Source organism: Burkholderia sp. AU33803 (genome assembly GCF_002223095.1).
Taxonomy (GTDB): Bacteria; Pseudomonadota; Gammaproteobacteria; order Burkholderiales; family Burkholderiaceae; genus Burkholderia.
This window is the reverse complement of the sequence record NZ_NKFJ01000005.1, coordinates 451,008-505,965: the sequence shown is the minus strand read 5'-3', so window position 1 is coordinate 505,965 and position 54,958 is coordinate 451,008. Positions and strand designations below refer to the sequence as shown.

Genomic DNA, 54,958 nt, shown 5'->3' with positions numbered 1-54,958 from the left:
CGGTTGTTCTCGGTACGGCCCGCGAGTTCGTTCGGGTCCTTGCGCGACGGGCCCTCGACGAGGATCCGCTCGACCTTCCCGACCATCGACTCGCTGATGCGCGCGACGTTCTCCTCGATGGTCGCCTGCAGATGTTGCAGGCGTTTGAGCTTCACTTCGCGCGGCGTGTCGTCATGCAGGTTCGCGGCCGGCGTGCCGGGGCGCGGGCTGTAGATGAACGAGAAGCTGGTGTCGTAGCGCATCTCGTGCACGAGCGCCATCATCTTGTCGAAATCGTCCTCGGTCTCGCCGGGGAAGCCGACGATCATGTCGGTCGACAGCGACAGGTCCGGGCGGATCGCGCGCAGCTTGCGGATCACCGACTTGTATTCGAGCACCGTGTAGCCGCGCTTCATCGCCATCAGGATGCGGTCGGAGCCGTGCTGGACGGGCAGGTGCAGGTGGCTCACGAGCTTCGGCACCTTCGCGTAGGTGTCGATCAGGCGCTGCGTGAATTCCTTCGGATGCGACGTCGTGTAGCGGATCCGCTCGATGCCGGGAATGTCGGCGACGTATTCGATCAGCGTCGCGAAATCGGCGATTTCCGACGAGCCGGCGGCCAGCGCGCCGCGATACGCGTTCACGTTCTGGCCGAGCAGCGTGACTTCGCGCACGCCCTGGTCGGCGAGGCCGGCCACTTCGGTCAGCACGTCGTCGAGCGGGCGCGACACTTCATCGCCGCGCGTGTACGGCACCACGCAGTAGCTGCAGTACTTCGAGCAGCCTTCCATGATCGACACGAACGCGCTCGGCCCCTCGACGCGCGCGGGCGGCAGGTGGTCGAACTTCTCGATTTCGGGGAACGAGATGTCGACCTGCGCACGGCCGCTCTCGCGGCGTGCGTCGATCATCTGCGGCAGGCGGTGCAGGGTTTGCGGGCCGAACACGAGGTCGACGTACGGCGCGCGCGACACGATCGATGCGCCTTCCTGGCTCGCGACGCAGCCGCCGACGCCGATCAGCAGGCCGGGCTTCGCTTCCTTCAGCTCGCGCACGCGGCCGAGATCGGAGAACACCTTCTCCTGTGCCTTTTCACGCACCGAGCAGGTGTTGAACAGGATGATGTCCGCGTCTTCCGGCGTATCGGTCTTTTCGAGGCCTTCGGCCGCATTCAGCACGTCCACCATCTTGTCCGAGTCGTACTCGTTCATCTGGCAGCCGAAGGTCTTTACGTAAACTTTCTTGGTCATGGGGGTTCGCCGTTCGCAGTGGTTGACCTGGGGGCGTCGTCTATAAGGTGAATCGGGACGGCCGTGCGCTGCACGCGGATGGCGCGCAGCCAGCATGAAAAGCCGTCGGGAAAGCCTTTCATTATAGCTTTTCAGGCCCCGACGGACGGGCGGCGGGTTGCGGGCACGCGACGCCGGTTTTCACGTTCCGACCCTGCATGATGGCGGGCCGGCCGTCAGCGGCACGCGTTCAGCAGGTCGTCGAGCGCGGCTTCCTCGCGCGCGAAGCGTTCGGCGAGAAAGTCGAGCAGCACGCGCACGCGCGGCGCCATGTAGCGCTTGCTGTGATAGATCGCGTGCAGCGGCGCGTCCTGGTGCCGCCAGTCGGGCAGCAGCACGCGCAGCCGGCCCGCGCGGACGTCGTCGGCAATGTCCCACAGCGACTTCAGCGCAATGCCGTGGCCGCGCAGCGTCCATTCGCGCGTGAGGCCGCCGTCGTTGGTCTCGAACGCGGTCGACACGGGCACCGTGTGGATCTGCACTTCGTCGCCGCGCGTGAAGTGCCAGGTGTTCATCGGGCCGGACGCGATCGTGATCACGTTGCAGGGAAAGCGGGCCAGATCGTGCGGGTCGGCCGGCACGCCATGGCGTTCGACGAACGACGGCGCCGCGCACAGCACGCGCCGGTTGGTCGCGAGCCGGCGGGCGATCAGCGCGCCGTCGGGCGGCGCGGCGAAGCGGATCGCGAGATCGATTTCGTCCTGCCACAGGTTCGACGATGAATCGGACGCCGTCAGCGAGAACGTGACGCCCGGATGCAGCGTCGTGAATTCGTGGAGCCAGTCGAGCAGCTGGTGGCGGCCGAAATCGGATGTCGACGACAGCCGCACCTTGCCGCTCACGACGTTGCGGCCTTCCTGCAGCATCGCGTCCGCGTCGTCGAGCGCCTGCAGCGCCTGACGGCAGCAGTTCAGGTACAGCTTGCCCTCGTCGGTGAGCCGCAATTGCCGCGTCGAGCGTTCGAACAGCCGCGTCGCGGTCTTCGCCTCGAGCTTCGCGAGCCGCGCGCTCGCGGCGGCCGGCGTGAGGTTCAGCTTGCGCCCGGCGGCGGACAGGCTGCCCAGTTCGGCCGCCTCGACGAACAGCCGGATATCGCCCAGTCGGTCCATGCAATTTTCCAAAAATATTTGAAAATGGTTCAAATGCCACGCCAATTATCAAATATAGGCGTCTTCGGGACAATGCGCGCACATCCCGCTTTCTTGTGCGGTGCGGCATCGGACTGGCGCCGCGTCCGCCGCCTTCCGGAGAACGTCATGCCCATTCCGTTACTGGCGCTTGCGATCAGCGCCTTCGCCATCGGTACCACCGAGTTCATCATCATGGGCCTGCTGCCCGAGGTCGCCCGCGACCTGGCCGTGTCGCTGCCGTCGGCCGGCCTGCTGGTCACGGGCTACGCGCTCGGTGTCGCGGCCGGCGCGCCGCTGCTCGCGGTCCTGACGAGCCGCATGCCGCGCAAGGCCGCGCTGCAGTGGCTGATGGCGATCTTCATCGTCGGCAACGTGCTGTGCGCGACCGCGTCCGGCTACGCGATGCTGATGGTCGCGCGGGTCGTCACGTCGTTCGCGCACGGGTCGTTCTTCGGGATCGGCGCGGTGGTCGCCGCGTCGCTCGTGCCGGCCGACAAGCGCGCGAGCGCGATCGCGCTGATGTTCACAGGGCTCACGCTGTCGAACGTGCTCGGCGTGCCGTTCGGTACCTTCGTCGGCCAGTTGCTCGGCTGGCGCGCGTCGTTCTGGATCGTCGCCGCGCTCGGCGTGCTGTCGCTCGGCGGCGTCGCCGCGCTGGTGCCGAACCGCCACGACAGCGGGCCGGTCGGCCTCGGCCAGGAAGTGCGCGTGCTGAAGGAGCCGCAGGTGTGGCTCGCGCTGCTGATGACCGTGCTCGGCTTCGGCGGCGTGTTCGTCGTGTTCACGTACATCGCGCCGATCCTCCAGTCCGTGTCGGGCTATTCGCCGCACGCGGTCGCGCTGATCCTCGTGCTGTTCGGCGCGGGGCTGACGATCGGCAACACGCTTGGCGGCAAGCTCGCCGACCGCGCGCTGATGCCGTCGCTGATCGCGATCCTCGTCGCGCTGATGGCCGTGATGGTCGTGTTCGCCAAGACGAGCCACCACCCGGTCGCGGCGGCCGTCACCGTGTTCGTATGGGGGATCGCCGCATTCGCGACGGTGCCGCCGCTCCAGGCCCACGTGGTCGAGAAGGCCGCGAGCGCGCCGCATCTCGCATCGACGCTGAACATCGGCGCGTTCAACGTCGGCAATGCGCTCGGCGCGTGGCTCGGCGGCCTTGCGCTGGAACACGGCCTGGCGCTCGATGCGCTGCCGTGGGTGGCCGTCGCGGTGACGTTCGCGGCGCTCGTCGTCACGGGGTTCGCGATGCGGCTCGACGCGCGCGGGCCGGCGCGCGGGACGGCGCCGGCGGCGCAATGAGCGGTGCAATGAGCGGTGCAACGCGCGGCGCCCGCACGACGCGATAGCGGCGGGAAAAGGTTCGCGGGGAACGCATTCCTCCGCGATGCTGATAACGGTGTGAAGATAACTTCGTTTGCCGGTGCAAGACCGGGTGATAGCGTCTCGATACGCGCCGTTGCTGGCGCAACCCGATTCCGATCCCGGCTTACCCCATACGCAGGGCTGCACCGCGGCCCGGAGGCAATGCTATGTCTTCATCCCTGGCGCTCGTGCGCGACGTGTCTTCCTTCGAATCCGGCAATGCCGCCGATGCGCGGGCGTCCGCGTCGCTCGACGTGCTCGAACAGGTCGTCGGCGTGAACCTCGCGCGGTTGCGCGCCGAGCGGCAATTGTCGCTCGATGCGCTCGCGCGGCTGTCCGGCGTGTCGCGCGCGATGCTCGCGCAGATCGAGTCGGCGCGCAGCGTGCCGTCGATCAAGGTGCTCTGCAAGATCGCCGCGGCGCTGAAGGTATCGGTCGCCGCCTTCCTGCGCCGCCATGCGGTGAACGGCTTCGAGCACCTGGCAGCCGAGCGCGCGTCGCGGGTCGTCAGCTCGAACGGCCGCTTCTCGGCGCGGGCGCTGTACCCGGAAGGCGAGCCGGCCGCGGCCGAGTTCCACGAGCTGCGGATCGCGCCGCTGCATACGGAGCCCGGCGCCCGCCGCGCGCCCGGCACGACGGTCAACCTCGTCGTCAGCGAGGGCACGCTCGAAGTCAGCGTGCATGACCGCCGCCAGTTGCTCGCGACCGGCGACGCGATCGTGTTCGATGCCGACCAGCCGTACAGCCTGCGCAACCCGGGCGACAGCGAGGCGCGCGCATTCCGCGTGACGGTGAGCCCCGAGGTGCCGCCGCGCTGGCTCGTGCCCGATGCGGCGCACGCGGCACATGCCGCGCACGCGGCCGGCTGACCGCGCAACGCAGGCCGTACGGAAGCGGGCCGCGTGCTCGTCGTTCGGACGAGACCGCGGGTCGTCCGTCGGCCGTTTGGACGATGCCGTTAGACGGGGTCGTCAGTAAGGTTTTAGGCCGTGTCCGCTGCGCCGAGCGCGCAGCTGTTGTATGCTTGGCCCGCCGTCGATGGGGTTGGCCCATCCGGCAAATCAGTGCGTCTTCAGGGCGGGGTGCAATTCCCCACCGGCGGTAGGCTGGCGTAAGCCGGCGAGCCCGCGAGCGCCCGCGCATCCGCGCGGGGTCAGCAGATCTGGTCGAATGCCAGAGCCGACGGTCATAGTCCGGATGAGAGAAGATGTGCAGATAGTCATGTCCGTCAGGGCCGCTTCGCCAGGTGTGCGAAGCGGGTTGTCGTTCTGTCTGTTTGCAATGCCCTGAAACGTTTTTCGCCCAAATCGTATTTGCGAGGAGCGTTTCACATGTCCTTCATGTCCGTTTCGTCGGCCCCCGCCGACGCCTTTGCCGATCTCCCGTTGCTGGATTCCGAACCGGTGCCGCCGCGCATCGCCGCCGCGCTCGAAGCGATGCGCGCAGGCCGTGCCGTGGTGCTGCAGGACGACCACGACCGCGAGAACGAAGCCGACCTGATCGTTGCCGCCGAGCGCATCACGCCCGAGACGATGGCACTGCTGATCCGCGAATGCAGCGGCATCGTGTGCCTGTGCCTGACCGACGAGACCGTGCGTGCGCTCGAGCTGCCGCCGATGGTGCAGACCAACGAGAGCCGCAACGGCACCGCGTTCACCGTGTCGATTGAGGCACGCGAAGGCGTGCATACGGGCGTATCGGCGGCCGATCGCGTGACGACGATCCGCGCGGCGATCGCGGAAGGGGCGAAGCCGCACGACATCGTGCGCCCGGGCCACGTGTTTCCGCTGCGTGCGCAACCGGGCGGCGTGCTGGCGCGCCGCGGTCACACCGAAGGCACGGTCGACCTGTCGATCCTCGCGGGCCTGAAGCCGGCCGGCGTGCTGTGCGAGCTGATGAATCCGGATGGCACGATGACGCGCGGCGACGATGTCGAGCGTTTCGCGCAACAGCACGGGCTGCCGATGCTCACGATCGCGGAACTCGTCGAGTTTCGCGAGGCGCTGGCCGCCGCGCGCGAGCGCTGCTGCGAACCGGCCTGAGGGAAAGGAAGGGCGGGCGCGTTCGAGCGCCCGTTGCACGGCGTGCGTGAACCGGCGCACGCCGGATCGTCCCGATCAGCCTGATCGGGACGGAACGACCATCAGGACTGTACGTCCCCGAATTCGCCGCGCATGCCGGCTTCGACGAACGCCGGCAGTTCGTCCATCCTGCGCATGATCCGCGTGATGCCCATCGCGCGCAGCGCGTCCGCGTAGTTGTCGGGGATGTGGCTCGCGCCGACGAACGCGATCGTCTTCATGCCTGCCGCCCGCGCGGCATTCAGCCCCGACACGCTGTCCTCGACGACGATGCAGCGCTCCGGCGCGACGCCGAGCGTGTGCGCCGCATGCAGGTAGACGTCGGGGTAGGGCTTCGGCCGCGCCACCTGTTCGGAGCTGAACACGCGATCGCCGAAGATCTCGGTGAGTGCCGCGCGCTTCAGCGAGCTGCGCACGCGCGCGAGCCGGCTGTTCGACACGACGGCCGCCGGCAGGCTCACCTTCAGCAGTGCGTCGCGCACGCCGGAGATGGGCGCGAGCGATTGCGCCAGCGCGCGCTCGATGTTGTGCTCGATGGTCTCGATGAAGTTGGCCGGCATCTCGATCCCGAAGCGGGATTCGATTCCCGCCAGGAAGCGCGACGTCTGCTGGCCGAACGCCGACTTGGCGGCGGCTTCGAAATCGAGATTCGGAAACGTGGCGGACAGCGTGTCGAGCAGGACGCGGTCGGCAATGATTTCGCTGTCGACGAGCACGCCGTCGCAGTCGCAGATGAGGTGATCGAGCATGGTGGTGAAAAAGCGGGAGGTCGGCGACACAGATCAATTCGCCATCATACGTGTATTCGCGCACACGCCGCGCGACGCGTCGGCAAATTTTCCCGACGCGGTCGCGCGCTGACTGCGTCTCGTCCGGGTGGGGTGCCGATCGTCCGGCGGCGGCCCGCTTGCGCGGTTCGTCGCCGCATGCGGTTTCGGCCGCGTGTCGGGGTTCGTCAAGGACATGCGGGTGGCGAGAATGCGGGTCGAGCGCGGGATCGACGTGAACCCGTGGGCTGTCGCGGATGCGAGGGTGAAGCTGAAGTCGCTGATATCGGCCGAGTGAGACCGGCAGCGGAAACGAAGCGGCGAAGCGGCGAAGCCCGAGGGAAGGCGAACGAAGGAAGGAAAGCAAAACGCGCGGCGAAAATCGCCGCGCGTTTCGGTCAAGCGACGATCAGATCGTCGTGTGCAGATGCAGGTACAGGCCGGCGGCCGCGGCGCCGCCGAGCAGCGGACCGACGACGGGCACCCATGCATAGCGCCAGTCGCTGTCGCGCTTGCCGGGGATCGGCAGCAGCGCGTGCATGATGCGCGGCGACAGGTCGCGCGCGGGGCTCATTGCATAGCCGGTCGGGCCGCCGAGCGAGATGCCGATGCCGAGCACGAGCAGACCGACGGGCAGTGCGTCGAGCGCGCCGAGGCCGACTTGCGGCGACGCGAGGTACAGCACGCCGAGGATCAGCACGAACGTGCAGATTGCTTCGGTCAGCACGTTGTGCGTGACGCTGCGGATCGCCGGCGCCGTGCAGAACACCGCGAGCTTCAGGTCCGCATCGGCTTCCTTCGCGAAGTGCTGGCGATAGGCGAGCCACACGAGCAGCGCGCCCGCCATCCCGCCGAGCATCTGCGCGAGGACATAGCCGCCGACTTTCGACCACGCGAACTTGCCCGCGAGCGCGAGACTGATGGTGACGATCGGGTTCAGATGCGCGCCGCTGAACGACGCGGTCACGTAGACGGCGACGAACACGGCCATCGCCCAGCCCATCACGATCACGATCAGGTCCGCGCCTTTGCCCTTGGTCTTTGCAAGCAGCACGTTTGCGACCGCGCCGTTGCCGAGCAGCACGAGGATCGCTGTGCCGATGAACTCTGCAATATAAGGTGACATTGTTTGTCTCTCTTGAGTCACGGCGGACTCGCGCATCGCGCGGTCCGCCGGTGTTGTTGTATTTCGTCTGGATTGCTTGGGATTACTGGGCGTCGTCGGCCCATGCCTTCGCGGCACGCACCGCACGCTGCCAGCCCGACATGCAGCGTTCGACGTGCTCCTTCGGCATCGACGGCGAGAAGCGGCGATCGAGCTGCCACTGGTCGCGCACTTCGTCGAGGTTCTTCCAGTAGCCGATCGCGAGGCCCGCGAGATAGGCCGCGCCGAGTGCGGTCGTCTCGGTGATCTGCGGACGCACCGCGTCGACGCCGAGCAGGTCCGCCTGGAACTGCATCAGCAGGTCGTTCGCGCTCGCGCCGCCGTCCACGCGCAGCTCGCCGATGCTGATGCCCGAATCGGCTTCCATCGCGGCCAGCACGTCGAGCGACTGGTACGCGATCGAATCGAGCGCCGCACGTGCGAGGTGCGCGGAGGTCGTGCCGCGCGTGACGCCGAACACCGAGCCGCGCGCCCGCGCGTTCCAGTGCGGTGCGCCGAGGCCGGCGAACGCGGGCACCAGGTAGACGCCGTCGGTGTGCGGCACGCTCGCGGCGAGCGCTTCGATTTCAGCGGCCGACTTGATGATACCGACGCCGTCGCGCAGCCACTGCACCACCGCGCCCGCGATGAAGATGCTGCCTTCCAGCGCGTACTGCACGTTGTCGCCGATCTGCCAGGCGATCGTCGTGACGAGGTTGTTCTTCGATTCGATCGGCTTGTCGCCGGTGTTCATCATCAGGAAGCAGCCGGTGCCGTAGGTGTTCTTCACCATGCCGGACTGCGTGCACATCTGGCCGAACAGCGCGGCTTGCTGGTCGCCCGCGATACCCGCGAGCGGGATCTTCGACGCGAACACGGTGGTCTTCGTGTGGCCGTAGATTTCCGACGATGCCTTCACCTCCGGCAGCATGCTGCGCGGGATGTCGAGCATGTCGAGCAGTTCGTTGTCCCACTCGCGCGTGTGGATGTTGAACAGCATCGTGCGCGACGCGTTCGTCACGTCGGTCACGTGCAGTTCGTGCTTCGTGAAGTTCCACACGAGCCAGCTGTCGACGGTGCCGAACGCGAGCTTGCCCTGCTTCGCCTTCTCGCGTGCGCCCGGCACGTTGTCGAGAATCCAGCGGATCTTGGTTCCCGAGAAGTACGAATCGATCGGCAGGCCGGTCTTCGCGCGCACCTTCGCCTCGAAGCCTTGCGCCTTCAGCGAATCGCAGAAGTCGGCCGTGCGGCGATCCTGCCAGACGATCGCGTTGTAGACGGGCTGGCCCGTCTCGCGATCCCACACGATCGTGGTTTCACGCTGGTTGGTGATGCCGATCGCGGCGATCGACGTGCCGTTCAGGCCCGTGCGCGTGACGGCTTCGGCGGCGACGCCGGCTTGCGTCGACCAGATTTCCTGCGGGTCGTGCTCGACCCAGCCGGGTTGCGGGTAGATCTGCTCGAATTCCTTCTGGGCGATCGAAACGATATTGCCCTGGCGATCGAACAGCATCGCGCGGGAACTCGTGGTGCCCTGGTCAAGCGCGAGGATGTACTGATCCTGCATGTCTCTCATCTCCATCCGTGGATTTGGCTTAGTTGTGATGCGCGCCGCATGTGGGCGGCGCGTCGGTGAGTCAACGTCGGTCAAGCAACTGCAACTGCATTCCGCTCAGGCATGCGGCGCGTGCGCGGCGGCGAACCACGCGTCGACCGCGGCGGTCACCGCGTCGAGCGTGCCGGGCGCGACGTGCAGGCCGAGCTTCGATCGGCGCCACAGCACGTCCTGCGCGCAGGTCGCCCATTCGGCGTCGCGCAGGTAGCGCAGTTCGGCGTCGTAGAGGCCCGGTGCGATTTCGGTGCCGAGATCGGCGAGTGACTTCGCGCCGTCGATCACGCGCTCCGCGCGCGTGCCGTAGGCACGCGCATAGCGGCGGGCGAGCGCGGCGGGCAGCCACGCATGGCGTTTGGCGAACGTATCGGCGAATGCGTCGAACTTCGCGTTCGCGATGTCGCCGCCCGGCAGCGCGACGCCGGCCGTCCAGGTCTTCGCGTCGCGGCCGAGTGCGCGGCACAGCATGTCGCCGGCTTCTTCCGCGAGCTTGCGGAACGTCGTGATCTTGCCGCCGAACACCGACAGCAGCGGGGCGCCCGCGCCGTCGTCCAGCTCGAGCCGGTAGTCGCGCGTGACGGCCGATGCGTTCGCGGCGTTCTCGTCTTCCAGCAGCGGGCGCACGCCCGAGTAGGTCCAGTGCACGTCGGCCGGCGAGATCTTGCGCTTGAAGTAGCGGTTGATCGAATCGCACAGGTACTGCGTCTCGTCGCGATCGATCGCGACCTTCGCGGGATCGTTCGTGTATTCGACGTCGGTCGTGCCGATCAGCGTGAAATCGTGTTCGTACGGAATCGCGAAGATGATCCGCTTGTCCGGGTTCTGGAAGATGTACGCGTGGTCGTGATCGAACAGGCGGCGCGTGATGATGTGGCTGCCTTTCACGAGCCGTACGCTGTGGTGCGCGCCGCGGCCGAGCGCGCCTTTCAGTACGTCGCCGACCCACGGGCCGGCCGCGTTCGCGATCGCACGCGCATGCACGACGCGGATCGAGCCGTCGGCGTGCTGCAGTTGCGCTTCCCATTCGTCGCCTCGGCGTTCGGCGGACACCAGCTTCGTGCGCGTCAGGATCTGGGCGCCGCGCTCCTTCGCATCCATCGCGTTCAGCACGACGAGGCGCGCGTCGTCGACCCAGCCGTCCGAATAGACGAAGCCGCGCTTGATCGAATCGATCAGCGGCGCGCCGGCCGCATGGCGGCGCATGTCGATGCCGCGCGAGCCGGGCAGCAGTTCGCGTTTCGCGAGGTGATCGTAAAGGAACAGGCCGATGCGGATCAGCCAGGCCGGACGCAGGTTCGGCATGTGCGGCATCACGAAGCGCAGCGGCCACATGATGTGCGGCGCCGCACGCAGCAGCGTCTCGCGCTCCTGCAGCGCCTTGCGCACGAGCCCGAACTCGTTGTACTCGAGGTAGCGCAGGCCGCCGTGAATCAGCTTCGTGCTGGACGACGACGTGTGCGACGCGAGATCGTCCTGCTCGCAGAGCATGACCGACAGGCCGCGGCCGGCCGCATCGCGCGCGATGCCCGCGCCGTTGATGCCGCCGCCGACGACGAGCAGATCGTAGCGATTCGGTTGGGTCACCTGCTGTCCTTATCGTCTGAGGGAAAGGGTTGAACAGAAAATGTTCGAATTCGAAATTTAACGAACGAAATCGAAAAAGTAAAGTTCGATAAAGCGGGGCCAGTAGCGCGCGGCGCGATCCCGGACGATACTGGCGAAATCGACCGTTTCACGAGGTGAATCATGCGTATTGGGATGTGGGCCGGCGCGTGCGCCGTCCTTCTGGCGGGGTGCTCTGCCGGGATGCCGCCGCTCGCCGGCAACTGGCGCACGCCGTCGTTCGCCGACCTGCAGACGTCGTGCGGCGGCACGGCGCGGGACTGGGGCCCGGACGCGCAGCCGGTCTACTCGACGCTGTATGACGCGTACGTGGCGAAACGGTATCGCGGCCTGACCGAGGCGAACTATTGTGCGTTCGTAAACGAACTTTCGACGCACTATGCGGCGCCGGACGCGGCGGCGCGTGCCGGCTGGATCGCGTATTTCAACGGTGCGCGGGCGCAGGCCATCAGCTGGCGGGCGGCGGTCGATCCGACGCTGCGCGGCGGCTGAAGCAGGCTGCGGCGGGGCGGTGGGAGAGAAGCGGGAGTGACCGCGCGGCCCGGCATCCGGGCGGCGCGGTCAGGTCAGGAATGGTGTGGTTTTACGAATAGCGGTACTTGATGGATCGCAGCGCGGCGTCGCCGGTTTCGGTCACGCAGTATTTGCGTCCCGAACCGAGGCCTTCCAGACGGACGAGCTGCTGTTCGAGCAGTGCGTCGATTTCGTCCCGATCCATGTGGGTTTGATCGGGAGCGTCCTTCACAAGCAATAGCGTGGCGAATTCATGCGGACTCAGCATCGTTCTCTCCATGGCGACCAGTCAGCCCGCGCAGCCGGCGCACGGGCCGACGCGCGATACCCATCGGGGTATGGCTTGGGGGGAAAGCTGTATTCGCCGGCCATGCCATTCGTCCGCGCCCTGGCACAGGCGGAACGGTCGAAATAGGCCGGGGAACTGGAGTCTAGTCGAGCGCGCAGGCAACGACAAATCGTGCCCCGTTAATTTTCCCTTTGACAGCCGGACCGCGCGCAAGCGGTTTGCTCGCGACGCCAACTTCTTGATTTCACTTGAAGTTCTGGGTGCGGTGCAGCATCGGAACCGTCACTCGGCGACGTACACCTGGGTGCCGGCGGCCGCCACGGTATCGGCCATCTCGGGCGGCAGCGGCTTGTCGGTGAAGAGCGCGTGCACCTGGCTCAGGTGACCCTGGCGCACCAGCGCGGGACGGCCGACCTTCGAATGGTCGGTCACGAGATAGACGGTGCGCGCGTGCTGCATGATCGCCTCGGCCACGCGTACCTCGCGGGTGTCGAAGTCGCGCAGCGTGCCGTCGGCCTCGATCGCCGACGTGCCGATGATCGCGTAGTCGACCTTGAACTGGCGGATGAAGTCGATCGCGAGTTCGCCGACGATCCCCTTGTCCCATGGCCGCACGATGCCGCCCGTGATCAGCACCTCGCAGTCGGGGTAGCCGCTCATCATCGACGCGACGTTCAGGTTGTTCGTGATCACGTGCAGCCCGTGGTGGCGGTTCAGCGCGCGTGCGACTTCCTCGGTGGTCGTGCCGAGGTTGATGAACAGCGACGCCTGGTCGGGAATGTGCGACGCCGCGAGCGCCGCGATGCGCCGCTTCTCGTCGTGGAACATCCGCTGGCGTGCGGTGTACGACACGTTCTCCGAGCTGGTCGGCAGGCTCGCGCCGCCGTGGTAGCGGCGCAGCAGGTTCAGGTCGGCCAGCCAGTTCACGTCGCGGCGGATCGTCTGCGGCGTCACCGCGAAGTGCGCGGCGAGATCGTCGACGGTCACGAAGCCGTCGCGCTGCACCCATTCGAGCAATTCCTGCTGGCGCGCGTTGAGGGTGAGGCGGGGATCTCGGGTCATGGCTCGATGGTCGTGTCGTGAGACGGAGCGGGTATTGTAAGGGCGGCAACGACGTTCAGCCGGCCCGGCCGGCAGGGTTACCTGATATTCATGCGGAAATCGCATGGATTCATGTGACAAATGAATTTGTGCGATTGTGCCGATCGCGCTGCAATGGCGGATTGCCCGCGCACGCGGGGGGGGGGCGCGTCCGGCGCGATCATTCAGCTTTCGACGAGGTGGAACCGATGACTGGCTTCAACTGGCACAACCCGTATCCGACGACCCGCATTCCGGTGTTCGCGCGCAACGTCGTGTCGACGTCGCACCCGCTCGCCGCGCAGGCCGGGCTGCGGATGCTGTGGAAGGGCGGCAACGCGGTCGATGCGGCTCTGGCCGCCGCGGCTGCGATCACGGTCGTCGAGCCCGTGTCGTGCGGGCTCGGCGGCGACGCGTTCGCGCTCGTGTGGGACGGCGAGCGGCTGTCCGGGCTGAACGCGTCGGGCGTCGCGCCGGCCGCCTGGAACGTCGACTATTTCCGCAAGCGCCACGGCGAGGCGGGCAACGGCATCGCGAACAAGCCGACGCGCGGCTGGGATACCGTCACCGTGCCGGGCGTGATCGCGGGCTGGGAAGCGCTGCATGCGAAGTTCGGTTCGCTGCCGTTCGCGGACCTGCTCGAACCGGCGATCGAGATCGCGGAGCGCGGCTATGCGGTGCCGCCGATCGTCGCGCACAAGTGGGCGGCCGCGGTGCCGGAACTCGAGGGGCTGCCGGGCTTCGCGGACACCTTCATGCCGCACGGCCGCGCACCGCAGGTGGGTGAGCGCGTGTGCCTGCCGGGCCATGCTCAGACGTTGCGCACGCTGCAGAAGGAGGGTGCGCGCGCGTTCTACGAGGGCGCGCTCGCAGAGCGCATCGCCGCGTTCTCCCGCGAAGGCGGTGGCGCGCTGACCGCAGCCGACCTGCAGGCGTACCGGCCGGAATGGGTCGAGCCGATCGGCAAGCGCTTCGGCCGTCACACGATCCACGAGATTCCGCCGAACGGGCAGGGCATCGCCGCGCTGATCGCGCTCGGGATTGCCGAGCACGCGGGTGTGACCGAATGGCCAGTCGATTCGGTCGACTCGCAGCATCTGCAGATCGAGGCGATGAAGCTCGCGTTCGCGGACGTCTATCGCTACGTCGCCGATCCACGCGCGATGGAGCTCACGCCCGAGCAGATGCTCGACGACGCGTATCTCGCCGAGCGCGCGAAACTGATCGATCCCGCGCGCGCGACGCACTTCGCCGCCGGCCGGCCGCATTCGGGCGGCACGATCTACCTGTCGGCGGCCGACGAGCGCGGGATGATGGTGAGCTTCATTCAGTCGAACTACATGGGCTTCGGCTCGGGGCTCGTCGTGCCCGGTACCGGCATCGCGCTGCAGAACCGCGGGCACGGCTTCTCGATGGATCCGGCTTCGCCGAACGTCGTCGCGGGCGGCAAGCGGCCGTTCCACACGATCATCCCGGCATTCGTCACCGAGGAGGTCGACGGCCGGACCGAGGCCGTGATGAGCTTCGGCGTGATGGGCGGCGACATGCAGCCGCAAGGGCACCTGCAGACCGTCGTGCGGATGCTCGGCTACGGGCAGCAACCGCAGGCGGCCTGTGATGCGCCGCGCTGGAAGGTCAACCGCGACTTCACGCTCGACGTCGAGGCGACGATGCATCGCGCGACCGTCGATGCGCTGGCCGCACGCGGCCATACGATCAAGTCGATCGACGATCCTTACATGGATTTCGGTTCGGGGCAGTTCATCTGGCGTCTCGATCGCGACGATCGCGAGCGCGGCTACGTGGCCGCGAGCGACAGCCGGCGCGACGGTCTGGCGGCCGGTTTCTGACGGATTCCCGGCGGCTTTCGCCGGCATGTCGTGTGCTTCGCGGGCGGCCGATCGGCCGCCCGTTTCGTTTGCGGCAAGCCGTATCACCGCGCGGGCGCGAGCGGTTTGAAGGACTCGTCTAACGAACGGCAACAGACGCCGTGGAACTGCGCTTGTCGGGTATGGTCAGTGCTTTGAAGCATGAACATCAAAGTCCGGCTAAGATGCCAGCATGGTTCGGCCGGACCAATCCACTATAAACGCAAGTAAAACGCCGCCTGCGGGATGGCCGGCGCCTGTGCCGAAGGCATGGGCCGGCCCCGCGCGACGACTGGGAGCGCACTACCATGGACACCAAAACGACGCATGTGATGCCGTGGCGAATCGAGGACATCGACCTGAACCGGATCGATCGTCAACGTGCCGCCGCGAACGAGGATCTGTTGCTGCTGCTGTGCGCGTCGTCGTTCATCGAAAGCGGCTCGGATCTCTACACGAGCAATCTGAGCCAGTTCTTCAACGACGATCCGGAAGTCTCCGCATGGCTCAACAATGCATGGGAGCACGAAGAATTGCAGCACGGGCGCGCGCTGAAGGCGTACATCGCGCACGTGTGGCCGGAGTTCGACTGGGATACCGCGTTCGCGAACTTCTTCGCCGAGTATTCGCAGACCTGCAAGGTCGAGGCGTTCGAGAAGACCCGCGCGCTCGAGATGGTCGCGCGCTGCGTCGTCGAGACGGGCACGGCCACGCTCTATCGCGCGATCAACGAGTGCTCGGACGAGCCCGTGCTGAAGGAAATCACCGACAACATTCGCACTGACGAAGTACGCCACTACAAGCACTTCTTCAAGTTCTTCAAGAAGTACAACCAGGTCGAAGGCAATGGCCGCCTTGCGGTGCTCGGCGCGCTGGCGCGCCGCGTGATGGAAATCAAGAACGAGGATTCGGAGATCGCGCTGCGCCACGTGTTCGCGGTGCGCTATCCGGATCGCGTCGGCGACAGCCAGTACAACCGCGAACGCGCCGCGCGCATCAGCACGCTCGTGCGGCGCAACCTGTCGGCCGACATGTGCGTGAAGATGCTGCTCAAGCCGCTCGACCTGCCCGCGAAGATCCAGCCGGGCGTTCACTATCCGCTCACGAAGATCACGCGGCACGTGTTCCTGCGCTGAGCGCCGCGGCGCGGCCCGACGCGCGTATGCTGCGGCTTCTTGATCCGCTTTCCACCGGGGCCACGCCATCATGACCGATACCCATCGCCACGCGCTCGAACAATGGACGTTCGACGCGTGGCCGCCGGCCGTCGTCTCGTTGTTCGACGGTACCGCGCTCGAGCGTCATGCCGACTTCGCCGCGTCGCTGATCGTCGCGACCGACGATGGCCAGTTGCGCACGACGCTGCTCGGTGTCGGCGAAATCTATGCACACGATGCGCGCACGCTGCTGCTGGCGCTCTGGCCGCAATCGCGTGCGGCGCGCGCGATCGCGCAACGGCGGTCGGCCGCGTTGACGCTGGTCGCGGACGGCGCGTTCTTTCAGGCGCAATTGAGGATGGCGCCGCTCGAAGGAGACTTCGGCGGACTGGCCGGATTCGCTGCGACGATCGCGCATGGCGATGCGCAGCGGGTCGGCTATGCGCGTCTCGCGACAGGTGTCACGTTCACGCTGGAAGGGGCGCGCGCCGAAGTGCTCGCGCGCTGGCAACGCCAGGTCGAGCACCTGCGGCGCGCAGCCGCACGGCTTCAGTGACCGCGCTGGCCGCTGCGCGACGAGCGGTTGCGGTTCGCGTGCGCGGCATTGCCGTTCGCCGGGCGCGCGCTGTTGCCGCCACCGGCCGGACGTCCACCGTTACCGCCGGCGCCACCTTGCCCTTGCGTGCGCGGCTTCGCGGCCTTCTGCTGGGTCGCCTTCGGTTGCGCATTGCCGTCGCGTTTCGCGGCCGGCTGGCCTGAGCCGCCTGCGCGCGGCTGGCGATTGCCGCCGCCACCGCCACCGCCACCGCCGCGCGGCTGTTGCTGCCCGCGGCGCTGCTGGATCGGCTCCGGCTTCGCGTTCGGATCGGGTTCGAAGCCCGCGATCACTTCCTGCGGAATCTCGCGCTTGATCAGCCGCTCGATGTCGCGCAGCAGCTGCTTCTCGTCGACGCACACGAGCGACACGGCTTCGCCGGTCGCGCCCGCGCGGCCCGTGCGGCCGATCCGGTGCACGTAGTCTTCCGGCACGTTCGGCAGGTCGAAGTTGACGACGTGCGGCAGCTGGTCGATGTCGATCCCGCGTGCGGCGATATCGGTCGCGACGAGCACCTGCAGCGTGCTGTTCTTGAACTCTGCCAGCGCGCGCGTGCGGGCCGACTGGCTCTTGTTGCCGTGGATCGCCATCGCGCTGATGCCGTCCTTCGTCAGTTGCTCGGCAAGCCGGTTCGCGCCGTGCTTCGTGCGCGTGAACACGAGCACCTGGAACCAGTTGTGTTCGCGGATCAGGTGCGTGAGCAGCTCGCGCTTGCGGTCGCGGTCGACCGGATGGATCTTCTGCGCGACGCTTTCGGCGGTCGTGTTGCGGCGTGCGACCTCGATCAGCGCGGGCGAGTCGAGCAGGCTGTCGGCGAGCGCCTTGATCTCGTCGGAGAAGGTGGCCGAGAACAGCAGGTTCTGGCGCTGCGGCGGCAGCTTTGCGAGCACGCGCTTGATGTCGTGGATGAAGCCCATGTCGAGCATCCGGTCGGCTTCGTCGAGCACGAGGATGTCGAGGTCCGACAGATCGATCGTCTTTTGCTGCATGTGATCGAGCAGGCGGCCCGGCGTCGCGACGACGATGTCGACGCCGCGCTTGAGCGCATCGATCTGCGGGTTGATGCTGACGCCGCCGAACATCACGGTCGAGCGCAGCTTCAGGTACTTGCTGTACGCACGGACGCTTTCCTCGACCTGTGCGGCGAGTTCGCGCGTCGGCGTGAGGATCAGCGCGCGCACTGCGCGCTTCGCGCCGCGATGTTCCGCGTAGAACGTATGCAGGCGTTGCAGGATCGGCAGCGTGAAGCCGGCGGTCTTGCCGGTGCCGGTCTGCGCGCCGGCGAGCAGGTCGCCGCCGCCGAGGACGGCCGGGATCGCCTGTTGCTGGATCGGGGTCGGCGATGTGTAGCCGAGCTCGTTGACCGCCTTGACCAGCGGTTCGGCCAAGCCGAGAGATTCGAAAGACATAGATACCACTCTTCAGTTTTATGATCGGCGACGTCGCGCGCGGCCCGCGCGGGAGGTGACATCGCAAAATGCAAAATGCAAAAGGGCGCGGCCGCGGTTTCCCGCAGCCGCGCCCCGTTTGTGTCAGCCGCTTCTTAGTCGAGCGGCGCGGAACGCAGGTCGCTCACCTGTTGCGGCGAGATCGGCGTACCGTTGTTGCCCCACGATACCCGGATATACGTGACGACCGCCGCAACTTCCTGGTTCGACAGCGACTGGGCGAACGGCGGCATCCCGTACGGACGCGGATTCTTGAACGTGCTCGGCGGATAGCCACCATTCAGCACCATGCGGATCGGGTTGACGGCCGATTCCATCATGATCGAGTGGTTGCCCGCGAGCGGCGGATACGCCGGCGGCTTGCCCGCGCCGTTTTCGGCGTGGCAGGTCGCGCAGTTGTCCGCGTAGATCTTCTTGCCCTGCTCGAACAGCGCGTTGCCGAACTGCTTCGACGGCTCGTACTGCATGTTCTTCGGCGCTTCGGCCTTCTGCGGGATCGACTTCAGGTACGTCGACATTGCGCGCGTATCTTCGTCGGTCATGTACTGCAGGCTGTTGTGGACCACATCCGCCATCGGGCCGAACACCGCGCCCTTCTGCGACACGCCGGCCTGCAGCAGGTCGGACAGCTCCTGCACGTGCCAGTCGCCGAGGCCGAGTTCCTTGTCGTTCGTCAGCGACGGCGCATACCAGTTCTGCAGCGGGATCAGGCCGCCGGCGAATGCCGAGCCCGTCACCGGGCCGCCCATCATGTTGATCGACGTGTGGCACATCGAGCAGTGGCCGAGGCCTTCGACGAGGTATGCACCGCGGTTCCATTCGACCGATTTGGTCGGATCCGGCTTGTATTCGCCTTCCTTGAAGAACAGCGTGCGCCAGCCGATCAGCAGGTTGCGGTTGTTGAACGGGAACTTCAGTTCATGCGGACGGCTCGGCACCGACACCGGCGCGACCGAGCGCAGGTACGCGTAGATCGCGTCCGAATCCGCACGCGTGACCTTCGTGTAGCTTGCGAACGGGAAGCCCGGGTAGAGCAGGCTGCCGTCCTTCGAACGACCGGTGTGCATCGCGCGGTAGAAGTCGTCCGACGTCCACTTGCCGATGCCATCCTTGTCGTCCGGCGTGATGTTCGGCGTATACATCGTGCCGAACGGCGTCGCCATCGGCAGGCCGCCCGCGAACGACTTGCCGCCGCGCACGGTGTGGCACGCGATACAGTCGCCGACGCGCGCGAGGTATTCGCCCTTCTTGATCAGCGCGGCCTGGTCGGCCGGCGTGGCTGCGACGGCGGACGCGCCGTGCAGCGTGTCGTTGCCCGGCCACAGGACCGGCACGAGGGCGGCAGCCGCGACGATCGCGACGGCCGAGAGTGCAAACAGGGACTTGCGTTTCATTGTGTCTGTCTCCCTTGCCTTATTGCGGTTCGCTGCCGCAGGCGAGCGGAGTCTTCATCGAACGCGCCGGAGCCGGCACGGGGTTGGCGGGCGCCGGTTGCGCGGCAAGCCATGCGGTCACGGCCGTCACGTCTTCGTCGGAAAGCTTCGAAGCGACTTCATGCATGCAGTCAGGCGCCTTTGCGTGACGGTTGCCCGAACGCCATGCGCCGATCTGCGCGCTCAGGTAGTCGGCGTGCAGGCCGACCAGGCCCGGGATCGCCGGCTGCATGCCGGTCAGCGTCGCGCCGTGGCAGGCCACGCAGGCCGGCAGCTTGCGGGACGGGTCGCCTTGCGTGACGAGCTGCTTGCCGCGCGCGAGCGTCGCGGCCGGCAGCGTCGGCTTCGCCGGCGTCGGGTACGGCGGGCGTTCGGCCGAGAAGTGCTCGGCCATTTCACGCAGGTAGTCGTCGTTCAGGTACGTCAGCAGGTAGTTCATCGGCGGGTACTTGCGCCGGCCGTCACGGAAGTTGACGAGCTGGTTGTACAGGTACTCGGCCGGCTTGCCGGCAAGACGCGGGAAGTAGTCGTTGTCCGTGCCCTGGCCGTGGACGCCATGGCAGGCCGTACAGCCGCGCACACGCTCGGCCATGGTATCGGGTGCCTTGAGCGGCGCCTGCTGGGCGTGCGCTTGCTCCGTGGGCTTGGTCTGCGCTTGGGCAGCGCTCATAAGGCCCGCGCCGCCGAACATCAGAACGGCGAGCAGCGGACGGAAGAGGCGTCTTGAAGACACACGAGACTCCATGTTTATTCGACGGGGACCTGTTGTCCGGGCTACGATCGGCTCGGCGCATGACGGCAAGGCAGCCGGGCTGCTGCGACGCGGCATTCTATCATCGATGGGTAATGACGGCTATTTGGCAAAAGGTCATCGGTTCCTGTCCGTTTGCGACTTGCGACAATTTGACGCGCATTGCGACGTGTCGGTGTGAACCGGCGTGCGTTTTCCCCATCGAAGACCGTACACTCGCGGGTCGCGCGGCGCCGCCTCCGCCGCAGGTCCAGTCATTTCTCCCGTTTCCGGATTCATCGATGACGTTTTCTACCGTGCCGTTGCCTTCCTCACGCTGTCCATCCCGTTGCCGCCATCTCGTCGGCCTGCCGCTGTCGGGAGGGGGTGCGCGATGAAGTTCGACAGCTTGTGGATCGGTCAGGTCGCGCTTGCGGCGCTGATGGACGCGGCGTTCGCGATGGCGGTCGGCTCGGCGCTGCTCAAGGCATGGCTCGGCAAGGACGGCGCACGTCCGGTCGTCGCGCCGTCGCATCCCGCGTGGCTGCGCGCGCAACATTCGCTGGTCGCGGCGGCGCTGGCGCTGGTGCTCGCGGATCTCGGCTGGCTCGTCTACGAGGCGGCGACGATGAGCGGGGCGGGGCTCGGCGGCGCGTTCGCCGCGATTCCCGTGATGCTGATGCAGACGCATACGGGCTTCGCGTGGAGCGTTGCGTTCGCCGGCGCCGTGGTGCTTGCGATCGTCGCGCTGGCGAAGCCGGAGGGCCCGGTTGCACACGCGGTGCTGTGGCTCGCGGTGATCGTGGTCGCGGCCGGCAAGGCGTCGCTCGGCCATGCGGCCGATACGGGCGCGCTGTCCGCGGCGGTCGGCGTGCAGACGCTGCACATGCTCGCAACGGCCGTGTGGGGTGGCCTCGTGCTCGCGGGCGGGCTCACGGTGCTGCCGGCGCTCGGGTCGTCGGTCGCGCGCGGCGCGCTGATCCGCATCGGCCAGCACCTGTCGCGTACGTCGATCGTCGCGGTCGTCTTCGTGCTCGGCACCGGCGCGCTCAATGCGCTCCGCGGGCTCGGCGGTTCGCTCGCGCCGCTCGACGGCAGCACGTGGGGGCGCGTGTTGCTGCTGAAGCTGCTGCTCGTCGCGCTCGCGCTCGTGCTCGGCGGCCTGAACCGCTTCGCGGCGCTGCCGCGCCTGCGCCGCACAGCGTCGACCGAGGATGCGCACACGTTCCGCAACATCCTGCATCTCGAGGCGCTGACGATGATCGGCGTGTTCGTCGCGGCCGCCGTGCTGTCGTTCAGCGTGCCGGGGTTCGCGGCGATCGGCTGACGGCAGGGCGCGCGCGGCGCGCTACAAGGCCGCCGTCGCGCATCCGGCACGTGCCGGGCGCCGCACCGCGCATGCAAAAACGGCTGCCCGTCGGCAGCCGTTCTCGAATCGATACCGGCCGCGCGCGCCGAAGCCGCGCGCCGCGCATCGCGCTCACCACTCGGCGACGCTGCCGTCCTCGTGACGCCACACCGGGTTGCGCCAGCGGTGCCCCGTCTTCGCCATCTCGCGCACCTTCTCCTCGTTCACGTCGATGCCGAGCCCCGGGCCCTGCGGGATCGCGACGAAGCCGTCCTCGTAGCGGAATACCTCGGGGTTGCGCAGGTAGTCGAGCAGGTCGTTGCCCTGGTTGTAGTGGATGCCGAGGCTCTGCTCCTGGATGAACGCGTTGTAGCTGACCGCGTCGAGCTGCAGGCACGCGGCGAGCGCAATGGGCCCAAGCGGGCAGTGCAGCGCGAGCGCGACGTCGTAGCTCTCCGCGAGCGTCGCGATCTTGCGGCACTCGGTGATGCCGCCCGCGTGCGATGCATCGGGCTGGATGATGTCGACGTAGCCGCCTGCGAGGATGTGCTTGAAATCCCAGCGCGAGTAGAGCCGCTCGCCGAGCGCGATCGGCGTGTTGGTCTGGTTGACGATGTCGCGCAGCGCCTCGGCGTTCTCCGACAGCACCGGCTCCTCGATGAACATCAGCTTGTACGGATCGAGCTCCTTCGCGAGCACCTTCGCCATCGGCTTGTGCACGCGGCCGTGGAAGTCGACGCCGATCCCGACGTGCGGGCCGACCGCGTCGCGCACCGCCGCGACGTTCGCGATCACCTGCTCGACCTTGTCGTAGGTGTCGACGATCTGCAGCTCCTCGGAGCCGTTCATCTTCACGGCCTTGAAGCCGCGCTCGACCACCGCGCGCGCATTGTTCGCGACGTCGCTCGGCCGGTCGCCGCCGATCCACGAATACACCTTGATGCGATCGCGCACCTGGCCGCCGAGCAGCGCGTGCACGGGCACGCCGTGATGCTTGCCCTTGATGTCCCACAGCGCCTGGTCGACGCCCGCGATCGCGCTCATCGTGATCGGACCGCCGCGGTAGAAGCCCGCGCGGTACATCACCTGCCAGTGATCCTCGATCAGCAGCGGATCGCGGCCGACCAGATAGTCGGCGAGTTCGTGCACGGCGGCCTCGACCGTGTGCGCGCGACCCTCGACGACCGGTTCGCCCCAGCCGACGATCCCTTCGTCGGTTTCGATCTTGAGGAACAGCCAGCGCGGCGGGACGACGAAGGTTTCGAGGCGGGTGATTTTCACGGTGCGAGTCTCCAGGGTTGACCGGCGCGGGCAGTCGGGCGCGGCGCACGGTCGCGTGCTTTCACGGTTATCCTAGCGCAGCCCGTTAAAAAATAGTATTAATAGCACTATTGTGCAGATAGTGGGCAGCCGGCGCGCCCGGGCACCGGCATAACGGAGAACGATCATTCGACGCGACCTGCATGGACAAACGGCCTTCCGGCTCGCCACGGCGATCCTGCGCGGCGACTACCCGCCCGAGTCGCTGCTGCCGAGGGAGCCCGACCTGATGGCGATGTACGGCGTGAGCCGCACGGTGATGCGCGAGGCGCTGCGTACGCTCACGTCGAAGGGGCTGGTCGAGTCGCGGCCGAAGATCGGCACGCGCGTGCGGCCGCGCGGCGTCTGGAACCTGCTCGACGCCGACCTGCTCGACTGGTACGCGCGTGTCGCGCCGCCGATCGCGTTCGCGCTGAAGCTGCAGGAGATGCGCGAGATGGTCGAGCCGTACGCGGCCGCGCTTGCCGCGCGCATGCATACGCCGGAGACGTTCGACGCGATCGACGGCGCGGCGCGCGCGATGGCCGCCGCGCGCAACGTCGACGAATGGGTACGCGCCGACCTGCGCTTTCACCTGAGCGTGCTCGAGGCCGGCGGCAACGAACTGCTCGTGCCGCTCGGCGCGCTGATCGATCGCACGCTCGAGGCGCAACTGCATCTGAATGCGCGCCGCGCGGACGTGTACAACGCGTCGCTCGCCGAGCATACGGCCGTCAGCGACGCGATCCGCGTGCGCGACGAGGACGGTGCGCGCCGCGCGATGGCGGCGCTGCTCGCGGTGACGCGCGCACGGATCGAGATGTCGTGACGGGAGGGGCGGGGCCGTCAGGCGTTCGCGCAGCCGCCCGGCTTGTGGATGCGTTCGGTGGACGCCGGGTACTTCGCGAGCAGGCTCGCCGGCCGTCGCGGGCGCACGACCAGGTCGCCGCCGCAGTTCGGGCAGCGGCCCTTCAGCACGTCGTCGGCGCAGGTCGCGCAGAACGTGCATTCGAACGTACAGATGCGTGCATCCGCCGAATCGGGCGGCAGGTCCTTGTCGCAGCATTCGCAGCCGGGGCGCAGTTCGAGCATGACGGTTTTCCTTGGTTTGGACAGGGTCGGGACGGGCGCCGCTCGGACATTGCGTGCGGTGCATGTGCGCGCTACTGTACCCGCTTGGATCGGCCCGGCCAACGGTGTTCCGCCGGGGCGCCGTCGATGCGCACGGGCCGCACCGGGAGACGACCATGCTTTATCGCGGAAGCTGTCACTGCGGCGACGTGAAGTTCGAGGCGGAAGGCGACCTGCAGGGCGTGATGGCGTGCAACTGCTCGATCTGCCGGCGCAAGGGCGCGCTGATGTGGTTCGTGCCGCGCGACCACATGACGCTTCTCACGCCCGATGACGCTCTCGCCACCTACATGTTCAACAAGCACGTGATCCAGCACCGCTTCTGCAAGCGCTGCGGGATTCACCCGTTCGGCGAGGGCGTCCACCCGAACGGCACCGCGATGGCTGCGATCAACGTGCGCTGTCTCGAGGATGTCGATATCGACGCGCTGCCGGTCACGCACTACGACGGCCGCTCGCACTGAGCGGCGCGTCGGCGCACGGACGGACGCGCGGCCGTCAGGACGGTTGCGGCGCGGTCGCGGCGCCCGGCGCGGGCGTTTCCGCCTGCGGGGCGGGGCCCGCGGTGCGCGTGCCGGCCGGGCGCTCGATCAGCGGCGCGAGCGCCGGCGCCATCGACTTCAGCAACTGCACGGCCATCGCGCTCGTGAAGTCGTAGCGCGCCGCATACGGCTCGTGCGCCGTGGCGGTCAGGACCCCGAAGAACCGGTCGCCGAGCACGAACACGAAGGTGCCGCTGCGGTTCACCTTGCGCGACTCGATCAGTCGCGCGCCACGCGCATAGACGTTGAAGCGCTGGTCGCCCGTGCCCGTCTTGCCGTACACGTCGAGCGTCTTGCCGTCGGGCAGCGTGAAGCCGCCCGCGAGGCGGCGCGCGGTGCCGTTGAGCACGACGTCGCGCAGCAGCGTGTGCGCCACGTTGACGATCTCCGGCGACAGCATCGGCTGCGGCCGGGCGACCGCGCGCTCGAAGTGCGTTTCGTACGGCGTGCCCTTCGCGAAGTCGAGTCGCGTGATCGTCTCGGTCGGTGCCTTCTGGCCGCCGTCCGCGATCAGGCCGATCAGTTTCGCGAGTGCGTCGGGCTGGTCGCCCGATGCGCCGATCGCGGCCGCGTACGACGGCGTGACTTCCGCGAACGGGTAGCCGAGCGCGCGCCACGACTTGGTGATTTCCGCGTACGCGCGCAGCTCGACCATGCGGCGGATGCGACGGTCCTGGGTCGCGTGGTAGCGCGTCTTGTACAGCCACGAGTACGTGTAGAAACGCGTATCGCGGCTGTCGCGCTGGACGTCGGCGAGCGACGCCGACGGATGCGCGCGCAGGTAGTTGAGCGTCCACAGCGCGAGCGGATGCACGCTCGCGATATAGCCGCGATCGTTGAGGTTGAAGCGGTCGATCGCGTACTTCGCGTAGAGCCTGGCGAGATCGTCGTCGGACAGCGTCGCGGCCGGCGTGCCCTTCAGTTGCATGCGCATCTGCGTATCGAACCACGCGAGCGATTCGTTCGGTGCGACGCTGCGCAGCACCGTCGCGATCTTCGGCGGCGATTTGCGCACGTCCTTCAGCATCAGCGCGAGCGCGTCGTCGGGCGCCTTGCCCGCATAGCGCGTGTAGTAGCGCTTCACGTAGACCCGGCTTTCGCCGTCGACGAACTGCTGCAGGTAATGCCGGCGCTGCTCCGGATCGCCGAGCCACGATGACGACGGGCCGGCCGCCTGCAGCGTCTCGTAGTGGACGATATCGCGCATCAGCCGCACGAACACGAGGTTGACCGAATGCTCGAACGCCGTGTGCAGCGTCAGGATGCGGCCGTTGTCCGACTTCTCGAAGTTCGAGAACACCTGCGCGCCGCCGCCCGTGTAGAACACGTCGGGGCTCGCCGAATACTTGCGTTCGACGGCCGCGTCGAGCATCGCCTGCAGCGAGCGGTCGCGCGTATGCGACAGGTAGTCGAGCGCCCAGTGCGACAGCCCGTCGATCGGGTCGGGCTTCACGCGCGCCAGCTCGGCGTTCGACAGGTTCGCGTAGCGCGCATGCAGGTCGGACACGATCTGCAGGTACGTGATCAGCGTGCGCAGCTTCGCGGTCGAGCCGAGGTTGATGCGGCCACCGCGATTCACGTCGAACGGCTCGTTCACGCTGTCGGTCTGCACGCGCAGCAGGTTCGCGCCGTTGCGGTGTTCGTACAGCGTGAAGCTGTAGGTGAGGTGCGACGGGTCGTCCTTCGGCGCGAGCATCTCGAAACCGTACAGGCCGGCCTTCTGCGCCCCGTCGCGCGTCGACGCCTGGGCGAGCCGTTCGGCGACCGCCTGCTGCACGCGGTTGTCGAGCGTGCTGGTCGCCTGCAGGTCGAACTGGTCGAGCTGGTACAGGTCGCTGATGCCGAGCGCCGACAGCAGCGACGCGCGCGCGGACGTCACGGCCTTGCGCGACACGAACGACTGCACGTGCGCGGCGGCCGGCGGCGCGCTGCGTTCGATCTGCGCGGCAAGCGCGGCGTCGCGCAGCGCGGGCGAAATCACGCCGCCGTTCGACAGCAGCCGCAGATAGCTGTCGGTCAGCTTCTGCAGGGCCGGGTAGCCGCGGTTGAGGAAGTACGACGGCGCGCGCTGCGCGATGATCAGCGATAGCACCTCGCGGAACGTCTTGCCTTGCTCGTCGACGTTGTCGCCGGTCGTCGGCGCGGACAGGATCCGGTTCACGTCGTTGAAGTCGCGGCCGTACCACGCGGCGAGACCGTCGCCGATACCGGTGATTTCGCCGATATGCGGCCGCGCGGCGAGCGGCACCGAATTCAGGTAGCGCACGACGATGGTGCGGCGCGCGAGCATCGTCTGCGGGCCGTTCAGGTACGCGCGCACCGACGCGGACGCGATCTGCCGCAGCTTCTCGGGCGGCGTCGCGGTACGCCCCTCGGGCGAATGGCGGAACTTCTCGATCTGCGTTGCGAGCGTGCTGCCGCCCGGGCGCGCCTGGTGGCGGTTGACGACGTGCAGCGCCTGGTCGGCGACCGCGCGGCCGAAGCGCCCCCAGTCGATCGCCGGGTTGCGGTTCGGTTCGTTCGCATCGAGCAGGTAGCGATCCTCGATGAACAGCAGCGAATCGACCACCACGCGCGGCACCAGGTCGAAGTCGGCGTAGACGCGCTGCGGGAACACGGTCGCGAACAGCGGCGCGCCGGTCGAGTCGAACAGCATCAGGCCCGCCTGGTCCTTTTCTTCAAACGGGAGGAACAACCCGCGTTCGCCGAGCGACAGCATCCGCTGCGAATCGCGCGCCTGCTTGCTGACGACGAAGCCGCGCGCGAGCAGCCGCTCCTGGAACGCCGGAATCATCGCGTAGCCGAGGCGCTGGTCGTAGGGGCCGTTCGCGGGGAAGCGGATGTGATCGCTCGGGCCCGTCTCGACCGTGTAGCCGACATCGCGGGTGAGCTCGGACAGGTAGTGCGCCTGCAGCCGGGACGTTTCGATCTCGCTCTGCACGAGTCGCGCAACGATCGCCACGGCGATCAGCAGCGCGGCCAGCAAAGACCACTTGACCCACGTCCAGACCGATGCGGGACCGGTCACGCGCGGCAGGATACGATTCAGCGGCCGATTCATGGCGGCGTCTCCCTGAAGGCGCGGGCTCCGGCCGCACCCCATTAAGGATTAGTGTAGTCCTCCGCAGCGGGCTGCCAAGGGCGTTCACTACCGAGATGCGTCGGCGCAACGCGCGTGCCCGCGACGCGCTGTCACCCGCGTTGCATTGCGATGGTGCATGCCGTTGCCGCGTAACGTATGCGCGTTTCGTGCCGGGGGCGTCGTACGGCGGGGTGGGTCGTGGGCAGGCCGGACGGCTGGGCCGGCGGGGACAATGCACAGGTTTCGTACGGCGCGGCGGAGCGACAATTGGGATCGGAACCCGACCGTAAAATTGTGTCCGGCGCACGGCGATGCTGAGGGTTTCCGTGATGGTCGCGTGTGTCGGTCACGGGTACGATCATTGGATCTGCGGCGCATTTCCGCGTTTGCCGGGAGTCCCATGCCGATCCACCCCGTCGCGCTCGGTTGCACGGCCATTCTCGGGCTGCTGCTGTTCGGGCTCGGGCTCGTCGTGTCCGTCACGCGGTTCCGGTGCACGACCGGTTCCGGGTGCGCGCCCGATCCCGCGAACGGGTTGCACAAGATCGTGCGTGCGCACGGCAACACGGCCGAATACGCGCCGTTTCTCGCGGTGCTGTTTCTCTATTTCGGCACACACGATCCATCGCGCGCGATCCTGGCGCTGATCGTCGCGGCGACCGCGTGCCGCTGCCTGCTCGTGATCGGCCTGCTTGCGTGGCCGACGATGGCCGACCCGAATCCCGTGCGTTTCGTCGGTGCGCTCGGCACGTATCTGTGCGGCGCCGCGCTGTGTCTCGCGCTGTTCGTCTGAATGGCGGCGCCGGCGGCATTCGGCACGGGTCCTGATCCGGGAGGCGGCTGCGGCGGGCGGTGATATGCTCGCGGGACGCCCGCGATCGACGGGCAGATTCCGACTGCCTGCGCGCTGCCGCGTCGCACGGCATTTCCGAGGGAAGAACCGACAACATGAGCCGCAAATTCATTCTGAAGGGCGACACGACCGACCACGGCGGCGTCGTGCTCGAAGGGATCGCCAATTCGTCGTTCGACGGACGGGAACTCGCCTATCTCGGCGCAGCGGTGTTCTGCGCCGCCTGCAAGTCGCCGGGCGTGATCGTGTCCGACGGCGGCGAGCGGACGATGACCGTGATGGGCAAGGTCGTCGCGCTCGAACACGACCTGTGCCAGTGCCTGTGCACGCCGCAGCCGAAGCTGATCGCGTCGCAGGCCACCGGGACGATCACCGGGTGAAACCGGCCGCGCGGAGGCGGCGGTTGCCATCCGCGCGGCATCGACACCCGGCCGCGGGCCGTCAGACGCTGCCTTCGGTTTCGATCACGAGGATGCGTGCTTCGCCGAGCGGATGCGCGACGTGCTCGGTGCCGGCCGATGCGTGGAACACGTCACCCGTTTCGAGCACCGTCGCGTGCTCGGCGCCTGCTTCTCGGTAGCGCATCTCGACGCGACCGTCGAGCACCGCGAACACTTCCTCGCCGTCGTTGACGTGCCACCGATACGGCTGGTCGGTCCAGTGCAGGCGGACCGTGATGCCGTTCAGGTTCGCGATGTCGAGCGCGCCCCATGCGCGGTCCGCCGTGAACGCCGCGCTGCGGATGATGTTCATCGATGCGTTCTCCCGCGCGAATGCGCGTCGTTCTCGTCTTCCAGTCTTCGAGCGTTCAAGTCAATTTTCCGGCGTCGGCATTCAGCGCGACATCGCGCGCAGCGCCTGTTCGATCGTCGCCTTGCGCGTCGCGAAACCCGCCGCCGACCGCTCGGTGACGCGCTTCACGACCGCTGCCGGTGCGGTGTCGGGCGAACCGGCATCGAACGGCGGTGCCGGCGCGTACTCGAGTTGCAACTGGATCGCCTGCGCTGCTTCTTCGCCGGCCAGCTCCGCGGCGATCGTCAGTGCGAAGTCGATGCCGGCCGTGACGCCGCCGCCCGTGATCAGGTTGCCGTCGCGCACCACGCGCTCGTGCACCGGCACTGCGCCGAGCGGTTCGAGCAGCGAGTGGAACGCCCAGTGCGTCGTCGCGCGCCGCCCGCGCAGCAGGCCGGCCACGCCCAGCAGCAGCGCACCCGTGCACACCGACGTCACGTAGCGCGCGGCGGCCGCGCGCTGCTGCACGAACGCGATCGTTTCGGCATCGAGCAGCAGCGCGTTGATCCCGATCCCGCCCGGAATGCAGATCACGTCGAGCGGCGGACAGTCGTCGAACGTGCAGGTCGGCGCGAGCGCGAGCCCGCTGCTCGACGCGACGGCGTCGCGCGACTTCCAGACCAGATGAACGGTGGCGTCGGGCAGCGACGCGAGCACGTCGTGCGGGCCGGTGAGATCGAGTTGCTGGACGCCCGGAAACACGAGAAAGCCGATATGCAGGGACATGCGAAGACTCCGATTGGATGGGGCGGGCCGTAGCTTGTACGGGATGGACAGGTCGATTCTAGGCGCGTAGTGTTTGGCGAAATTGCCATATCACCCACTTTTTCAGCCAATCATCATGCCTGCCGCCCCGCGTTCGATCCTGGTCCTCGCGTTCCCTCGTGCCCAACTGCTCGACGTGTCGGGGCCGCTGCAGGTGTTCGCGTCCGTCAACGAGCTGGCTCAGGAGCGCGGCGAGCCGGCGCCGTATGCGCCGCGCGTGATCGCGGCCGAGGCGGGGCCCGTCGAGACGTCGTCGGGTCTGGTCGTGATGGCGGAATCGCTGCGCGCGGCTGCGCGCCATCCCGACACGCTGATCGTCGCCGGCGGCAAGGGCGTGCATGCGGCATCGAAGGATGCGCGGCTGGTGCGTTGGGTGCGGCAGCAGGCGGCGCGCACGCGGCGCGTGGCATCGGTCTGCACCGGCGCCTTCCTGCTCGCCGAGGCAGGCCTGCTCGACGGGCGGCGTGCGGTCACGCACTGGGCGCGCTGCGACGAATTCGCGGCACGCTATCCGAATGTGCGCGTCGAATCCGATCCGATCTTCATCCGCGAAGGTGCGTTGTGGACGTCGGCCGGCGTGACGGCCGGCATCGATCTCGCGCTCGCGTTGGTCGAGGAGGATCTCGGGCGCGCGACCGCCCTCGACGTCGCGCGCGAACTCGTCGTGTTCCTGAAGCGTCCGGGCGGGCAGGCCCAGTTCAGCACGATGCTGTCGATGCAGCGCACCGACGACCGGTTCGGCGAACTGCACGCATGGATGGCCGAGCACCTGACGGGCGACCTGTCGGTGCCGGCGCTGGCCGAGCGCGTGCGCATGAGCGAGCGCAGCTTCGTGCGCCACTATCGCGCCGGAACCGGCCGCACGCCCGCGCGCGCGGTCGAGCAGATCCGCGTCGAGGCCGCGCAACGCCTGCTCGGCGAAACGGCGTGGCCCGTCAAGCGGATCGCCGCGCGTTGCGGCTTCGGCTCGGAGGAGACGCTGCGCCGCTGTTTCGTGCGCGTGCTGGGCGTGTCGCCGCAGGGGTATCGCGAGCGATTCGTGCGGTGATGCGCGGCGTGCGACCGGCGGGGCCGGAACGATCGCCGCGTGGGACTGGACGGAAATCGATCGCTTTCCAGTGCGAAACGCCGAAACTATTCAGGATCGGAGAACAATGGGTGGGGACTTGTGCCGCGCCCGTCGTGCGCTCTATTCTGTTCCGTTGGCGATTCGAAGGGGGAGCAGCATGGACCGAATCCAGGCAATGGAAGTTTTTACCCGCGTGGTCGACGCGAACAGCTTCACGCGCGCGGCCGACACGCTCGCGATGCCGCGCGCGTCGGTGACGACCATCATCCAGAATCTCGAGGCGCTGCTCGGCGTGCGCCTGATGCATCGTACGACGCGCAGGCTGTCGCTGACGCCGGAAGGTGCGGCGTACTACGAGCATTGCATGAAGATCATCTCGGAGATCGCGGAGGCCGACGCGAGTTTCCAGACCGGTAACCGCAAGCCGAGCGGCGTGTTGCGCGTTCACATGCCGAGTTCGCTCGGGCGACGCATCGTGCTGCCGTCGCTGTCGATTTTCCGGCAGCGCTATCCGGACATCACGCTCGAACTGGGGCTCTCCGACCGCTACGTGGATCCGGTCGAGGAGGGAATCGACTGCATGATCCGGGTCGGGCCGCTGGAGGATTCGTCGATGGTCGCGCGGCGGATCGGGATGCTGAAGCGCGTGACTTGCGCGTCGCCCGATTACCTCGCGCGTCACGGCGAGCCGCACGAGATTGCAGATCTCGCCGAACATCACGCGGTGAATTTTCGATCGAGCCACGGTGCGCGGGCGATTCCGTGGGTGTTCATGATCGACGGCAAGCCGTTCGAGGTGCGGATGAACGGGAGCGTCACGGTCAACGATTCGGATGCCTACGTGACGTGCGGGCTCGAAGGGTTCGGGATGATCCAGCCGACGCTGTTCATGGTGCTGCCGCACCTGCTCGACGGCTCGCTGGTCGAGGTGCTGCCGGACTGCAATCCGAAGCCGAAGCCGATTTCGATCGTCTATCCGCACAACCGGCATCTGTCGCAGAAGGTGCGCGTGTTCGCCGACTGGATCGCGGAGGTGTTCGAGTCGACGCCGTCGCTGGAAGGGGGGGAGAACTGGCGGGGGCGGGTGGGGGTGCAGGCGGCGAAGGTGCAGAGAGGGGCGGTGGCGGCGTGAAGCGGTCGAATCCCTGACAACCACGGCAGTTATCTTTTAATCGAGTGATGCGTTAAATTCGCGACGCGGCGTGCCACATCTCGTTGTGAGGCTGCGGCCCGGGCGACTGCGGCCACAAGAAATACTCGCGATCAAGGGGGAACCGTGCCGAAGTCCATGACGATCATTCGACGCCTGGCGTGCCTGACCAGCGCGCTGGCGCTCGGCGCGTGCTCGAGCGACTGCAGCAACCTGTTTTCCAGCAATCATTCAACGGCGTGCAATCTTGCGTGGGGCGCAGCGATTGTGGCCGTCGCGCCCGTTGCATTGGTGTCCAGTGCAATCGACGATCACAGGCAAAATGCGCGCGAAGAGGAAACCTGGAAGCGGTGGCAGGCGGGCGATCCGCCCGTTGTTGCGCGATGCGTGGTCAATTGTCAGTTGCCGTTGCGCGTGACTCAGTCCGACTCCGGTGAGTACAAGCAGCTCTTCGCGCGCAGTCTCGATCAAATCATCGCGTGGTGGGGCGAGCACCCGACGCCCGGCCAGCTTCCGGTCGTGGCCGTGGCCTACCAATACAAGGGGCAGCGCCTGATGGAGTCGGATCCGGCTGCGGCGGAAGCTTATCTGCGCAAGGCGGCGGTCATGGTGGCCGAGCCGGAAATGGCCGAAGGCCTCGAATCAGACTATTTTCCGGTGGGCGTCGTATCGAACAACAAGGGGTACTACGAGAAGGCGGCACAGGAGATTCAGGAAAGCCTGATGATCTTGCGCTTCAGAAAGAATGGAACGAGCGCCGACGATTTCAGGTGTCAGCCCATTGCGGCATGGCCACCGAGTTACCCGGTGAAACTGGATGACGCTTGCCGTCACGCGTACCAGGGCCTTTACGATCCTGAGTACAAGAAGATTTCCTATACGTATCAGCGTATCGACAGCGTTTATGAGCCGGTTCGTCCGAAGTAACGCGCGCATCTCGTCGCAGGGGCGGCGTGCCCGATCGGCGGCGCGGTTGGCTGCCGATCAGAGCGGCAGTCTGCCGATGCGCGGATTCAGGCACGCATAGACGAGGCTGAAGGCGAGCAGCGCGAACAGCAGCGACGTGACGATGCGGGCGACCGTGCGTGTGCGTTCGATCCGGATGAAGAGCGTGCCGCCGACGAGCATCAGCGCCGCGCCGACGTAGAAATCGTTGGCGAAATCGCCGAGGTCGCGTTCGACGCGGCTGTCCGCGAAGCTCATGTAGTCGTAGCTCAGCAGGCGATGCAACTGGTCGGGCGTCGACAGGTTGACGAACGTGCCGGCGACGGGCACGAGCCCGATCAGCGTGAACAGCGTGGCGATGACGATCATGATGCGTTGCTTCATCGGTCAGCCCACGTTGTAAAGCGCCTGGATTTGCGCGTTGACGAGCACGATCAGCATGATGACGGCCCAGCCGAGCACGAGCGCGAAGCGCCTGCGGCTGCGGTGGGCGTCAAGTGCAAACAGCGCGGCCATGGCGTTGAGTGAGGCCAGCACCAGCACGTAGAAGCGGCTGGCGAACAGGTTAGCCTCGGGGATCGCGCGGTCGACGTGATTGACCCAGTGATAGGTGATCGGCTTCAAGGCGAGGCCTTCGCCGATCACGGCGGGGTCGAGCAGGCGGGAGAGGGGCGGCGCACCGGCGGCGGCATAGCAAAGCACGACGGCCGCGAGTGCGAGAGCGGCGGTGCGCCATGGCTTGTCGGGGGTGGTCGGGATCATCGGGTGACGTCGGCCGTGTGATGGACGGCGTCATTGTGCCTGGGAAGCAGGGCGGTGTTGATGCACGACTGAGGGGCGGCGAAAGCTGGCTCGTGAAAGCGGAACCGGCGCATCGGAAGATGCAAATGAAAAAGCCGCTGTTTCTTTCGAAACAGCGGCTCTCGCATTTGGTGGCGAATCAGGGATTCGAACCCCGGACCTGCGGATTATGATTCCGTCGCTCTAACCGACTGAGCTAATTCGCCGAAGACTTGAATTATGTCGATCAACCGGCCGGCTGTCAATACCTTTTTCCATCTTTCCCGAAAAAAGTTGCCGGCGGCCCATGCCGGCTTTCATTGCGGGCGGGAGTCGGTCCTCGGAAGGAGGCCTTCCGCCGACCGTCCCCGCTGCGCAGCCGCCATCAATCCTGCGCGTAGATGTTCGAGTCCTTCGTCTCCTTGACGAACAGCAGGCCGATCACGAACGTGGCCAGCGCGATCACGATCGGATACCAGAGGCCCGAGTAGATGTTGCCCTTCGCCGCGACGATCGCGAACGCGGTGGCCGGCAGGAAGCCGCCGAACCAGCCGTTGCCGATGTGATAGGGCAGCGACATCGACGTGTAGCGGATCCGCGTCGGGAACATCTCGACCAGCATCGCCGCGATCGGGCCGTAGACCATCGTCACGTAGATCACGAGGATCGTCAGGATCACGATCGTCATCGGCCAGTTGAGCTGCGCCGGGTCCGCCTTCGCCGGGTAGCCGGCCGCCTTCAGCGTCGACGCGAGCGTCTTGTCGAACGCTGCGCCCTGCGCCTTCGCGTCGGCCGCCTTGCCTTCATAGGCGGGGATCACCGTGTCGCCGACCTTGATCTGGGCCGTCGCGCCAGCCGGTGCCGCGACGTTCTCGTAGTTCAGGCCGGCCTTCGCGAGCGCGCTCTTTGCGACGTCGCACGAGTTCGTGAACTTCGACGTGCCCACCGGGTTGAACTGGAACGAGCAGGCGGCCGGATCGGCGATGACCGTGATCGGCGCCTTCTGCGTCGCGACCTCGAGCTGAGGGTTCGCGTAGTGCGTGAGCGCCTTGAACAGCGGGAAGTAGGTCAATGCCGCGATCAGGCAGCCCGCGAGGATGATCGGCTTGCGGCCGATCTTGTCCGACAGCGAACCGAAGAACAGGAAGAACGGCGTGCCGATCAGGAGTGCGATCGCGATCAGGATGTTCGCACTCGCACCATCCACCTTCAGCGTCTGCGTGAGGAAGAACAGCGCGTAGAACTGGCCCGTGTACCACACGACGGCCTGGCCGGCGGTCAGGCCGACGAGCGCGAGGATCACGATCTTCAGGTTCTTCCACTGGCCGAACGCTTCGGTCAGCGGCGCCTTCGATGTCTTGCCTTCCGCCTTGATGCGCAGGAACACCGGCGATTCGTTCAGCTGCATCCGGATCCACACCGACACCGCGAGCAGCAGGATCGACGCGACGAACGGCACGCGCCAGCCCCAGCTGCCGAACGCTTCCTCGCCGATGAACGTGCGCACGCCGAGGATCACGAGCAGCGACAGGAACAGGCCGAGCGTGGCGGTCGTCTGGATCCACGCGGTGTAGAAGCCGCGACGGTTGGCCGGCGCATGCTCGGCGACGTAGGTCGCCGCGCCGCCGTACTCGCCGCCGAGCGCGAGGCCCTGCAACAGCCGCATCGCGATGAAGATCACGGGGGCGGCGATGCCGATCGACGCGTAGCCGGGCAGGAAGCCGACCACGAACGTCGAGACGCCCATGATCACGATCGTCACGAGGAACGTGTGCTTGCGGCCGACGAGGTCGCCGAGGCGGCCGAACACGATCGCGCCGAACGGCCGCACCGCGAAGCCGGCCGCGAAGCCGAGCAGCGTGAAGATGAAGGCGGCGGTCGGATTGACGCCGGAGAAGAAACTCTTGCTGATGTAGGCCGCGAGCGAGCCGGCCAGGTAAAAGTCGTACCACTCGAACACGGTGCCGAGCGACGACGCGAAGATCACTTTCTTCTCTTCGCCCGTCATCGGCGAGTGGGAAATTTGCCCGCCTAACGTTGCCATGAGTCGTCTCCAAGTCCCTTGATATAGATGTGCGGCCGCCTTGGGTGGGCGGGCCTGTCGAGGATTATTGGTACGGAAACTTACGGCCGACTGACTCGCGCGTGCAAAACGACTGCAGGTTAACCCGCGCCGAACCGGTGGTTTTATGCGTCCATCGTGCAGTGAAGTGCTTTGATTTTCTGTTAAATCGCCGGTTTTGGCTCAATCGTGGCATGCTGCGGCGGCGCCCGTCAGGGTTAATCCGGGGCGGCTTCGGCCAGCGGCAGGCTGACGCGCACGAGTGTGCCGGCGAGGCGCGGTGCGTGCTGGTAGACGTGATCGTCGAGCGTCAGCGTGCCGCCGTGCTGCGTGGCGATCTCGCGCACGATCGCGAGCCCGAGGCCGCTGCCGTCGCCTTCGCGGCCGAGGATCCGGTAGAAGCGCTCGACGACGCGCTCGCGTTCGGCGGCCGGGATGCCCGGCCCGGTGTCCTCGACTTCGAGATGCACGAGCCCCGCCGCGGGCTCGGCGCGCACGCGCACCGTGATGCGGCCGCCGTCCGGCGTGTAGCGGATCGCGTTGTCGATCAGGTTGCCGAGCATCTCGCGCAGCATCACCGGATTGCCGTCGACGTCGAGCCGCGCGTCGTCGGGCGGATCCGGCGGGCCTTCGTAGCCGAGATCCATCCGTTTCGCGAGCGCGGCCTGTACCCAGTCGCGCACCGCGCGCCGCGCGAGCGTCGCGATCTCGACCGGCTCGAACGTCAGCCCGCTCGCGCGGTTCTCGGCGCGCGCCAGCGCAAGCAACTGCGTGACGAGCCGTGCGGCCTGCTCGGAGCTGGTCGCGATCTGCTCGAGCGAGCGCTGCACGTCGGGCGGCACGGGGTGGCGCAGCGCGAACTCGGCCTGCGTGCGCAGGCCCGCGAGCGGCGTCTTCATCTGATGGGCGGCGTCGGCGATGAAGCGCTTCTGCAGCGCCATGTTCTGTTCGAGGCGCGCGAGCAGGTCGTTGAACGACGTGACGAGCGGCTCGATCTCGGGCGGCGCGCGCTGCGCCTCGACCGGCGACAGGTCGTCGGGCCGCCGTGCGCGGATGTGCGCCTGCAGCGCGTTGAGCGGCGCGAGCCCGCGCGACAGCCCGAACCAGACCAGCAGGATCGCGAGCGGCAGGATCACGAACTGCGGCAGGATCACGCCCTTGATGATGTCGTTCGCGAGCGCGTTGCGCTTGTCCAGCGTTTCGCCGACCTGCACGAGCACGGGCTGCGGGCTGCCCGCTTGCGGCAGCGCGACCGTCGTATATGCGACGCGCACGTCGTTGCCGCGCAGCAGGTCGTCGCGAAACATGACGACGCCCGGCGGCGGGCGGTCCTCGTCGCGCGGCAGCGGCATGTCGGCTTCGCCCGCGACCAGTTCGCCGCGTGTGCCGAGCACCTGGAAGTACACGCTGTCGACGTTGTCCGCGCGCAGGAAGTCGCGGGTCTGCTCCGGCAGCGTCAGCTCGGCGACGCCGTTCACCGGATGGATCTGCCGCGCGAGCACATAGGCATTGGTCTCGAGCGCGCGGTCGAACGGGCCGTTCGCGATCGTCTTCGCGACCAGATAGGTGACGGCGATGCTCATCGGCCACAGCAGCAGCAGCGGCGCGAGCATCCAGTCGAGGATTTCGCCGAACAGCGAGCGCGGGCGCGGCGCCTCGGGCGCATCGGTTTCGTCGGGCGGCGCGAACGGGTTCTCGTAGCGCGCGTCGCGCGCCTCGTCGGCGGCCGACGACGGCGCGCCGGTCGGATGGCGGGGATGGGCCGGCGTGGCCATCGCGGCGACGCCCGGGTTCAGCGCAACGGCGTGCCGGCCACCGCGGGCTGGGGCGCTGCCGTGTCGGCCGGCGCGGCGGGCGCGACCTTCTCGAGGCAATAGCCGAGGCCGCGCACGGTCGAGATCCGTACGCCGCTGGGTTCGATCTTCTTGCGCAGCCGGTGCACGTAGACTTCGATCGCGTTGTTGCTGACTTCCTCGCCCCATTCACAGAGATGGTCGACGAGCTGCTCCTTCGACACGAGCCGGCCGATCCGCTGTAGCAGCACCTCGAGCAGGCCGAGCTCGCGGGCGGAGAGGTCGAGCACGTGATCGTTCGCATACGCGATCCGGCCGACCTGGTCGAACGCGAGCGAGCCGTGGCGCACGACGGTCGGGCCGCCGCCCGCGCCGCGCCGGGTCAGCGCGCGCACGCGCGCCTCGAGCTCGTTGAGCGCGAACGGCTTGGCCATGTAGTCGTCGGCGCCGAGGTCGAGCCCCTTCACGCGCTCGTCGACGCTGTCGGCGGCCGTCAGGATCAGCACGGGGAGGTTGGAATTGCGGGCGCGCAGGCGCTTGAGCACGTCGAGTCCGGGCATTTTGGGGAGCCCGAGATCGAGGATCAGCAGGTCGAATGTCTGCATCGACAGCGCGGTATCGGCGTCGACACCGGTCTTCACGTGGTCGACCGCATAGCCCGATTGGCGGAGTGACCGGGTGAGGCCGTCCGCGAGTATGCTGTCGTCTTCCGCGATGAGAATTCGCATGGTGCTGACCGATGGCCGGCGGGGCGTTCGCACCGGCCGGCTGTCTCCGAAGTTATTCGTGTACAACGCTCTGCATTGCGGGCTTGCACAAAACACTGTTTTTTTATACAGTGTCTGCATTCGTGGGCAGCGCTTGAAAGTGGCGCGCCTCTAACAGACGCTGCTCATCATAGCAAAGGACGATTCATGGAAGATAGCAAGAAGGGCTCCGGGATGACCGCCGAGAAGAGCAAGGCGCTGGCCGCCGCGCTTGCCCAGATCGAAAAGCAGTTCGGCAAGGGCTCGATCATGCGCATGGGCGACGGCGAGGCGACCGAGAACATCCAGGTCGTGTCCACGGGCTCGCTCGGTCTCGATATCGCGCTCGGCGTCGGCGGCCTGCCGCGCGGCCGGGTGGTCGAGATCTACGGTCCGGAATCGTCCGGTAAAACCACGCTCACGCTGCAGGTCATTGCCGAACTGCAGAAGCTGGGCGGCACCGCGGCGTTCATCGACGCCGAGCACGCGCTCGACGTTCAATATGCGGCGAAGCTCGGCGTGAACGTGCCGGAGCTGCTGATCTCGCAGCCGGACACCGGCGAGCAGGCGCTTGAAATCACCGACGCACTGGTGCGCTCGGGCTCGATCGACATGATCGTCATCGACTCGGTCGCGGCGCTCGTGCCGAAGGCCGAAATCGAAGGCGAGATGGGCGATTCGCTGCCGGGTCTGCAGGCCCGCCTGATGTCGCAGGCGCTGCGCAAGCTGACCGGCACGATCAAGCGCACGAACTGCCTGGTGATCTTCATCAACCAGATCCGGATGAAGATCGGCGTGATGTTCGGCAACCCGGAAACCACGACGGGCGGCAACGCGCTGAAGTTTTACTCGTCGGTGCGTCTCGACATCCGCCGGATCGGCTCGATCAAGAAGAACGACGAGGTGATCGGCAACGAAACCCGCGTGAAGGTCGTCAAGAACAAGGTGTCGCCGCCGTTCCGCGAAGCGATCTTCGACATCCTGTATGGCGAAGGCATTTCGCGTCAGGGCGAGATCATCGATCTCGGCGTGCAGGCGAAGATCGTCGACAAGGCGGGCGCCTGGTACAGCTACAACGGCGAGAAGATCGGCCAGGGCAAGGACAACGCGCGTGAATTCCTGCGCGAGAATCCGGAAATCGCACGCGAGATCGAGAACCGCATTCGCGAATCGCTTGGCGTGGTCACCATGCCCGACGGTGTAGTCCAGGACGAAGCCGAGGCGATGGACGAAGAAGAGTGATGGTCGGGCGCCGAGGTCAGGCTGGCGAGCCGGAGGAGAGCGACGCGCCCGAAACGGCGGGTCGCTCCGGCCGGCGAACCGGATCCTCGGGCGCCGATCGGCGGGGCGCAGGCAGCGATGCCGCGAACCGCACCGCGACGAGGGCATCCGACGATGCCCTCGTTTCGTTTGAGATTGCCGCACCGGACGATCCGTTCGACGACGATGAATCGTTCGACGCGCACGACCGCTCCCGCCGTCGTGTTTCCGGTGTCAGCTTCCCGGGTGATCGCGCAGCCGATGCATCGGCGCCGGCCAGGGAAGATGTCTATACGCGCAGCAGCCAGCATCCGCGCCGCACACGTCGCGCGTCGGGAGCTTCTTCCAGCACTGCATCAGGTGACGCTCCGGGCGCGACCGAGCGCAAGTCGTCGAAGCCTCAACGATCGCTGAAGGGCCGCGCGCTCGGCTATCTATCCCGCCGTGAATACAGTCGCACGGAACTGGCGCGCAAGCTCGCGCCCTACGTCGGCGAAGACGAATCCGTCGATCCCGTGCTCGATGCGCTGGAACAGGAAGGCTGGCTGTCCGATGCGCGCTTTGCCGAGAGTCTCGTGCATCGTCGCGCGTCGCGTGTCGGCGTCGCACGCATCGTCAGCGAGCTGAAGCGTCATGCGGTGGGCGACACGCTCGTCGAAGAGGTGAATGCGCAGCTCCGCGAGACCGAATGGGCGCGTGCGCAGGCGGTCTGGCGCAAGAAATTCGGTGCACTGCCGCAAACGCCGGCCGAGCGTGCGAAGCAGGCGCGCTTTCTCGCCGCGCGCGGCTTCTCGAGTGCGACCATCGTGAAGTTGCTGAAGGTCGGCGACGATTTCCTGGTCGACGACTGACCGCGCCGATCGCGCGCGTGGCGCGCGATTTTGCTGCAACGCAACCGCTTCTGGACAGGCGGGAATACCCGCCGTTGCGTCAAACTGTCTCAAATACCCAATATGCTAAAATCCATGGGTTTTCCTCTTCGGCCTCAACCTCCAGCATGCCGCTATCCGAGCCCGTGCCCCGTCAGTTGCGACATCAACGCGCAATCCGAGCGGAAGCTTACGAGCGCGGCGACGGCTTGTGGGACATCGAAGCCTGCCTGACCGACCACAAGCCGCGCGATGTCGCGCTTGCGTCGGGCATCCGGCCCCAGGGCCTGCCGATCCACGAACTCTGGCTGCGCGTGACTATCGATCGTGACCTCAATGTCGTCGACGCCGAAGCGTCTTCGGAATGGGTTCCCTATCCCGGTCACTGTCAATCCGCCCCTCCCGCCTATCGGGCCCTCATCGGGCTCAATCTCTTCCGCAATTTCCGCCGCAACGCGAACCGGCTGCTCGCCGGCGTCGCAGGCTGCTCCCATCTCACCGAATTGTGCGCCGTGCTGCCGACGGCAGCGATCCAGGCGTTCGCCGGTGACGTGTGGAACGTGCGCGAGGAGGGGGGCGAAGGGCCGGATCATGACGGCGTGCACGACGAAGCGCCTTTCCAGCTCGGCCGCTGCCGGGCGTTGCGGTTCGACGGCGAGGTCGTGCGGCAGTACTACCCGCGCTGGTATGGCGCGAGCCGGCCGGACGTGCCCGGTGAAGGCAGCACGAAGGAATGAACGGAAATCATTCGAAGAAGCGTCTAAAGCGACTTTTCATCCAACTCTCAGACTGAAGGGAATCACGCATGAAGATTCACGAGTACCAGGGTAAGGAAATCCTGCGGAAATTCGGAGTCGCGGTACCGCGCGGCAAGCCGGCGTTCTCGGTTGACGAGGCCGTCAAGGTGGCAGAAGAGCTCGGCGGCCCGGTATGGGTCGTGAAGGCTCAGATTCACGCAGGTGGCCGTGGCAAGGGCGGCGGCGTGAAGGTGGCGAAGTCGATCGAGCAGGTCCGCGAATACGCGAACCAGATCCTCGGCATGCAACTCGTCACGCACCAGACGGGCCCGGAAGGCCAGAAGGTCAACCGTCTGATGATCGAAGAAGGCGCCGACATCAAGCAGGAACTGTATGTCAGCCTCGTCGTCGACCGTATCTCGCAGAAGATCGTGCTGATGGGTTCGAGCGAAGGCGGCATGGACATCGAAGAAGTCGCCGAAAAGCACCCGGAACTGATCCACAAGGTCATCGTCGAGCCGTCGACGGGCCTGCTCGACGCACAGGCCGACGACCTCGCCGCGAAGATCGGCGTGCCGGCTGCTTCGATTCCGCAAGCACGCGCGATCCTGCAAGGCCTGTACAAGGCATTCTGGGAAACCGACGCATCGCTGGCTGAAATCAACCCGCTGAACGTCTCCGGCGACGGCAAGGTCACCGCACTCGACGCGAAGTTCAACTTCGACTCGAACGCGCTGTTCCGCCACCCGGAAATCGTCGCTTACCGCGACCTGGACGAAGAAGATCCGGCTGAAATCGAAGCGTCGAAGTTCGACCTCGCGTACATCTCGCTCGACGGCAACATCGGCTGCCTCGTGAACGGCGCAGGCCTGGCAATGGCGACGATGGACACGATCAAGCTGTTCGGCGGCGAACCGGCGAACTTCCTGGACGTCGGCGGTGGCGCGACGACCGAGAAGGTCACGGAAGCGTTCAAGCTGATGCTGAAGAACCCGGATCTGAAGGCGATCCTCGTGAACATCTTCGGCGGCATCATGCGCTGCGACGTGATCGCGGAAGGCGTGATCGCCGGTTCGAAGGCCGTGAACCTGAACGTGCCGCTCGTCGTGCGCATGAAGGGCACGAACGAGGACCTCGGCAAGAAGATGCTGGCCGATTCGGGCCTGCCGATCATCTCGGCGGACAGCATGGAAGAGGCTGCGCAGAAGGTCGTCGCGGCTGCCGCAGGCAAGTAAGCGCGCGCTAATGAACACGCATGGCGGCGCGGTTTGCACGCGACGCCAATCGAACAGAGGTCAAAATACATGTCGATTCTGATCAACAAGGACACGAAGGTCATCACGCAGGGCATTACCGGCAAAACCGGTCAGTTCCATACGCGCGCCTGCCGTGAATACGCAAACGGCCGCGAAGCATTCGTCGCGGGCGTGAACCCGAAGAAGGCCGGCGAAGATTTCGAAGGCATTCCGATCTACGCGAGCGTCAAGGAAGCGAAGGCGGAAACCGGCGCGACCGTGTCGGTCATCTACGTTCCGCCGGCAGGCGCAGCGGCTGCGATCTGGGAAGCGGTCGAAGCCGACCTGGATCTCGCGATCTGCATCACGGAAGGCATCCCCGTGCGCGACATGATCGAAGTGAAGGACCGCATGCGTCGCGAAGGCCGCAAGACGCTGCTGCTCGGGCCGAACTGCCCGGGCACGATCACGCCGGACGAACTGAAGATCGGCATCATGCCGGGTCACATCCACCGCAAGGGCCGCATCGGCGTCGTGTCGCGTTCGGGCACGCTGACGTATGAAGCGGTTGCCCAGCTGACGGCACTCGGCCTGGGCCAGTCGTCGGCAGTCGGTATCGGCGGCGACCCGATCAACGGTCTGAAGCACATCGACGTGATGAAGATGTTCAACGACGATCCGGATACGGACGCAGTCGTGATGATCGGCGAAATCGGTGGTCCGGACGAAGCCAATGCGGCAGAGTGGATCAAGGACAACATGAAGAAGCCGGTGGTCGGCTTCATCGCTGGCGTTACGGCGCCTCCGGGCAAGCGCATGGGCCACGCCGGCGCGCTGATCTCGGGCGGTGCGGATACGGCCGAAGCGAAGCTGGAAATCATGGAAGCGTGCGGCATCACCGTGACGCGCAACCCGTCGGAAATGGGCCGTCTGCTGAAGAAGGCGCTGTAATATTTCCCCTGGGTTCGTCCTGCGGAAAACGCCGGCTTTGCCGGCGTTTTTTGTTATGCTCGCGCAATGAATTCGTAAGCACCGGGCATGCATCGCGCATGTGCCGGCGATGAACCGGGCCGCCCGCCGGCGGCCGCCGTCCTGCCCGTCACGCCATGCTCGAATTCCTGACGTCGCTCCACTGGGGCGCCGTTCTCCAGATCATCATCATCGATATCCTGCTCGGCGGCGACAACGCCGTCGTGATCGCGCTCGCGTGTCGCAACCTGCCGCCGAACCAGCGGTTGCGCGGCGTCATCTGGGGCACCGCGGGGGCGATCCTGCTGCGTGTCGCGCTGATCACGTTCGCGGTCGCGCTGCTCGACGTGCCGTTCCTGAAGCTCGGCGGCGGGTTGCTGCTGCTGTGGATCGGCATCAAGCTGATGGCGCCGGCCGGCGACGCGCACGACGACATCAAGCCGGCCAGCCGGCTGTGGGACGCCGTGAAGACGATCGTGATTGCCGATGCGGTGATGAGCCTCGACAACGTGATCGCGATCGCGGGCGCGGCCGAACAGGCCGACCCGTCGCACCGGATCGCGCTCGTGATCTTCGGGCTCGTCGTCAGCGTGCCGATCATCGTGTGGGGCAGCACGCTGGTGCTGAAGCTGCTCGACCGCTTCCCGATCTTCGTGGCATTCGGCGCCGGCCTGCTCGGCTGGATCGCGGGCGGGCTGATCGTGAATGACCCGGTGGGCGACCGCTGGCCCGTGCTCGATACGCCGGAGGCCCTCTACGGCGCGAGCATCGCGGGCGCGCTGTTCGTCGTGGCAATCGGTTACACGCTCAGGAAGCGCCGCGACGTACCGCACACGCACTGACATTGGCCGTCCGGCCGACTGCCGGATTCACGGCCCGCTGGCTACGATCGAGACGCCTGCCTTTACCGGCAGGCGTTTTTCGTTTCCGGAGCCTGCCATGTTCGAAGCCTTTTCCATTTCCCTGTTCCGTCGCGTGGCCGCCGATCTGCGGCGCGCGAACCGGCCGTCGCCGCGCTGGCGGCCGGCTGGCTTCACGCTGATCGAACTGATGATCGTGCTGGCGATCGTCGGTGTGATCGCGGCCTATGCGATTCCCGCGTACCAGGATTACCTTGCGCGCTCCCGCGTCGGCGAAGGGCTCGCGCTTGCGTCGTCCGCGCGGCTCGCCGTCGCCGACAACGCCGCAAGCGGCGCGAGCCTCGACGGCGGCTACAGCCCGCCGGCCGGCACCCGCAACGTCGAATCGGTTGTGATCGACGGCGAGACCGGCCAGATCACGGTCGCGTTCACCACGCGCGTCGCCGCGGCCGGCAGCAATACGCTGGTGCTCGTGCCATCCGCGCCCGACAAGGCCGACGCGCCCACCGCGCGCGTGCCGCTCAAAAAGGGCGCGATGCAGGCCGGCACGATCGCGTGGGAGTGCTTCGCCGCCGGCAAGGGGGCGTCGTCGCTGCCCGCGCCGGGGGCCGGGCCGCTGCCGGGCGACGCGGCGACGCTGCCCGCGAAATATGCGCCGGCGGAGTGTCGCGCTTAGTGTCGGTAGGGGAGCCGGGCGGCGCGGGCAGCGTGCCGGCCGCCTCGTCAGCCGGCCGGGGCGGCCACCCGGCGTCGGGGCGCGGCGCGAAGGCCCCGCACAGAGGAGGGAAAGTTTTGTATAGTGCGCCGGTTGCTGACATCCGGTTCGCTCATGCCTTCTACTTTTTCCCGTTCGTTGCCGCTCGTTGCGCTGGCTGTCGCCCTGATCGTGCCGTACGCGATCACGAATCACACGTATCCGATCCCGACCTTCTATTCCGAGTTTTCGGCGCTGGTGCTGTATCTGCTGGTGGGGGTGTCCGTCGTGCTGCTCGCGCGCACGGGCCGCCCGGCCGAGCCGTTTGCGGCGCCGGCCGCGTTCGTCGCACCGCTCGGGTTCGCGGTGGTACTCATCGCGCAGGTCGCGCTGATCCCGCTCAAGGTGCCGTCGATGAACTGGCTGGCGGTCGGCTATCTCGCCGCCGCGCTGGTCGCGATGCAGGCCGGCTATGCGCTCGCGCGCGACGGGCTGGCCGAGGCCGTGTCGCGGATGATGGCCGGCGCGCTGCTCGTCGGCGGCGTGTTCGCGGTCGGAACGCAGATCGTGCAGTTGTTCCACCTCGAGTCGGCGCTGTCGCCGTTCGTCGTGGTGTACAACATCGCGGTCGATCGCCGTCCGTACGGCAACATGGCGCAGGCGAACCATCTGGCCAGCTACATCGCGTTCGCGCTCGCGGGCGCGCTGTATCTCGTGCAGACGCGTCGGCTCGCGGTGTGGGCGTGGCTCGCGCTGTCGATCGTGCTGTCCGTCGGTCTGGCGCTGACGGTGTCGCGCGGGCCGTGGCTGCAGGTCGCGGTGATGGTCGTCGCGGGCTTCTGGATGGCGTGGCTCGAATCGCGCCGCGCGCCGGGCAATGCGCGTGCGTGGGCGATCCCGGTCGTGCTCGCGGTGGCGTTCATCGCGGTAAACGTCGCGGTGCGCTGGGCGAACGTCCACTACCACCTGGGTCTTGCGGAATCCGCGGCCGACCGGATGCGTGACGCGGGGCAGATCGCGCCGCGCCTCGCGCTGTGGAAGTACGGGCTCGCGATGTTCCGCGAACATCCGCTGCTTGGTGTCGGCTGGGGCGAATTCCCGTCGCACCAGTTCGCGCTCGTGCGCTCGCTCGGCGGCGTCGAGATCGCGAACAACTCGCACGACATCTTCATCGACCTGCTCGCGAAGTCCGGCCTCGTCGGCCTGGGCGTGCTCGTCGTCGCGCTCGTGACGTGGTTCGTGCGCGCGGTGCGCGCGCCGCAGTCGAGCATGCGCGTGTTCGGCTTCGCGCTGATCGGCATCCTGCTGATGCATGCGCTGGTCGAGTATCCGCAGCAGTACATGTTCTTCCTGTTGCCGGCCATGTTCGTGATCGGGCTGCTCGAGGTGAAGTCGCTGCGCATCCTGCCGGGGCGTGCGGCATTCGGGCTGTTCGCGGTGCTGTCGGTCGGCGGCGTGCTGGCGGCGGTGCCCGTGCTGCGCGACTACCAGCGCGCGGAAGTGCTGTATTACGGCAGCGATCCGGCTGCGCAGTACCGCGATGCGCCGTCGCTGCTGTTCGGCGCGTGGGGTGAATACGGTGCGGCCACGCTGCTCCCGATTTCCGCGGACGACCTGCCGGCCAAGCTCGCCGCGCATGAGCGCGCGATCGCGCTGCTGCCCGGCGAGACCGTGTTGCGCCGCTACGCGGCGCTGCAGGCGCTGGCCGGTCGCGAGGCCGACGCGCTCGACACCGTCGCGCGCCTGCACGTGTTTGCGAAGGAGTTGAAGGACTGGCCGCAGCAACTGGCCGCGCTGTACAAGCTGTGCGATGCGCAGCCGGCGCTGAAGCCGTTCAAGGCGGCGGTCGTCGCGAAATACGGCGAAGTTCCGGCCGATGCGGCCGATGACGAGGACGACGACGATTCGGATTGATGCGCGCAGCGCCTGCCGGAGCGGGGAATTCCGGCATGTGCCGCGCCGTGAGGGAGCAGCGGTGCGCGTCGGGAGGAACCGCCCGGCGCGAACCCGGCGATTTCGGCCGTGCATTGATTACCTCGCGGATCGCGTGGATTCAGGCCGAAGGCCCGGCGATTCGCGTCAACCATTGTCAAATCGCCGCCGCTCGCCGGGCCGCGCGTGCACAATGCGCGAAAGCGCTCGCGTGCCGACCCGTGTGAGGCAAGGGCAGCGCGAACACAGGCAAAACCCGGGCTACCCGGGAAGTCCGCCACGCAGGATCGCGGCCGAGCATCGATCGGCCGTGCGGCCGTAACGGGGCGCCGGTCCGATGGCCGCGGCGCAGTGTGACGCATGCGGTGCGGCCGGGCGACGTGTTCCGGTGCGCGGCGCGTGCGTTCGGAACAGTGCTGAAGAACGATATTCGACCATGGCTATTCGCTCGACCTACCTGATCCTGCCCGCCGTCGCGATGCTGTTTTCCGGCTGCGCGATGCTGACGTCGTCGCAGGAAAGCAAGCTGACGTGCCACATTCCGCGCGCCGTCTATCCGGATACCGCGAAGCCGCTCACGCGCCCGGCCACCGTGCTCGTGCGCGCGCTGATGACGACGTCCGGCGAAGCGCAGAACGTCACCGTGACGACGAGCAGCCGCAATTCGGCGGCCGACCGTGCGGCCATCGACGCGATGACGCACGCGACCTGCGTGCAGACGGGTGCGACCGCGAACCCGTTCCTGCTGACCCAACCGTTCGTGTTCGAGCCGCAGCGCGGCCAGTGATGCGTGGGCGGTGCGGCCCGCTTAGAGGTGCCCGTCGCCTCGTTGTGCATGGCCGCCGACAGTCGATGCGCGCGGCCGTGACGGCACGCGCTTCCGACGTTCAGTGCCGCGGCATCAGGTTCGCGCCGCGGCAAGCCGGCTCGGCCGCGGTACTCAGCCCGAGCAGCGTGAACCCGTTGCGCTCCTGGCGAATCTGCGCGTAGTGTCGCGCGACCGTTTCCCCGGTGGTGCCCGTCAGATCGAGTTCGACCTGAAAGCGATCCTTGCTGTCCGAGCAGCCGCGCACCGGGCCATACGCGAACCCCCTGCCGGCCACCTTGCTGGCCTTGTCGAACGCCTGCCGGCCTTTCAGCGCGGCCGCTGCTGCGGCGGGTTCGCTCCATTCGCGCGCCAGCGCATCATCCGCCTTCAGCCATTCGTCGACGAAATCGCGGCCGTTGAGCGCGACGGGCTGTACGCGCTGCACGGTGTCGCCGTCGACGCGGTAGCGGAATATGCCCGGCCGCGTCATCACGTCGCTGTCCATCGAGCCGACCGTCGCGCGCACCTCGAAGCCGTCGGGGCGCACCTTGAACCGGATCGGGTTCTCGTCGAGCACGTAGCTGTTCTCCGAATGGAACACGGCGCGTTGCGCGGTCGAGCCGCTGGCGGGCGCGACCACGTCCGCGGCGAACTGGCTCCAGCGCGACGCGCACGACGACGTGCCGTGGACGACCGCGACCTGTCCGCCGGGCAGCGCCGAGAACCAGAAGCCGCTGCCATACGCGCCGCCGATGTCCTTGTAGCCGTCGGCCTGCCAGCGCAGCACGCGCCGCCAGCCGCCGTTTTCCCATGCGTAAGCGGTCAGCAGATTGTCGTCGCCGCATGCGATGTCGAAGCCGGCGCGCACGAACAGCAACGGACGGGACGTGCCGCCGCGCTCGACGTCGATGTCCGGATTGCGGCCGAACGCCGATTCGCCATCTCTCGGCTGGAGGGGCCGCGCCGGCACGCCTAGCGCGGCCGCGAGCGTGCGTTTCAAAGCGGCCGGGTCGACCTGCTCATCGCTGCACGCGAGCCGCGCATCGATCGTGCCGACGAGCGCCTGCTTGTACGCATGCAGTGCGTCGCGCAGCGGGGGCGGAATGTCGACGCCGCCGCCGTCGCTCGGCGGAAGACGGATCTGCCGTACGCGATGTTGAGCGTCGATGGCCGCGCGCGCGGCGGCGTCAGCGGCGGGGCAGGTGCCGGCGGCCGACGCGGCGACCGGCAGCAGGGAGAGCGCGCACAGCAGCGGCGCGCCGTATTTCAGCGTGAGGTTCTTCACTTGCGATGTGTTTTCTGATTTTTTGTCGTTCGAACGGGGCATCGCTACGGCCGACGATGCCCCGGTGAATGGCTGCTACTGCCGTTGGCGCTCAACCCGCCGGTTCCTCCGCCTTCCAGTCCCCCGACTTCCCGCCGCGCTTCTCGCGCACGCTCACGTCGGTGATCACCATCCCGCGATCGACGGCCTTGCACATGTCGTAGACGGTCAGCAGCCCGACCTGCACGGCGGTCAGCGCCTCCATCTCGACGCCGGTGCGCCCGAACGTCTCGACCTGCACAACGCAGTGGACGCCCGGCAACGCGTCGTCGAGTTCGAACTCGACGGCCACGCGCGTCAGCGCGAGCGGATGGCACAGCGGGATCAGGTCGGCCGTGCGTTTGGCGCCCTGGATGGCCGCGATGCGCGCGACGCCGAGCACGTCGCCTTTCTTGGCCTTGCCGTCGCGGATCAGCGCGAACGTGGCCGGCAGCATCCGGATCGTGCCGCGCGCGATCGCGATGCGTTGGGTTTCCTGCTTGCCGCCGACGTCGACCATGTGCGCATGGCCGGCGGCGTCGAAATGGGTGAGTCCTGACATGTCTTCCTCTAGTGGAACGGCGTGCGCGAGCACGTCCCGCGATCGCGCATCGCGATTGGCCGGGGCCTCGAATCGCGTCTCTGCGCCCCGATCCGATCCAACGGTTCAACGGGCGCCTATCATAGCAGTGGCATTCTCGGCGCCGGGTGTGCAGATGGCGCCGATGCCGCACGGGACAGTCACGCTGCCGCCGGTACAATGACCCGAATATTCAGACCAAACGCCGCGATGCGCGCCGGGCGCGCGGGACGGCGTCGCTTTCATCCTGCCATGCGTGTCAAACAGTTGCTTGCCGTGTCGCTGTCGGTGGCGCTCGCATGGCCGCCGAGCGGCCATGCGCAGAGCGCGTCCGCGCCGCCGCTCGAATCGGCGGCCGGCGGCGCGCGGTCGATTTCCACCGTGCCGTCCGGCATCGCGGCCGGCGTGTTCGGTACCTACGGCGGCGCGGAGAGCCGGTTTTCGGACGCGGGCGGCGCGTCGGCGCCGGCCGCGAGCCTGCGCGCGCCGCTTCGCGCGCTGGAGTTGCCCGACCTGGGCGACGGCTCCGGCGGTTCGCTGACGCCTCAGGCCGAGCGCCGGCTCGGCGAGCGCGTGATGCGCGAAGTGCGGCGCGATCCCGACTATCTCGACGACTGGCTCGTACGCGACTACCTCAACGCGATGGCGGCGCGGCTCGCGGCCGCGGCGGCCGCCCGCTTCATCGGCGGCTACACGCCGGACTTCGACCTGTTCCCCGTGCGCGATCCGCAGATCAACGCGTTCTCGATGCCGGGCGGCTTCATCGGGATCAACAGCGGGCTCGTCGTCACGACGCAGACGGAGTCGGAACTCGCATCGGTGGTCGGCCACGAGATGGGGCACGTGCTGCAGCGGCACATCGCGCGGATGATCGGTGCGAACGAGAAGACCGGCTATACGGCGCTCGCGACGATGCTGCTCGGCGTGTTGGCCGGCGTGCTCGCGAGAAGCGGCGACCTCGGCAGTGCGATCGCGGTGGGCGGGCAGGCATATGCGGTGGACAACCAGCTGCGCTTCTCGCGTTCGGCCGAGCGCGAGGCCGATCGCGTCGGCTTCCAGCTGCTCGCGGGCGCGGGCTATGACCCGTACGGGATGCCGGGCTTCTTCGAGCGGCTCGACCGCGCGTCGATGGGCGATGCGGGCGTGCCGGCGTACGCGCGCACGCACCCGCTGACCGGCGAGCGGATCGCCGACATGGAGGATCGCGCGCGCCGCGCGCCGTACCGGCAGCCGCGCCAGTCGCCCGAATACGGGTTCGTGCGCGCGCGGCTGCGCGTCCTGCAGAACCGCGCGCCGACCGACATCGCGGCCGAGGCGCGACGGATGCAGTTCGAGATCGACGATCGCACCGCGCCGAACGTCGCGGCGAACTGGTACGGCATCGCACTCGCGGATGCGCTGCTCGGCGAGTACGACGCAGCCGGCAAGGCGCTCGCGTCGGCACGCAGTGCGTTCGACGCGCGCGAGCGGCGCGAGGACGATCCGGCGACGAGCTCGCCGAGTCTCGACGTGCTGGCCGCCGACATCGCGCGCCGCGCGGGGCGGGCCGACGACGCGGTGCGGCTCGCGGCGCTCGCGCAGCGGCGCTGGCCGGCGTCGCACGCGGCGATCGTCGCGCATCTTCAGGCGCTGATCGCGGCGCGCCGCTTCGCGGAAGCGCAGGCGCAGGCCCGCGCGCAGGCGAAGGCCGACCCCGAGCAACCGGACTGGTGGGACTATCTCGCGAAGGCGAGCGACGGCAAGGGTGACCTGCTGGCGCGGCGCCGCGCACTCGCGGAGAAGCTCGCGCTCGACGGCGCGTGGCCGTCGGCGATTCGCCAGCTGAAGGAAGCGCGCGACGCGAAGGATGTGTCGTTCTACGAGCAGTCGATGATCGGCGCGCGGCTGCTGGAATTCGAGGCGCGCTACAAGGAAGAGCGCGAGGACGAGAAGAACGGCCGCGGGTAGCGGCCGATACACGGGAAGCGCGGGCGCGGCCGCTGCGGGTCAGTTGCCGCCGTCAGCCGTATTGCGGGCCTGTTGCGCCGGGCTGGCGACGTAGCCGAACCGCGCGGGCACGTCCGCACCGACGATGCTGCCGAGCGGCAGTGCGCGGCCGTCGCGCCAGTGCAGCACGGGCGGCGCGGCATCGAAATCCACATGATCGGCGAACAGCCCGAGATCGTGATCGTGCAGCGCCGCGATGCGCGGCGGCGTGCCGGCCGCGCGAAACAGCACGCCGCCTGCGTCGTCGAGCCACGCTTCGTCCGGTTCGAACGGCATGCCGGTCTGGTCGGTGAGCGTGAGCTGCCCGTCGCGCTCGGCGAGCCGGACGATCCACGGCGTATAGGCGAGCTCGACGTACACGCGCTGTGGCCCGTTCTGGAAGAACCACTGGCCCTGCGCATCGCATTCGTAGTTGCGGCCGATGAACGCGTTCAGCGCCGCATGCCGGATCGGCGAGCCGAGTTCGCCCGCCGCCTGCGCCGCGTCGTCGCGCAGCCGCCATTCGCCGCGCCGGTCGAGCAGCAGCCAGCCGGTACAGTGCGGCACGTTCGGCCATTTGGCGAGGGCCTGCCTGACGATGTCATCCATGGTCGACGAATTTGGAGCAATAGCCGAACACCCGCGCCGACAGCCAGTCGAGGCGGCCGGGGAACGGCCCGGTCATGAATCCTGCGTGCCCGCCCGCCGCGGGCTGGTCGAGCTCGACGGCCGGCGATACGTCAGCCGGGCCCGGTAGCGCCGATTCAGGCAGGAACGGGTCGTTGCGGGCGTTGAGGATCAGCGTCGGCACGTCGATCGCCGGCAGCAGCGGCCGTGTCGTCGCTTTGGTCCAGTAGTCGTCCGCGTTCGCGAAACCGTGCAGCGGCGCGGTCACGATCTCATCGAAGTCACGCATCGTCACGGCCTGCAGCATCGCTTCGCGGTCGAACAGCCCCGGGTACTGGTCGAGCTTCGCGAGTGCCTTGCGCTTGAGCGTCTTCAGGAAGCTGCGCGTGTAGACCATCGCAAAGCCTTGCGACAGCGCGCGCCCGCCGGCGTGCACGTCGATCGGCGTCGAGATCGCGGCGGCCGCCCGCACGATCGACGTGTCGCTGCGATGCTCGCCGAGCCAGCGAAGCAGCACATTGCCGCCGAGCGACACGCCGGCCGCGACGAGCGGCCCGCGATGCTGCGCGGCAAGCCGGCGCAGGATCCAGTCGACCTCGGCGCTGTCGGCGAGATGGTAGAAGCGCGGCTGGCGGTTGATCTCGCCGCTGCAACTGCGGAAATGCGGCACGACGGCGTGCCAGCCCTTCGCGCGCGCGGCGGCCATCATCGCGAGCGCGTAGTGCGAGCCGGAGCTGCCCTCGAGGCCGTGGAACAGCACGAACAGCGGCGCATCGGGCCGCGGCGCCGCGCTATCGAGATGCGCGACCCAGTCGAGATCGATGAAGTCGTGATCGGGGGTTTCCCATCGCTCTCGTCGGTAAGCGACGACGGGACGCCGCGCGAACAGCGCGGGCACGATGGTTTGCGCATGGCTGTTGGGCAGCCAGCGTGGTGCGCGATAGCGCAGTAGGTCGTCGTCGGGGGCCGGGGCCCCGGTCAGCGGCGAGGTGGGCGGAGAAGCCGTACTCATGATCGCCCCGCGTATGCGTTGCTTCGTCTTTTCGTCAGTGCAGCGGACCCTGCCCATGACGGATCTTCGCGGCGAATTGTCCGGCCGCCTGTTCGGGAATCGGGCTCGCGTGAATATGCGCGATACGCCACTCGCCACGCTCGTGAATCATCACGTACGTCGCGAACACCATGTCGGGTTCGGCCGTCAGGTCGGCCTGCTGATGCGCTTCGGCGATCGTATAGACGACCGTGCCGAGGCTGTCGTACACGCGGATGTCGAGCGGCTCGATCGTCACGGGGCGCGTGGCGAGCCGGTTGGCGAGCCCGCTGCGGATCTGGTCGAGGCCGTGCAGATGCTCGCCGTCCGCCCATACGCAGCTGGCGAAATCCTCGTCGATCCACAGTCCCAGCAGCGCGTCGAGATTGGCATCGGCGACGGCCTGGTAGTAGGCGTTCAGCGTATCGGCGGCGGCTTCGAAGAGGCGGGCAAAACGTGGCATCGGGGTTATCTCTCGCGCGCGTCGCGCGCCGTATTCAGCACGGCGGCCCGGATGGAGCCGCCGTACACCGGTGAATCGGATTGCCCGGCGCGCCGTGCGACGCTGCCGGCCAGGGTCAGCGCTGCCCGACGAGCATGCCGCGCAAATCGCCGAATACCTGCTCGGGACCGAGTTCGCGCAGGCACTTCAGGTGGCCGAGCGGGCACTCGCGTTCGAAGCAGGGACTGCATTCGAGATGAAGCCATTGTACCTTCGCCAGGTCCGACAGCGGAGGGGTGTGGCGCGGATCGGTCGATCCGTACAGCGCGACGAGCGGCCGGCGTAGCGCGGCGGCAACGTGCATCAGCCCCGAATCGTTGGTGACCACCGCGTTCGCGCGCGCGATCAGCGCGCACGCCTCCGACAGCGACGTCTGTCCGCACAGGTTGCGCACGTTCGGCGCGTGGTCGGCGATTGCCTGCGCGGCCGCGGCGTCCTTCTGCGAGCCGAGCGCGACGATCTGCGTGTACGGGAACGACTGGTGGACGATGGTGGCGAGCGACGCGAAATGCTCGGGCGGCCAGCGCTTGGCCGGGCCGTATTCCGCGCCCGGGCAGAACACGACGAGCGGCTTGCGCGTATCGAGATTGAAACGGGCGGACACGCGCGCCGTCTCGTTGAGATCGGCGTCGAGGCGCGGCGCGGGCAGCGTCTTCATCGACTCGGGCAGCTTCGCGCCCGGTGCGTACGCGAGCGCCGCGTAGTGGGCCGTCATCGGCGGCCGCTCGCCCGATTTGTCCGGGTTCGCGTGCCGCACGTTCAGCAGCCCGTAGCGGTGCTCGCCCGTGTAGCCGACCCGCAGCGGGATGTTCGCGAGCCACGGGATCACCGCGGATTTCAGCGAGTTCGGCAGCACGTACGCCGCGTCGTAGCCGACGTCGCGCAGGTCGCTCGCGAGCTGCCAGCGGCGCAGCAGCTGCAGCTTGCCGTGCGCGAGATCGGTCGCGTAGACATCGTGGATCTCGGGCATCCGCTCGAGCACGGGCGCGACCCACGAGGGCGCGACGGCATCGATCGCGATGCGGGGATGGTTTTTCTTCAGCAGCGCAAAAAGCGGCTGCGCCATCAATGCGTCACCGATCCAGTTCGGTGCGATAACCAGCGCTCGACGCATCAGGTCGACTTCC

53 protein-coding genes, 1 tRNA gene and 1 riboswitch (1 of these 55 running past the window's edge) are annotated in these 54,958 nt (G+C 67.5%); of the genes, 25 read left to right on the top strand and 29 right to left on the bottom strand.

All coding sequences use genetic code 11. The features are described from left to right. On the bottom strand, nucleotides 1-1,229 hold the 5' portion of the coding sequence (gene miaB / locus CFB41_RS14235) for a tRNA (N6-isopentenyl adenosine(37)-C2)-methylthiotransferase MiaB (protein ID WP_089440968.1). Its footprint begins 145 nt before the window's first position; the window shows 1,229 of its 1,374 coding nt (coding positions 1-1,229); its start codon is at nucleotides 1,227-1,229; its stop codon lies off the left edge, out of view. A 215-nt stretch (nucleotides 1,230-1,444) separates the two neighbouring features. Then, nucleotides 1,445-2,377, bottom strand: coding sequence for a LysR family transcriptional regulator (locus CFB41_RS14230; protein WP_089440967.1), 933 nt, complete (start codon nucleotides 2,375-2,377; stop codon nucleotides 1,445-1,447). A 147-nt stretch (nucleotides 2,378-2,524) separates the two neighbouring features. Between CFB41_RS14230 and CFB41_RS14225 the strand changes: the two genes are divergently transcribed. The 3 genes from CFB41_RS14225 to ribB all read left to right on the top strand — a co-directional run bounded on the left by CFB41_RS14225 (nucleotide 2,525) and on the right by ribB (nucleotide 5,805). Continuing rightward, nucleotides 2,525-3,700 carry an MFS transporter gene (locus CFB41_RS14225; protein WP_089457198.1) on the top strand — a complete coding sequence of 392 codons (1,176 nt, stop codon included), beginning with the start codon at nucleotides 2,525-2,527 and terminating at the stop codon, nucleotides 3,698-3,700. Nucleotides 3,701-3,930: 230 nt separating this feature from the next. Next, nucleotides 3,931-4,632 (top strand): helix-turn-helix domain-containing protein, encoded by a 702-nt coding sequence (locus tag CFB41_RS14220; protein ID WP_069248802.1) that lies wholly within the window; start codon nucleotides 3,931-3,933, stop codon nucleotides 4,630-4,632. A 195-nt stretch (nucleotides 4,633-4,827) separates the two neighbouring features. Continuing rightward, nucleotides 4,828-4,976, top strand: a riboswitch (FMN riboswitch). 118 nt (nucleotides 4,977-5,094) lie between these two features. Continuing rightward, complete coding sequence (gene ribB, locus CFB41_RS14215; protein WP_089456881.1) at nucleotides 5,095-5,805, top strand: 3,4-dihydroxy-2-butanone-4-phosphate synthase; 711 nt, start codon at nucleotides 5,095-5,097, stop codon at nucleotides 5,803-5,805. A gap of 101 nt (nucleotides 5,806-5,906) precedes the next feature. On the opposite strand, the gene CFB41_RS14210 is transcribed toward ribB, so the two are convergent. The 5 genes from CFB41_RS14210 to glpD form a co-directional block, all read right to left on the bottom strand. Further along, on the bottom strand, nucleotides 5,907-6,593 hold the full coding sequence (locus CFB41_RS14210; protein ID WP_089456880.1) for an HAD family phosphatase: 687 nt from the start codon (nucleotides 6,591-6,593) through the stop codon (nucleotides 5,907-5,909). 33 nt (nucleotides 6,594-6,626) lie between these two features. After that, the gene (locus tag CFB41_RS38940; RefSeq protein WP_179250043.1) at nucleotides 6,627-7,013 is read right to left on the bottom strand and encodes a hypothetical protein; all 387 of its coding nucleotides are present in this window, start codon (nucleotides 7,011-7,013) and stop codon (nucleotides 6,627-6,629) included. A gap of 7 nt (nucleotides 7,014-7,020) precedes the next feature. Further along, on the bottom strand, nucleotides 7,021-7,737 hold the full coding sequence (locus CFB41_RS14200) for an MIP/aquaporin family protein (protein WP_006484467.1): 717 nt from the start codon (nucleotides 7,735-7,737) through the stop codon (nucleotides 7,021-7,023). A gap of 82 nt (nucleotides 7,738-7,819) precedes the next feature. Further along, nucleotides 7,820-9,322 (bottom strand): glycerol kinase GlpK, encoded by a 1,503-nt coding sequence (gene glpK / locus CFB41_RS14195; protein WP_089456878.1) that lies wholly within the window; start codon nucleotides 9,320-9,322, stop codon nucleotides 7,820-7,822. A 105-nt stretch (nucleotides 9,323-9,427) separates the two neighbouring features. Next, nucleotides 9,428-10,951, bottom strand: a complete 1,524-nt coding sequence (gene glpD, locus CFB41_RS14190; protein WP_089456877.1) for a glycerol-3-phosphate dehydrogenase — start codon at nucleotides 10,949-10,951, stop codon at nucleotides 9,428-9,430. A 162-nt stretch (nucleotides 10,952-11,113) separates the two neighbouring features. Here glpD and CFB41_RS14185 point away from each other — a divergent pair, with 162 nt between their 5' ends. Next, the gene (locus tag CFB41_RS14185) at nucleotides 11,114-11,482 is read left to right on the top strand and encodes a hypothetical protein (RefSeq protein ID WP_089456876.1); all 369 of its coding nucleotides are present in this window, start codon (nucleotides 11,114-11,116) and stop codon (nucleotides 11,480-11,482) included. A 91-nt stretch (nucleotides 11,483-11,573) separates the two neighbouring features. Here CFB41_RS14185 and CFB41_RS14180 read toward each other — a convergent pair whose 3' ends face one another. Both CFB41_RS14180 and CFB41_RS14170 read right to left on the bottom strand, forming a co-directional pair. Further along, entirely contained in the window at nucleotides 11,574-11,771 is a 198-nt protein-coding gene (locus tag CFB41_RS14180; RefSeq protein WP_011353109.1) for a hypothetical protein, read from the bottom strand. A gap of 303 nt (nucleotides 11,772-12,074) precedes the next feature. Then, complete coding sequence (locus CFB41_RS14170) at nucleotides 12,075-12,854, bottom strand: DeoR/GlpR family DNA-binding transcription regulator (RefSeq protein ID WP_006493999.1); 780 nt, start codon at nucleotides 12,852-12,854, stop codon at nucleotides 12,075-12,077. A 227-nt stretch (nucleotides 12,855-13,081) separates the two neighbouring features. On the opposite strand from CFB41_RS14170, the gene CFB41_RS14165 reads away from it, so the two are divergent. The 3 genes from CFB41_RS14165 to CFB41_RS14155 all read left to right on the top strand — a co-directional run bounded on the left by CFB41_RS14165 (nucleotide 13,082) and on the right by CFB41_RS14155 (nucleotide 16,453). Continuing rightward, the gene (locus CFB41_RS14165; protein WP_089456875.1) at nucleotides 13,082-14,722 is read left to right on the top strand and encodes a gamma-glutamyltransferase family protein; all 1,641 of its coding nucleotides are present in this window, start codon (nucleotides 13,082-13,084) and stop codon (nucleotides 14,720-14,722) included. A gap of 326 nt (nucleotides 14,723-15,048) precedes the next feature. Continuing rightward, nucleotides 15,049-15,876 (top strand): ferritin-like domain-containing protein, encoded by an 828-nt coding sequence (locus tag CFB41_RS14160; RefSeq protein ID WP_039360322.1) that lies wholly within the window; start codon nucleotides 15,049-15,051, stop codon nucleotides 15,874-15,876. Nucleotides 15,877-15,946: 70 nt separating this feature from the next. Further along, nucleotides 15,947-16,453, top strand: coding sequence for a hypothetical protein (locus CFB41_RS14155; RefSeq protein WP_089440958.1), 507 nt, complete (start codon nucleotides 15,947-15,949; stop codon nucleotides 16,451-16,453). Here the strand turns inward: CFB41_RS14155 and CFB41_RS14150 are convergent. From CFB41_RS14150 to CFB41_RS14140, 3 genes are all read right to left on the bottom strand, one after another. After that, on the bottom strand, nucleotides 16,447-17,901 hold the full coding sequence (locus tag CFB41_RS14150) for a DEAD/DEAH box helicase (protein ID WP_089456874.1): 1,455 nt from the start codon (nucleotides 17,899-17,901) through the stop codon (nucleotides 16,447-16,449). The two genes, CFB41_RS14155 and CFB41_RS14150, sit on opposite strands and share 7 nt — an antisense overlap. 134 nt (nucleotides 17,902-18,035) lie before the next feature. Beyond that, complete coding sequence (locus CFB41_RS14145) at nucleotides 18,036-19,334, bottom strand: cytochrome c (RefSeq protein ID WP_089440956.1); 1,299 nt, start codon at nucleotides 19,332-19,334, stop codon at nucleotides 18,036-18,038. 19 nt (nucleotides 19,335-19,353) lie between these two features. Continuing rightward, nucleotides 19,354-20,118, bottom strand: coding sequence for a c-type cytochrome (locus tag CFB41_RS14140; protein ID WP_027789194.1), 765 nt, complete (start codon nucleotides 20,116-20,118; stop codon nucleotides 19,354-19,356). Nucleotides 20,119-20,497: 379 nt separating this feature from the next. Here CFB41_RS14140 and CFB41_RS14135 point away from each other — a divergent pair, with 379 nt between their 5' ends. Beyond that, nucleotides 20,498-21,430, top strand: a complete 933-nt coding sequence (locus CFB41_RS14135; RefSeq protein ID WP_089456873.1) for a CopD family protein — start codon at nucleotides 20,498-20,500, stop codon at nucleotides 21,428-21,430. A 153-nt stretch (nucleotides 21,431-21,583) separates the two neighbouring features. Here the strand turns inward: CFB41_RS14135 and dgoD are convergent, their stop codons facing one another. Next, nucleotides 21,584-22,732 (bottom strand): galactonate dehydratase, encoded by a 1,149-nt coding sequence (gene dgoD / locus CFB41_RS14130; RefSeq protein ID WP_039359979.1) that lies wholly within the window; start codon nucleotides 22,730-22,732, stop codon nucleotides 21,584-21,586. A 163-nt stretch (nucleotides 22,733-22,895) separates the two neighbouring features. Here dgoD and CFB41_RS14125 point away from each other — a divergent pair, with 163 nt between their 5' ends. Further along, a complete protein-coding gene (locus tag CFB41_RS14125) occupies nucleotides 22,896-23,579 on the top strand; it encodes a FadR/GntR family transcriptional regulator (protein ID WP_089456872.1) in 684 nt (227 codons plus the stop codon). Nucleotides 23,580-23,596: 17 nt separating this feature from the next. Here the strand turns inward: CFB41_RS14125 and CFB41_RS14120 are convergent, their stop codons facing one another. Further along, a complete protein-coding gene (locus CFB41_RS14120) occupies nucleotides 23,597-23,842 on the bottom strand; it encodes a DUF1272 domain-containing protein (protein ID WP_069248784.1) in 246 nt (81 codons plus the stop codon). A gap of 155 nt (nucleotides 23,843-23,997) precedes the next feature. Between CFB41_RS14120 and CFB41_RS14115 the strand changes: the two genes are divergently transcribed. Continuing rightward, nucleotides 23,998-24,345 carry a GFA family protein gene (locus tag CFB41_RS14115; protein ID WP_089457197.1) on the top strand — a complete coding sequence of 116 codons (348 nt, stop codon included), beginning with the start codon at nucleotides 23,998-24,000 and terminating at the stop codon, nucleotides 24,343-24,345. A gap of 34 nt (nucleotides 24,346-24,379) precedes the next feature. Here the strand turns inward: CFB41_RS14115 and CFB41_RS14110 are convergent, their stop codons facing one another. After that, entirely contained in the window at nucleotides 24,380-27,484 is a 3,105-nt protein-coding gene (locus CFB41_RS14110; RefSeq protein WP_089456871.1) for a transglycosylase domain-containing protein, read from the bottom strand. Between the two features lie 421 nt (nucleotides 27,485-27,905). On the opposite strand from CFB41_RS14110, the gene CFB41_RS14105 reads away from it, so the two are divergent. After that, nucleotides 27,906-28,298 (top strand): MAPEG family protein, encoded by a 393-nt coding sequence (locus tag CFB41_RS14105; protein ID WP_089456870.1) that lies wholly within the window; start codon nucleotides 27,906-27,908, stop codon nucleotides 28,296-28,298. A gap of 155 nt (nucleotides 28,299-28,453) precedes the next feature. Next, nucleotides 28,454-28,738, top strand: coding sequence for a PAAR domain-containing protein (locus CFB41_RS14100; protein WP_039359956.1), 285 nt, complete (start codon nucleotides 28,454-28,456; stop codon nucleotides 28,736-28,738). 61 nt (nucleotides 28,739-28,799) lie between these two features. On the opposite strand, the gene CFB41_RS14095 is transcribed toward CFB41_RS14100, so the two are convergent. Beyond that, nucleotides 28,800-29,111: a cupin domain-containing protein gene (locus CFB41_RS14095; protein ID WP_089456869.1), complete on the bottom strand. Its 312-nt coding sequence runs from the start codon at nucleotides 29,109-29,111 to the stop codon at nucleotides 28,800-28,802. Between the two features lie 81 nt (nucleotides 29,112-29,192). Further along, nucleotides 29,193-29,876, bottom strand: coding sequence for a DJ-1/PfpI family protein (locus CFB41_RS14090; RefSeq protein WP_089440948.1), 684 nt, complete (start codon nucleotides 29,874-29,876; stop codon nucleotides 29,193-29,195). 115 nt (nucleotides 29,877-29,991) lie between these two features. Between CFB41_RS14090 and CFB41_RS14085 the strand changes: the two genes are divergently transcribed. The 3 genes from CFB41_RS14085 to CFB41_RS14075 all read left to right on the top strand — a co-directional run bounded on the left by CFB41_RS14085 (nucleotide 29,992) and on the right by CFB41_RS14075 (nucleotide 33,061). After that, nucleotides 29,992-30,963, top strand: a complete 972-nt coding sequence (locus CFB41_RS14085; RefSeq protein WP_089456868.1) for a GlxA family transcriptional regulator — start codon at nucleotides 29,992-29,994, stop codon at nucleotides 30,961-30,963. A 178-nt stretch (nucleotides 30,964-31,141) separates the two neighbouring features. Continuing rightward, nucleotides 31,142-32,116 carry a LysR family transcriptional regulator gene (locus CFB41_RS14080; RefSeq protein WP_089456867.1) on the top strand — a complete coding sequence of 325 codons (975 nt, stop codon included), beginning with the start codon at nucleotides 31,142-31,144 and terminating at the stop codon, nucleotides 32,114-32,116. Nucleotides 32,117-32,272: 156 nt separating this feature from the next. Next, a complete protein-coding gene (locus CFB41_RS14075; protein ID WP_089456866.1) occupies nucleotides 32,273-33,061 on the top strand; it encodes a hypothetical protein in 789 nt (262 codons plus the stop codon). A gap of 57 nt (nucleotides 33,062-33,118) precedes the next feature. Here the strand turns inward: CFB41_RS14075 and CFB41_RS14070 are convergent, their stop codons facing one another. The 6 genes from CFB41_RS14070 to CFB41_RS14040 form a co-directional block, all read right to left on the bottom strand. Then, nucleotides 33,119-33,463, bottom strand: a complete 345-nt coding sequence (locus CFB41_RS14070) for a hypothetical protein (RefSeq protein ID WP_089456865.1) — start codon at nucleotides 33,461-33,463, stop codon at nucleotides 33,119-33,121. 3 nt (nucleotides 33,464-33,466) lie between these two features. Continuing rightward, nucleotides 33,467-33,841 carry a hypothetical protein gene (locus tag CFB41_RS14065; protein ID WP_089456864.1) on the bottom strand — a complete coding sequence of 125 codons (375 nt, stop codon included), beginning with the start codon at nucleotides 33,839-33,841 and terminating at the stop codon, nucleotides 33,467-33,469. Between the two features lie 168 nt (nucleotides 33,842-34,009). Then, nucleotides 34,010-34,086 (bottom strand) — tRNA-Met (locus CFB41_RS14060). Nucleotides 34,087-34,244: 158 nt separating this feature from the next. Further along, a complete protein-coding gene (locus CFB41_RS14050) occupies nucleotides 34,245-35,903 on the bottom strand; it encodes an MFS transporter (protein ID WP_089456862.1) in 1,659 nt (552 codons plus the stop codon). 236 nt (nucleotides 35,904-36,139) lie between these two features. After that, the gene (locus CFB41_RS14045) at nucleotides 36,140-37,696 is read right to left on the bottom strand and encodes a sensor histidine kinase (RefSeq protein ID WP_089456861.1); all 1,557 of its coding nucleotides are present in this window, start codon (nucleotides 37,694-37,696) and stop codon (nucleotides 36,140-36,142) included. Between the two features lie 17 nt (nucleotides 37,697-37,713). Then, on the bottom strand, nucleotides 37,714-38,442 hold the full coding sequence (locus CFB41_RS14040; RefSeq protein WP_041492943.1) for a response regulator transcription factor: 729 nt from the start codon (nucleotides 38,440-38,442) through the stop codon (nucleotides 37,714-37,716). A gap of 186 nt (nucleotides 38,443-38,628) precedes the next feature. Here CFB41_RS14040 and recA point away from each other — a divergent pair, with 186 nt between their 5' ends. The 9 genes from recA (at nucleotide 38,629) to CFB41_RS13995 (ending at nucleotide 47,803) form a co-directional block, all read left to right on the top strand. Next, entirely contained in the window at nucleotides 38,629-39,702 is a 1,074-nt protein-coding gene (gene recA, locus CFB41_RS14035) for a recombinase RecA (protein ID WP_089440940.1), read from the top strand. After that, complete coding sequence (recX, locus tag CFB41_RS14030) at nucleotides 39,702-40,571, top strand: recombination regulator RecX (protein ID WP_089456860.1); 870 nt, start codon at nucleotides 39,702-39,704, stop codon at nucleotides 40,569-40,571. The genes recA and recX overlap by 1 nt, the downstream gene beginning before the upstream one ends. A 146-nt stretch (nucleotides 40,572-40,717) precedes the next feature. Continuing rightward, complete coding sequence (locus CFB41_RS14025; protein WP_089456859.1) at nucleotides 40,718-41,326, top strand: DUF2889 domain-containing protein; 609 nt, start codon at nucleotides 40,718-40,720, stop codon at nucleotides 41,324-41,326. Nucleotides 41,327-41,394: 68 nt separating this feature from the next. Next, nucleotides 41,395-42,561: an ADP-forming succinate--CoA ligase subunit beta gene (gene sucC, locus CFB41_RS14020; protein ID WP_006477915.1), complete on the top strand. Its 1,167-nt coding sequence runs from the start codon at nucleotides 41,395-41,397 to the stop codon at nucleotides 42,559-42,561. Nucleotides 42,562-42,630: 69 nt separating this feature from the next. Continuing rightward, nucleotides 42,631-43,512, top strand: coding sequence for a succinate--CoA ligase subunit alpha (sucD, locus tag CFB41_RS14015; protein WP_006477916.1), 882 nt, complete (start codon nucleotides 42,631-42,633; stop codon nucleotides 43,510-43,512). A gap of 155 nt (nucleotides 43,513-43,667) precedes the next feature. Beyond that, on the top strand, nucleotides 43,668-44,372 hold the full coding sequence (locus CFB41_RS14010; RefSeq protein WP_089456858.1) for a TerC family protein: 705 nt from the start codon (nucleotides 43,668-43,670) through the stop codon (nucleotides 44,370-44,372). A 97-nt stretch (nucleotides 44,373-44,469) separates the two neighbouring features. Next, a complete protein-coding gene (locus tag CFB41_RS14005) occupies nucleotides 44,470-45,066 on the top strand; it encodes a pilin (protein ID WP_089440936.1) in 597 nt (198 codons plus the stop codon). Nucleotides 45,067-45,219: 153 nt separating this feature from the next. Further along, nucleotides 45,220-46,998: a Wzy polymerase domain-containing protein gene (locus CFB41_RS14000; protein WP_089456857.1), complete on the top strand. Its 1,779-nt coding sequence runs from the start codon at nucleotides 45,220-45,222 to the stop codon at nucleotides 46,996-46,998. 454 nt (nucleotides 46,999-47,452) lie between these two features. Beyond that, nucleotides 47,453-47,803, top strand: a complete 351-nt coding sequence (locus CFB41_RS13995; RefSeq protein WP_089456856.1) for a TonB family protein — start codon at nucleotides 47,453-47,455, stop codon at nucleotides 47,801-47,803. A 100-nt stretch (nucleotides 47,804-47,903) separates the two neighbouring features. On the opposite strand, the gene CFB41_RS13990 is transcribed toward CFB41_RS13995, so the two are convergent. After that, nucleotides 47,904-49,151: a hypothetical protein gene (locus CFB41_RS13990; RefSeq protein WP_373558619.1), complete on the bottom strand. Its 1,248-nt coding sequence runs from the start codon at nucleotides 49,149-49,151 to the stop codon at nucleotides 47,904-47,906. 49 nt (nucleotides 49,152-49,200) lie between these two features. Continuing rightward, the gene (gene moaC, locus CFB41_RS13985) at nucleotides 49,201-49,689 is read right to left on the bottom strand and encodes a cyclic pyranopterin monophosphate synthase MoaC (RefSeq protein WP_089456855.1); all 489 of its coding nucleotides are present in this window, start codon (nucleotides 49,687-49,689) and stop codon (nucleotides 49,201-49,203) included. 270 nt (nucleotides 49,690-49,959) lie between these two features. On the opposite strand from moaC, the gene CFB41_RS13980 reads away from it, so the two are divergent. Continuing rightward, a complete protein-coding gene (locus tag CFB41_RS13980) occupies nucleotides 49,960-51,654 on the top strand; it encodes a M48 family metalloprotease (RefSeq protein WP_089456854.1) in 1,695 nt (564 codons plus the stop codon). A gap of 39 nt (nucleotides 51,655-51,693) precedes the next feature. Here CFB41_RS13980 and CFB41_RS13975 read toward each other — a convergent pair whose 3' ends face one another. From CFB41_RS13975 to waaF, 4 genes are all read right to left on the bottom strand, one after another. Further along, nucleotides 51,694-52,281: a DUF2946 family protein gene (locus CFB41_RS13975; protein ID WP_089456853.1), complete on the bottom strand. Its 588-nt coding sequence runs from the start codon at nucleotides 52,279-52,281 to the stop codon at nucleotides 51,694-51,696. Next, nucleotides 52,274-53,311, bottom strand: a complete 1,038-nt coding sequence (locus tag CFB41_RS13970) for a hydrolase (RefSeq protein ID WP_089440928.1) — start codon at nucleotides 53,309-53,311, stop codon at nucleotides 52,274-52,276. The genes CFB41_RS13975 and CFB41_RS13970 overlap by 8 nt, the downstream gene beginning before the upstream one ends. A 34-nt stretch (nucleotides 53,312-53,345) precedes the next feature. Next, a complete protein-coding gene (locus CFB41_RS13965) occupies nucleotides 53,346-53,792 on the bottom strand; it encodes a nuclear transport factor 2 family protein (protein ID WP_006749968.1) in 447 nt (148 codons plus the stop codon). A 115-nt stretch (nucleotides 53,793-53,907) separates the two neighbouring features. Beyond that, nucleotides 53,908-54,945 carry a lipopolysaccharide heptosyltransferase II gene (gene waaF / locus CFB41_RS13960; protein ID WP_039360609.1) on the bottom strand — a complete coding sequence of 346 codons (1,038 nt, stop codon included), beginning with the start codon at nucleotides 54,943-54,945 and terminating at the stop codon, nucleotides 53,908-53,910. Nucleotides 54,946-54,958: the final 13 nt, after the last annotated feature.

Excerpts from the sequence above, each read along its gene's own strand:
- CFB41_RS14230 (WP_089440967.1), bottom strand. The coding sequence starts at position 2,377 with ATGGACCGACTGGGCGATATCCGGCTGTTCGTCGAGGCGGCCGAACTG.
- CFB41_RS14225 (WP_089457198.1), top strand. The coding sequence starts at position 2,525 with ATGCCCATTCCGTTACTGGCGCTTGCGATCAGCGCCTTCGCCATCGGT.
- CFB41_RS14220 (WP_069248802.1), top strand. The coding sequence starts at position 3,931 with ATGTCTTCATCCCTGGCGCTCGTGCGCGACGTGTCTTCCTTCGAATCC.
- ribB (WP_089456881.1), top strand. The coding sequence starts at position 5,095 with ATGTCCTTCATGTCCGTTTCGTCGGCCCCCGCCGACGCCTTTGCCGAT.
- CFB41_RS14210 (WP_089456880.1), bottom strand. The coding sequence starts at position 6,593 with ATGCTCGATCACCTCATCTGCGACTGCGACGGCGTGCTCGTCGACAGC.
- CFB41_RS14200 (WP_006484467.1), bottom strand. The coding sequence starts at position 7,737 with ATGTCACCTTATATTGCAGAGTTCATCGGCACAGCGATCCTCGTGCTG.
- glpK (WP_089456878.1), bottom strand. The coding sequence starts at position 9,322 with ATGCAGGATCAGTACATCCTCGCGCTTGACCAGGGCACCACGAGTTCC.
- CFB41_RS14185 (WP_089456876.1), top strand. The coding sequence starts at position 11,114 with ATGCGTATTGGGATGTGGGCCGGCGCGTGCGCCGTCCTTCTGGCGGGG.
- CFB41_RS14180 (WP_011353109.1), bottom strand. The coding sequence starts at position 11,771 with ATGCTGAGTCCGCATGAATTCGCCACGCTATTGCTTGTGAAGGACGCT.
- CFB41_RS14170 (WP_006493999.1), bottom strand. The coding sequence starts at position 12,854 with ATGACCCGAGATCCCCGCCTCACCCTCAACGCGCGCCAGCAGGAATTG.
- CFB41_RS14165 (WP_089456875.1), top strand. The coding sequence starts at position 13,082 with ATGACTGGCTTCAACTGGCACAACCCGTATCCGACGACCCGCATTCCG.
- CFB41_RS14160 (WP_039360322.1), top strand. The coding sequence starts at position 15,049 with ATGGACACCAAAACGACGCATGTGATGCCGTGGCGAATCGAGGACATC.
- CFB41_RS14155 (WP_089440958.1), top strand. The coding sequence starts at position 15,947 with ATGACCGATACCCATCGCCACGCGCTCGAACAATGGACGTTCGACGCG.
- CFB41_RS14150 (WP_089456874.1), bottom strand. The coding sequence starts at position 17,901 with ATGTCTTTCGAATCTCTCGGCTTGGCCGAACCGCTGGTCAAGGCGGTC.
- CFB41_RS14145 (WP_089440956.1), bottom strand. The coding sequence starts at position 19,334 with ATGAAACGCAAGTCCCTGTTTGCACTCTCGGCCGTCGCGATCGTCGCG.
- CFB41_RS14140 (WP_027789194.1), bottom strand. The coding sequence starts at position 20,118 with ATGGAGTCTCGTGTGTCTTCAAGACGCCTCTTCCGTCCGCTGCTCGCC.
- CFB41_RS14135 (WP_089456873.1), top strand. The coding sequence starts at position 20,498 with ATGAAGTTCGACAGCTTGTGGATCGGTCAGGTCGCGCTTGCGGCGCTG.
- CFB41_RS14120 (WP_069248784.1), bottom strand. The coding sequence starts at position 23,842 with ATGCTCGAACTGCGCCCCGGCTGCGAATGCTGCGACAAGGACCTGCCG.
- CFB41_RS14115 (WP_089457197.1), top strand. The coding sequence starts at position 23,998 with ATGCTTTATCGCGGAAGCTGTCACTGCGGCGACGTGAAGTTCGAGGCG.
- CFB41_RS14110 (WP_089456871.1), bottom strand. The coding sequence starts at position 27,484 with ATGAATCGGCCGCTGAATCGTATCCTGCCGCGCGTGACCGGTCCCGCA.
- CFB41_RS14105 (WP_089456870.1), top strand. The coding sequence starts at position 27,906 with ATGCCGATCCACCCCGTCGCGCTCGGTTGCACGGCCATTCTCGGGCTG.
- CFB41_RS14100 (WP_039359956.1), top strand. The coding sequence starts at position 28,454 with ATGAGCCGCAAATTCATTCTGAAGGGCGACACGACCGACCACGGCGGC.
- CFB41_RS14095 (WP_089456869.1), bottom strand. The coding sequence starts at position 29,111 with ATGAACATCATCCGCAGCGCGGCGTTCACGGCGGACCGCGCATGGGGC.
- CFB41_RS14090 (WP_089440948.1), bottom strand. The coding sequence starts at position 29,876 with ATGTCCCTGCATATCGGCTTTCTCGTGTTTCCGGGCGTCCAGCAACTC.
- CFB41_RS14085 (WP_089456868.1), top strand. The coding sequence starts at position 29,992 with ATGCCTGCCGCCCCGCGTTCGATCCTGGTCCTCGCGTTCCCTCGTGCC.
- CFB41_RS14080 (WP_089456867.1), top strand. The coding sequence starts at position 31,142 with ATGGACCGAATCCAGGCAATGGAAGTTTTTACCCGCGTGGTCGACGCG.
- CFB41_RS14075 (WP_089456866.1), top strand. The coding sequence starts at position 32,273 with ATGACGATCATTCGACGCCTGGCGTGCCTGACCAGCGCGCTGGCGCTC.
- CFB41_RS14070 (WP_089456865.1), bottom strand. The coding sequence starts at position 33,463 with ATGAAGCAACGCATCATGATCGTCATCGCCACGCTGTTCACGCTGATC.
- CFB41_RS14065 (WP_089456864.1), bottom strand. The coding sequence starts at position 33,841 with ATGATCCCGACCACCCCCGACAAGCCATGGCGCACCGCCGCTCTCGCA.
- CFB41_RS14050 (WP_089456862.1), bottom strand. The coding sequence starts at position 35,903 with ATGGCAACGTTAGGCGGGCAAATTTCCCACTCGCCGATGACGGGCGAA.
- CFB41_RS14045 (WP_089456861.1), bottom strand. The coding sequence starts at position 37,696 with ATGGCCACGCCGGCCCATCCCCGCCATCCGACCGGCGCGCCGTCGTCG.
- CFB41_RS14040 (WP_041492943.1), bottom strand. The coding sequence starts at position 38,442 with ATGCGAATTCTCATCGCGGAAGACGACAGCATACTCGCGGACGGCCTC.
- recA (WP_089440940.1), top strand. The coding sequence starts at position 38,629 with ATGGAAGATAGCAAGAAGGGCTCCGGGATGACCGCCGAGAAGAGCAAG.
- recX (WP_089456860.1), top strand. The coding sequence starts at position 39,702 with ATGGTCGGGCGCCGAGGTCAGGCTGGCGAGCCGGAGGAGAGCGACGCG.
- CFB41_RS14025 (WP_089456859.1), top strand. The coding sequence starts at position 40,718 with ATGCCGCTATCCGAGCCCGTGCCCCGTCAGTTGCGACATCAACGCGCA.
- sucC (WP_006477915.1), top strand. The coding sequence starts at position 41,395 with ATGAAGATTCACGAGTACCAGGGTAAGGAAATCCTGCGGAAATTCGGA.
- sucD (WP_006477916.1), top strand. The coding sequence starts at position 42,631 with ATGTCGATTCTGATCAACAAGGACACGAAGGTCATCACGCAGGGCATT.
- CFB41_RS14010 (WP_089456858.1), top strand. The coding sequence starts at position 43,668 with ATGCTCGAATTCCTGACGTCGCTCCACTGGGGCGCCGTTCTCCAGATC.
- CFB41_RS14005 (WP_089440936.1), top strand. The coding sequence starts at position 44,470 with ATGTTCGAAGCCTTTTCCATTTCCCTGTTCCGTCGCGTGGCCGCCGAT.
- CFB41_RS14000 (WP_089456857.1), top strand. The coding sequence starts at position 45,220 with ATGCCTTCTACTTTTTCCCGTTCGTTGCCGCTCGTTGCGCTGGCTGTC.
- CFB41_RS13995 (WP_089456856.1), top strand. The coding sequence starts at position 47,453 with ATGGCTATTCGCTCGACCTACCTGATCCTGCCCGCCGTCGCGATGCTG.
- CFB41_RS13990 (WP_373558619.1), bottom strand. The coding sequence starts at position 49,151 with ATGCCCCGTTCGAACGACAAAAAATCAGAAAACACATCGCAAGTGAAG.
- moaC (WP_089456855.1), bottom strand. The coding sequence starts at position 49,689 with ATGTCAGGACTCACCCATTTCGACGCCGCCGGCCATGCGCACATGGTC.
- CFB41_RS13980 (WP_089456854.1), top strand. The coding sequence starts at position 49,960 with ATGCGTGTCAAACAGTTGCTTGCCGTGTCGCTGTCGGTGGCGCTCGCA.
- CFB41_RS13975 (WP_089456853.1), bottom strand. The coding sequence starts at position 52,281 with ATGGATGACATCGTCAGGCAGGCCCTCGCCAAATGGCCGAACGTGCCG.
- CFB41_RS13970 (WP_089440928.1), bottom strand. The coding sequence starts at position 53,311 with ATGAGTACGGCTTCTCCGCCCACCTCGCCGCTGACCGGGGCCCCGGCC.
- CFB41_RS13965 (WP_006749968.1), bottom strand. The coding sequence starts at position 53,792 with ATGCCACGTTTTGCCCGCCTCTTCGAAGCCGCCGCCGATACGCTGAAC.
- waaF (WP_039360609.1), bottom strand. The coding sequence starts at position 54,945 with ATGCGTCGAGCGCTGGTTATCGCACCGAACTGGATCGGTGACGCATTG.